At 63.7% G+C, this 56,673-nt stretch carries 52 protein-coding genes and 2 tRNA genes (1 of these 54 only partly in view); 35 read left to right on the top strand and 19 right to left on the bottom strand.

The window, feature by feature from the left end:
* The 3 genes from H3H51_RS18650 to H3H51_RS18640 all read right to left on the bottom strand — a co-directional run.
* On the bottom strand, positions 1–28 hold the start of the coding sequence (locus tag H3H51_RS18650) for an ABC transporter permease (protein WP_183090585.1). Its footprint begins 752 nt before the window's first position; the window shows 28 of its 780 coding nt (coding positions 1–28); its start codon is at positions 26–28; the stop codon falls past the left edge of the window.
* Positions 25–957 (bottom strand): ABC transporter ATP-binding protein, encoded by a 933-nt coding sequence (locus tag H3H51_RS18645; RefSeq protein WP_183090584.1) that lies wholly within the window; start codon positions 955–957, stop codon positions 25–27. The genes H3H51_RS18650 and H3H51_RS18645 overlap by 4 nt, the downstream gene beginning before the upstream one ends.
* Before the next feature lie 69 nt (positions 958–1,026).
* Complete coding sequence (locus tag H3H51_RS18640) at positions 1,027–1,647, bottom strand: glutathione S-transferase family protein (RefSeq protein WP_183090583.1); 621 nt, start codon at positions 1,645–1,647, stop codon at positions 1,027–1,029.
* A 310-nt stretch (positions 1,648–1,957) separates the two neighbouring features.
* On the opposite strand from H3H51_RS18640, the gene H3H51_RS18635 reads away from it, so the two are divergent.
* Both H3H51_RS18635 and H3H51_RS18630 read left to right on the top strand, forming a co-directional pair.
* On the top strand, positions 1,958–4,405 hold the full coding sequence (locus tag H3H51_RS18635; RefSeq protein WP_183090582.1) for an acyl-CoA dehydrogenase: 2,448 nt from the start codon (positions 1,958–1,960) through the stop codon (positions 4,403–4,405).
* A gap of 73 nt (positions 4,406–4,478) precedes the next feature.
* The gene (locus H3H51_RS18630; RefSeq protein ID WP_183090581.1) at positions 4,479–4,889 is read left to right on the top strand and encodes a PA2817 family protein; all 411 of its coding nucleotides are present in this window, start codon (positions 4,479–4,481) and stop codon (positions 4,887–4,889) included.
* A 110-nt stretch (positions 4,890–4,999) separates the two neighbouring features.
* On the opposite strand, the gene H3H51_RS18625 is transcribed toward H3H51_RS18630, so the two are convergent.
* Together H3H51_RS18625 and H3H51_RS18620 are read right to left on the bottom strand one after the other, a co-directional pair.
* Positions 5,000–5,075: transfer RNA gene (locus H3H51_RS18625), tRNA-Gly, on the bottom strand.
* A 5-nt stretch (positions 5,076–5,080) separates the two neighbouring features.
* A tRNA-Glu gene (locus H3H51_RS18620) sits at positions 5,081–5,156 on the bottom strand.
* A 220-nt stretch (positions 5,157–5,376) separates the two neighbouring features.
* Between H3H51_RS18620 and H3H51_RS18615 the strand changes: the two genes are divergently transcribed.
* Positions 5,377–6,144, top strand: a complete 768-nt coding sequence (locus H3H51_RS18615) for a hypothetical protein (RefSeq protein WP_183090580.1) — start codon at positions 5,377–5,379, stop codon at positions 6,142–6,144.
* 52 nt (positions 6,145–6,196) lie between these two features.
* On the opposite strand, the gene H3H51_RS18610 is transcribed toward H3H51_RS18615, so the two are convergent.
* Complete coding sequence (locus tag H3H51_RS18610; RefSeq protein ID WP_183090579.1) at positions 6,197–6,679, bottom strand: GAF domain-containing protein; 483 nt, start codon at positions 6,677–6,679, stop codon at positions 6,197–6,199.
* Positions 6,676–7,566, bottom strand: coding sequence for an ATP-binding protein (locus tag H3H51_RS18605; RefSeq protein WP_183090578.1), 891 nt, complete (start codon positions 7,564–7,566; stop codon positions 6,676–6,678). Before H3H51_RS18605 ends, H3H51_RS18610 begins: the two co-directional genes overlap by 4 nt.
* Positions 7,567–7,655: 89 nt before the next feature.
* Between H3H51_RS18605 and H3H51_RS18600 the strand changes: the two genes are divergently transcribed.
* Positions 7,656–9,974, top strand: coding sequence for an ATP-binding protein (locus tag H3H51_RS18600; RefSeq protein WP_183090577.1), 2,319 nt, complete (start codon positions 7,656–7,658; stop codon positions 9,972–9,974).
* Positions 9,975–10,001: 27 nt separating this feature from the next.
* Here H3H51_RS18600 and H3H51_RS18595 read toward each other — a convergent pair whose 3' ends face one another.
* The 3 genes from H3H51_RS18595 to msrB all read right to left on the bottom strand — a co-directional run bounded on the left by H3H51_RS18595 (position 10,002) and on the right by msrB (position 11,477).
* Positions 10,002–10,454: a MarR family winged helix-turn-helix transcriptional regulator gene (locus H3H51_RS18595; RefSeq protein WP_183090576.1), complete on the bottom strand. Its 453-nt coding sequence runs from the start codon at positions 10,452–10,454 to the stop codon at positions 10,002–10,004.
* Between the two features lie 5 nt (positions 10,455–10,459).
* Positions 10,460–10,945, bottom strand: a complete 486-nt coding sequence (locus H3H51_RS18590) for a glutathione peroxidase (RefSeq protein WP_183090575.1) — start codon at positions 10,943–10,945, stop codon at positions 10,460–10,462.
* Between the two features lie 139 nt (positions 10,946–11,084).
* Complete coding sequence (msrB, locus tag H3H51_RS18585; RefSeq protein ID WP_183090574.1) at positions 11,085–11,477, bottom strand: peptide-methionine (R)-S-oxide reductase MsrB; 393 nt, start codon at positions 11,475–11,477, stop codon at positions 11,085–11,087.
* Between the two features lie 180 nt (positions 11,478–11,657).
* On the opposite strand from msrB, the gene H3H51_RS18580 reads away from it, so the two are divergent.
* From H3H51_RS18580 to H3H51_RS18560, 5 genes are all read left to right on the top strand, one after another.
* Positions 11,658–12,869, top strand: coding sequence for a pyridoxal phosphate-dependent aminotransferase (locus tag H3H51_RS18580; protein ID WP_183090573.1), 1,212 nt, complete (start codon positions 11,658–11,660; stop codon positions 12,867–12,869).
* 51 nt (positions 12,870–12,920) lie between these two features.
* Positions 12,921–13,373 (top strand): hypothetical protein, encoded by a 453-nt coding sequence (locus H3H51_RS18575; RefSeq protein WP_183090572.1) that lies wholly within the window; start codon positions 12,921–12,923, stop codon positions 13,371–13,373.
* A gap of 88 nt (positions 13,374–13,461) precedes the next feature.
* Positions 13,462–14,334: a protease HtpX gene (gene htpX / locus H3H51_RS18570; RefSeq protein WP_183090571.1), complete on the top strand. Its 873-nt coding sequence runs from the start codon at positions 13,462–13,464 to the stop codon at positions 14,332–14,334.
* 120 nt (positions 14,335–14,454) lie between these two features.
* Entirely contained in the window at positions 14,455–15,693 is a 1,239-nt protein-coding gene (locus H3H51_RS18565) for a hypothetical protein (RefSeq protein WP_235981428.1), read from the top strand.
* Positions 15,694–15,787: 94 nt separating this feature from the next.
* Positions 15,788–16,555 carry a DODA-type extradiol aromatic ring-opening family dioxygenase gene (locus H3H51_RS18560; RefSeq protein WP_183090570.1) on the top strand — a complete coding sequence of 256 codons (768 nt, stop codon included), beginning with the start codon at positions 15,788–15,790 and terminating at the stop codon, positions 16,553–16,555.
* Positions 16,556–16,626: 71 nt separating this feature from the next.
* Here the strand turns inward: H3H51_RS18560 and H3H51_RS18555 are convergent, their stop codons facing one another.
* From H3H51_RS18555 to H3H51_RS18545, 3 genes are all read right to left on the bottom strand, one after another.
* Complete coding sequence (locus tag H3H51_RS18555) at positions 16,627–18,306, bottom strand: DEAD/DEAH box helicase (RefSeq protein WP_183090569.1); 1,680 nt, start codon at positions 18,304–18,306, stop codon at positions 16,627–16,629.
* 298 nt (positions 18,307–18,604) lie between these two features.
* Positions 18,605–19,363, bottom strand: coding sequence for a spermidine synthase (locus tag H3H51_RS18550; protein ID WP_183090568.1), 759 nt, complete (start codon positions 19,361–19,363; stop codon positions 18,605–18,607).
* Complete coding sequence (locus tag H3H51_RS18545) at positions 19,360–20,328, bottom strand: AraC family transcriptional regulator (RefSeq protein WP_183090567.1); 969 nt, start codon at positions 20,326–20,328, stop codon at positions 19,360–19,362. Before H3H51_RS18545 ends, H3H51_RS18550 begins: the two co-directional genes overlap by 4 nt.
* A gap of 103 nt (positions 20,329–20,431) precedes the next feature.
* Between H3H51_RS18545 and H3H51_RS18540 the strand changes: the two genes are divergently transcribed.
* The 6 genes from H3H51_RS18540 (at position 20,432) to H3H51_RS18515 (ending at position 27,837) form a co-directional block, all read left to right on the top strand.
* Complete coding sequence (locus H3H51_RS18540) at positions 20,432–21,781, top strand: flavin-containing monooxygenase (RefSeq protein ID WP_183090566.1); 1,350 nt, start codon at positions 20,432–20,434, stop codon at positions 21,779–21,781.
* On the top strand, positions 21,762–22,688 hold the full coding sequence (locus H3H51_RS18535) for a bile acid:sodium symporter family protein (RefSeq protein WP_183090565.1): 927 nt from the start codon (positions 21,762–21,764) through the stop codon (positions 22,686–22,688). Before H3H51_RS18540 ends, H3H51_RS18535 begins: the two co-directional genes overlap by 20 nt.
* Positions 22,688–23,470, top strand: coding sequence for an SDR family NAD(P)-dependent oxidoreductase (locus H3H51_RS18530; RefSeq protein WP_183090564.1), 783 nt, complete (start codon positions 22,688–22,690; stop codon positions 23,468–23,470). The genes H3H51_RS18535 and H3H51_RS18530 overlap by 1 nt, the downstream gene beginning before the upstream one ends.
* Entirely contained in the window at positions 23,470–24,213 is a 744-nt protein-coding gene (locus H3H51_RS18525; RefSeq protein WP_183090563.1) for a sulfite exporter TauE/SafE family protein, read from the top strand. The genes H3H51_RS18530 and H3H51_RS18525 overlap by 1 nt, the downstream gene beginning before the upstream one ends.
* Entirely contained in the window at positions 24,210–26,000 is a 1,791-nt protein-coding gene (locus H3H51_RS18520; RefSeq protein ID WP_183090562.1) for an N-acyl-D-amino-acid deacylase family protein, read from the top strand. The genes H3H51_RS18525 and H3H51_RS18520 overlap by 4 nt, the downstream gene beginning before the upstream one ends.
* 490 nt (positions 26,001–26,490) lie before the next feature.
* The gene (locus tag H3H51_RS18515) at positions 26,491–27,837 is read left to right on the top strand and encodes a class II 3-deoxy-7-phosphoheptulonate synthase (protein ID WP_183090561.1); all 1,347 of its coding nucleotides are present in this window, start codon (positions 26,491–26,493) and stop codon (positions 27,835–27,837) included.
* A 90-nt stretch (positions 27,838–27,927) separates the two neighbouring features.
* On the opposite strand, the gene H3H51_RS18510 is transcribed toward H3H51_RS18515, so the two are convergent.
* The 3 genes from H3H51_RS18510 to H3H51_RS18500 all read right to left on the bottom strand — a co-directional run bounded on the left by H3H51_RS18510 (position 27,928) and on the right by H3H51_RS18500 (position 29,950).
* The gene (locus H3H51_RS18510) at positions 27,928–29,133 is read right to left on the bottom strand and encodes a winged helix-turn-helix domain-containing protein (RefSeq protein WP_183090560.1); all 1,206 of its coding nucleotides are present in this window, start codon (positions 29,131–29,133) and stop codon (positions 27,928–27,930) included.
* Between the two features lie 10 nt (positions 29,134–29,143).
* Positions 29,144–29,614 carry a DUF3291 domain-containing protein gene (locus H3H51_RS18505; protein WP_183090559.1) on the bottom strand — a complete coding sequence of 157 codons (471 nt, stop codon included), beginning with the start codon at positions 29,612–29,614 and terminating at the stop codon, positions 29,144–29,146.
* Between the two features lie 84 nt (positions 29,615–29,698).
* A complete protein-coding gene (locus H3H51_RS18500; RefSeq protein ID WP_183090558.1) occupies positions 29,699–29,950 on the bottom strand; it encodes a DUF1127 domain-containing protein in 252 nt (83 codons plus the stop codon).
* 96 nt (positions 29,951–30,046) lie between these two features.
* Here H3H51_RS18500 and H3H51_RS18495 point away from each other — a divergent pair, with 96 nt between their 5' ends.
* A complete protein-coding gene (locus H3H51_RS18495) occupies positions 30,047–30,901 on the top strand; it encodes a LysR family transcriptional regulator (protein ID WP_183090557.1) in 855 nt (284 codons plus the stop codon).
* A 125-nt stretch (positions 30,902–31,026) separates the two neighbouring features.
* On the opposite strand, the gene H3H51_RS18490 is transcribed toward H3H51_RS18495, so the two are convergent.
* A complete protein-coding gene (locus tag H3H51_RS18490; RefSeq protein ID WP_183090556.1) occupies positions 31,027–31,782 on the bottom strand; it encodes a sulfite exporter TauE/SafE family protein in 756 nt (251 codons plus the stop codon).
* A gap of 101 nt (positions 31,783–31,883) precedes the next feature.
* Between H3H51_RS18490 and H3H51_RS18485 the strand changes: the two genes are divergently transcribed.
* A complete protein-coding gene (locus H3H51_RS18485) occupies positions 31,884–32,843 on the top strand; it encodes a LysR family transcriptional regulator (protein WP_183090555.1) in 960 nt (319 codons plus the stop codon).
* A gap of 202 nt (positions 32,844–33,045) precedes the next feature.
* Here the strand turns inward: H3H51_RS18485 and efp are convergent, their stop codons facing one another.
* Together efp and earP are read right to left on the bottom strand one after the other, a co-directional pair.
* On the bottom strand, positions 33,046–33,621 hold the full coding sequence (efp, locus tag H3H51_RS18480; RefSeq protein WP_173207365.1) for an elongation factor P: 576 nt from the start codon (positions 33,619–33,621) through the stop codon (positions 33,046–33,048).
* Between the two features lie 34 nt (positions 33,622–33,655).
* Entirely contained in the window at positions 33,656–34,801 is a 1,146-nt protein-coding gene (gene earP / locus H3H51_RS18475) for an elongation factor P maturation arginine rhamnosyltransferase EarP (protein WP_183090554.1), read from the bottom strand.
* A gap of 454 nt (positions 34,802–35,255) precedes the next feature.
* On the opposite strand from earP, the gene H3H51_RS18470 reads away from it, so the two are divergent.
* The 18 genes from H3H51_RS18470 to H3H51_RS18385 all read left to right on the top strand — a co-directional run bounded on the left by H3H51_RS18470 (position 35,256) and on the right by H3H51_RS18385 (position 55,753).
* The gene (locus H3H51_RS18470; RefSeq protein ID WP_183090553.1) at positions 35,256–36,161 is read left to right on the top strand and encodes a transporter; all 906 of its coding nucleotides are present in this window, start codon (positions 35,256–35,258) and stop codon (positions 36,159–36,161) included.
* 92 nt (positions 36,162–36,253) lie between these two features.
* Positions 36,254–37,234 (top strand): AAA family ATPase, encoded by a 981-nt coding sequence (locus H3H51_RS18465; protein WP_183090552.1) that lies wholly within the window; start codon positions 36,254–36,256, stop codon positions 37,232–37,234.
* 11 nt (positions 37,235–37,245) lie between these two features.
* Entirely contained in the window at positions 37,246–38,184 is a 939-nt protein-coding gene (locus H3H51_RS18460; RefSeq protein ID WP_235981427.1) for a DUF58 domain-containing protein, read from the top strand.
* On the top strand, positions 38,181–38,675 hold the full coding sequence (locus H3H51_RS18455; protein ID WP_183090550.1) for a DUF4381 domain-containing protein: 495 nt from the start codon (positions 38,181–38,183) through the stop codon (positions 38,673–38,675). Before H3H51_RS18460 ends, H3H51_RS18455 begins: the two co-directional genes overlap by 4 nt.
* On the top strand, positions 38,662–39,663 hold the full coding sequence (locus tag H3H51_RS18450; protein ID WP_183090549.1) for a vWA domain-containing protein: 1,002 nt from the start codon (positions 38,662–38,664) through the stop codon (positions 39,661–39,663). Before H3H51_RS18455 ends, H3H51_RS18450 begins: the two co-directional genes overlap by 14 nt.
* Before the next feature lies 1 nt (position 39,664).
* The gene (locus H3H51_RS18445) at positions 39,665–41,257 is read left to right on the top strand and encodes a VWA domain-containing protein (RefSeq protein WP_183090548.1); all 1,593 of its coding nucleotides are present in this window, start codon (positions 39,665–39,667) and stop codon (positions 41,255–41,257) included.
* Positions 41,254–42,594, top strand: coding sequence for a BatD family protein (locus tag H3H51_RS18440; RefSeq protein ID WP_183090547.1), 1,341 nt, complete (start codon positions 41,254–41,256; stop codon positions 42,592–42,594). The genes H3H51_RS18445 and H3H51_RS18440 overlap by 4 nt, the downstream gene beginning before the upstream one ends.
* Positions 42,591–43,601: an HAD family hydrolase gene (locus H3H51_RS18435; RefSeq protein WP_183090546.1), complete on the top strand. Its 1,011-nt coding sequence runs from the start codon at positions 42,591–42,593 to the stop codon at positions 43,599–43,601. Before H3H51_RS18440 ends, H3H51_RS18435 begins: the two co-directional genes overlap by 4 nt.
* A gap of 161 nt (positions 43,602–43,762) precedes the next feature.
* Entirely contained in the window at positions 43,763–45,340 is a 1,578-nt protein-coding gene (locus H3H51_RS18430) for an arylsulfatase (RefSeq protein ID WP_183090545.1), read from the top strand.
* Between the two features lie 106 nt (positions 45,341–45,446).
* Entirely contained in the window at positions 45,447–47,984 is a 2,538-nt protein-coding gene (locus H3H51_RS18425) for a fused MFS/spermidine synthase (RefSeq protein ID WP_183090544.1), read from the top strand.
* A 181-nt stretch (positions 47,985–48,165) separates the two neighbouring features.
* Complete coding sequence (locus tag H3H51_RS18420) at positions 48,166–49,113, top strand: GlxA family transcriptional regulator (protein WP_183090543.1); 948 nt, start codon at positions 48,166–48,168, stop codon at positions 49,111–49,113.
* 391 nt (positions 49,114–49,504) lie between these two features.
* The gene (locus H3H51_RS18415) at positions 49,505–50,521 is read left to right on the top strand and encodes an alpha/beta hydrolase (RefSeq protein ID WP_407926520.1); all 1,017 of its coding nucleotides are present in this window, start codon (positions 49,505–49,507) and stop codon (positions 50,519–50,521) included.
* Between the two features lie 67 nt (positions 50,522–50,588).
* A complete protein-coding gene (locus H3H51_RS18410) occupies positions 50,589–51,128 on the top strand; it encodes an antibiotic biosynthesis monooxygenase (protein WP_183090541.1) in 540 nt (179 codons plus the stop codon).
* A 15-nt stretch (positions 51,129–51,143) separates the two neighbouring features.
* Positions 51,144–53,123, top strand: a complete 1,980-nt coding sequence (locus tag H3H51_RS18405; RefSeq protein WP_407926519.1) for an amidohydrolase — start codon at positions 51,144–51,146, stop codon at positions 53,121–53,123.
* Positions 53,124–53,163: 40 nt separating this feature from the next.
* Positions 53,164–53,778, top strand: a complete 615-nt coding sequence (gene ycaC / locus H3H51_RS18400; protein ID WP_183090540.1) for an isochorismate family cysteine hydrolase YcaC — start codon at positions 53,164–53,166, stop codon at positions 53,776–53,778.
* Positions 53,779–54,236: 458 nt separating this feature from the next.
* Positions 54,237–54,623: a hypothetical protein gene (locus H3H51_RS18395; protein WP_183090539.1), complete on the top strand. Its 387-nt coding sequence runs from the start codon at positions 54,237–54,239 to the stop codon at positions 54,621–54,623.
* 88 nt (positions 54,624–54,711) lie between these two features.
* Positions 54,712–55,179: a hypothetical protein gene (locus H3H51_RS18390; RefSeq protein WP_183090538.1), complete on the top strand. Its 468-nt coding sequence runs from the start codon at positions 54,712–54,714 to the stop codon at positions 55,177–55,179.
* A 76-nt stretch (positions 55,180–55,255) separates the two neighbouring features.
* A complete protein-coding gene (locus H3H51_RS18385; RefSeq protein ID WP_183090537.1) occupies positions 55,256–55,753 on the top strand; it encodes a hypothetical protein in 498 nt (165 codons plus the stop codon).
* Positions 55,754–56,673 lie beyond the last annotated feature (920 nt).

The following is a 56,673-nucleotide window of genomic DNA, read 5'->3' as shown; positions in this document are numbered from 1 at the left end:
CCAGGTTGGAACTCAATTCGGGACTCATAGCGCCACCTTCGCCAGGTTTTTCTCCACCAGGGACACGAACAGCTCCTCCAGGCGATTGCTCTTGTTACGCAGGCTCAGCACCTCGATGTTCTGCGCCGCCAGTTGGCGGAACAGCTCGGTGATGCCCAGGCTTTTTTCCACCTGCACCTCCAAGGTGTGGTGGTCGACCAGGCTTGCCGGGTAGCCCTGCAACTGCGGCGGCACCAGCAGCGAGTCCTTGAGGTCGAGCAGGAAGGTCTCCACGTGCAGGGTCTTGAGCAGCGCCTTCATGCTGGTGTTCTCGACGATCTGACCGTGGTCGATGATGCCGATGTTACGGCACAGATGTTCGGCCTCTTCCAGGTAGTGGGTGGTGAGGATGATGGTGATGCCTTTCTGGTTGAGCTCGGTGAGGAAACTCCACATCGAGCGGCGCAGTTCGATGTCCACGCCGGCAGTGGGCTCGTCGAGGATCAGCAGGCGCGGCTCGTGGACCAGCGCGCGGGCAATCATCAGGCGGCGCTTCATGCCGCCGGAGAGCATGCGCGCGGGCACGTCGTGCTTGTCCCACAGGCCGAGCTGGTTGAGGTACTGCTCGGCACGCGCCCTGGCCACTTTCGCCGGGATGCCGTAGTAGCCGGCCTGGGTCACGACGATGTCGAAGACCTTCTCGAACTGGCTGAAGTTGAATTCCTGCGGCACCACGCCGAGGCAACGCTTGAGCGCGCTGGGTTCCTTGTCCAGGTCATGGCCGAACACGTTGACCGTGCCGCTGGTCTTGTTCACCAGGGTCGAGAGGATGCCGATGGTGGTCGACTTGCCGGCGCCATTGGGGCCCAGCAGGGCGAAGAAGTCGCCTTCGGCCACATCCAGGTCGATGCCCTTGAGGGCCTGGAAACCGTTGCCGTAGGTCTTGCTCAACTGACGAATGGACAGAGCGCTACTCATGAAAATACACACGCCTTGAAATGAAGGGAGGTTAGATACGACGCGGCGGTCCCGAATGCAACCATCTGATCAGGTTAGCGGAGTCATCACCGCACGCTGGTACGCCGGCCGCTGCTGCAAGCGCGCATACCACGCCGCCAGGTGCGGCAACTCGGGACGCGCGATGGGCATCTCGAACCAAGCGTAGGCAAAGCAGCCGAGCGGAATATCGCCCATGCCGAAGGTCTCGCCGGACAGCCAGGGTTGCAGGGCCAGCGCCCGGTCGGCCATGCCCAGCAGTTCGCCACAGCGCTGCCGGGCCACCTCGATGGCAGCCAGGTCGCGCTGCTCCGGTGGAGTCCGCAGGGTGCCCCAGAACAGCTCACGAAACACCGGGGCCAAGGTGGTGCTGGTCCAGTCCATCCACTTGTCCGCCCCCGCGCGCACCGCCACATCCTCGGCATACAGGCTGCCGTGGGCATACTTGGCCGCCAGGTAGCGAACGATGGCGTTGGATTCCCAGAGCAGCACGCCCTCGTCATCGATCACAGGTACCAGGCCATTGGGGTTCATCGCCCGGTAGGCCGGCTCGTTGACCAGACCGAAGGCGCCACCGGCGTCGATCGCCTGATAGGCCACGCCGGCCTCCTCGGCGCACCAGAGCACCTTGCGCACATTGGTTGAGTTCTTGCGCCCCCAGATCTTCAGCATCGGCCCCTCGCTTATTCGTCTGCCATACATCACACAGCCTGCACCCTAGCACGCAGCTCTATTGGGAAAAGCTACGAATATCGATGGTCGTTATCGATGCAATAGATAACGGCGGCGTACGCGGCTGCACAGCCACGGGCCAGTGCCCCATGCGCGTTAACACGAACTCCCCCAGCCACCGATGGTCACTAGCAACGTGACCGCCGTTTGCACCCCAACCTGGCCGGTCACACCGCTCGCCCCTGCCCAGCATGCAGGGCGACTACGCTCGTGACGGTGCTCACTGCCTCGTCATCATGGAGGATTCTGCATGTTTGCTGCCTGGTTACTGGTACTCATCTCGGGTGCGGCCTTTCTGGCCCACCGCCGCACCGCCCCTGCTCCCCTGCTCGGCGTGGTCGCCGCTTTCCTGATCGCCATGAGCCTGTTCAGCCATAGCCCTGGCTGGTTGCTGGTCGTGCTCTGGCTGGTGTGGGCGGGCGTGGCGCTGCCACTGGCAGTTCCCGAACTGCGCCGCAAAATGTTCAGCGGACCCTTGTTTGGCTGGTTCCAGCGGGTGCTGCCACCCATGTCGGAAACCGAACGCGACGCCATCGAAGCCGGCACGGTGTGGTGGGATGGCGAGCTGTTCAGCGGCCGCCCGGACTGGAGCCAGTTGCTCGGCTACCCGGCCGCCACCCTCAATGAAGAAGAGCAGGCGTTTATCGACGGTCCGGTCGAAGACCTCTGCGCCATGGTCAGCGACTGGGACATCGGCCAGCGCATGGACCTGCCGGAGAAAGCCTGGGAGCACATCAAGCAACACGGCTTCTTCGCCCTGATCATTCCCAAGCAATACGGCGGCAAGGGTTTTTCCGCCTACGCCCACTCGCAGGTGGCGATGAAACTGGCGACCCGCAGCGGCGACCTGGCCTCCACCGTGATGGTGCCCAACTCCCTCGGCCCGGCCGAACTGTTGCTGCACTACGGCACCGAGGACCAGCGCAACCACTACCTGCCACGCCTGGCCCGTGGCGATGACATTCCCTGCTTCGCCCTCACCGGCCCGTTGGCCGGCTCCGACGCTGGCGCCATGCCGGATGTCGGGATCATCTGCAAAGGCCAGTGGCAAGGCGAGGAAGTCATCGGCCTGCGCCTGACCTGGGAAAAGCGCTACATCACCCTCGGCCCGGTTGCCACCCTGCTCGGCCTGGCGTTCAAGGCCCACGACCCGGAGCACCTGCTGGGCGAGGAAGAAGACCTTGGCATCAGCCTGGCGCTGATTCCTACCGACACACCGGGGGTGGAAATCGGCCGCCGCCACCTGCCGCTCGGTGCCGCGTTCATGAACGGGCCAAATTCCGGCAAGGATGTGTTCGTGCCGCTGGACTACCTGATCGGCGGCCCGGAGTACCTCGGCAAGGGCTGGATGATGCTGATGAACTGCCTGTCGGTCGGCCGCTCCATCTCGCTGCCAGCGGTGGGCACCGGTGCGGCCAAGTTCACCAGTCTGGTCAGCGGGCAGTACAGCCGGGTACGCGAGCAGTTCAATGTGCCGCTGGCCGCCTTCGAAGGCATTCAGGAAGCGCTGGCGCAGATCGGCGGCAACGCCTGGCTGATGGACAGCGCACGCATGCTCACCGCCAGCGCGGTGGACCTTGGCGAGAAACCCTCGGTGCTTTCGGCCGTGCTCAAGTACCACCTGACCGAGCGCGGGCGTGACTGCATCAGCCACGCCATGGACATCCACGGCGGCAAGGGCATCATCATGGGCCCGAACAACTACCTGGGCCGTTCCTGGCAGGCGGCGCCAATCTTCATCACCGTCGAAGGCGCCAACATTCTTTCGCGCAACCTGATGATCTTTGGCCAAGGGGCGATCCGCTGCCATCCCTATGTGCTCAAGGAAATGGCCCTGGCCGGGCGCGACGACCACGAACAGGCGCTGCGCGAGTTCGACGATCTGCTGCTGCAGCACATCGGCTTCGCCATCAGCAATGCCGCCAGCAGCCTGGTGCTGGGCCTGACGCTGGGGCGTTTCGGCGATGTACCAGGAGATAATCTCAGCCGCCCGTATTTCCGCGCACTCAACCGCCTGGCTGCCGCCTTCGCCCTGCTGGCCGACAGCAGCATGATGCTGCTGGGCGGCGAACTGAAACGCCGCGAGCGCCTGTCCGCGCGGCTTGGCGACGTACTCAGCCACCTGTATCTGGCTTCAGCCGCACTCAAGCGCTACCACGACCAAGGCTGCCCGGCCGATCAGCAGATCCTCCTGCGCTGGGCCCTGGAAGACAGCCTGCACCATGCCGAGAATGCGCTGGAGGCCCTGCTGGTCAACTTCCCCAGTCGCGCCTTCGCCTGCCTGCTGCGCGTACTGGTGTTCCCGCTTGGCCGCCGCCACCGCGGCCCAGGCGACGAACTGGACGCCCAGATTGCCGCCCTGCTCAGCCGCTCCAGCGGTGACCCGGGCCTGGAGGCCGTACTGGTCGGCTGCTACCGCCCACGCGGCGACCAGGACCCGGTCGGCGCCTTGCAATATGCCGTGGAGCAACTGGATGCCGTGCAACCGCTGCACAAGAAGCTACGGCAGGCCACGCACGAAGGCACATTGCAACCCCACGCCGGGGAAAACCTGATCGACGCAGCCGAGCGCAGCGCCCTGCTCGATGCCAATGACGCCAGCGCCCTGCGCCAGGCCGAAGCCGCGCGGCGCCGGGTCATTGATGTCGATGATTTCAGCAAGGATGAGCTCAAGCTCAGCCGCGGCAAGGTGCGCTGAGCCGGCGGGCAGGACAGCGAGCGCGCACAGCCCTATAATCGCGCGCTCGTTTTTTGCTTTCAGGATCACCACCATGGCCAACGCCTATCTCGACCATCACCTCGCCCTGCTCACCCACCTGCGCGGCATCCTGATGGCGCTCGGCGAAGCCGAACAGGTCGCCGACGACACCCACGCCCTGTTCCTGGAGCGCTACGACGAACTGCTCAGCGACCTGCCAGGCGACCCGGAAGGCAGCCAGTACCTGGGCCAGGATCTGATCAGCCAGATCTTCCACCGCTACCCGCAGATCGCCCACCTGGTCCCGCGCGACCTGCTGTGGTTCTTCGGTGGCGACTGCCTGCACTTCATGCCCGACGAAGAAATCGCGCTATACCAGCGCCTCGAAGAGCGCCGCTTCGAAGCCGAAGAGAACGATGAGCCCTTCGACTGGAACCAGGAAAAGCAGTTGCTGACCCTGCCCCAGGACAGCGCCAAGCACTAATTCATCAGGCAAGAAAAAGGCCCGCACGGCATGACCGGCGGGCCTTTTTTCATGGCGCTAAATCGCGCACAAACAAAAACGCCGCTCAATGAGCGGCGTTTTTGTTTATTTGGAGCGGGAAACGAGACTCGAACTCGCGACCCCGACCTTGGCAAGGTCGTGCTCTACCAACTGAGCTATTCCCGCAAATATGGCGTCCCCTAGGGGACTCGAACCCCTGTTACCGCCGTGAAAGGGCGGTGTCCTAGGCCACTAGACGAAGGGGACGTGGCCCGGAGCTTACAACAGCTTTCCGGCTCCTTTCGCTCTGCGTTTCCGCTTCTGCGTTGGGAGTGGCGCGCATTCTAGGGATGCTCTCGAGGGTCGTCAACCCTCAATCAAAAAATTTTCTAAATCAAAGACTTCGGGTCTGAAATTGACATGGCTCTATGAGCGTAGGAGCTAAGGCACTACACTCGATGAAAAAATAATCCCGGGAGGTTCCACGGTGTCCCCAGTCCTCATCACCGCCTTGATAGTCGCCGGTATCGCGATCCTCATCGCCATCGGTTACATCAACCATATGGTGGAGAACAGCAAACTGGAGAAAGCCCGCCTCAGGGCCGACCTCAATGACCGTATCCGCCGCAGCCGCGACGTTTCCGACAACATGCCCGGCCAATTGATGAGCCCTGCGCTGAAGCTGATGCTCAGCCGCCTGGAGCTGCAACTGAGCGAACGCCTCCTGCCGCTGGACCGCAACAACGCTGGCCTGCGGACCCGCATCGGCGAGCTGCGCGACCTGGTGGCCAAGAATGACGCCATCCCGGTACGCAACCCGCCACAGCAGATCGTCAACGAGGCCAAGGCCAAGGAAGTCCGCTTCCTGCTGGAGAACCTGCACGGCCAGATAACCCGCAGTGCCCAGGAAGGCCTGCTCCCCGCCAACGAAGCCAAGCGTTGGCTCGGCGAAATCCGCCACATCCTGGTTCAGCTGCACTTCGAGTTTTTCAGCAACCTCGGCCAGCAGGCCATGCAGCAGAACCAACCTGGCCAGGCCCGCCTGGCCTACGAACGCGGCGTGCAGTACCTGCGCAAGCAAAGCGACCCCGAGCGCTACAAGCCGCAACTGCAACAACTCGAACAGCTACTGGCCCGCGCCAATGCCGTGGTACTGGAAAAAAACCAGCCAGCTGCCGACGAGCACAATGAGCTGAGCGATGGCCTGCAGTCGCTTGAGCCGGAAGAGTGGAAGAAAAAGAACATCTACGACTGACTGGCGCCTGTTCTGCGCAATAAAAAGCCCGGCGTTGCCGGGCTTTTTCGTTTCAGCAGTCGGTAAGCCGCAGGAATATCTCGACCAACCGCTCAATGCCGGCCTGATCCTGCGCGGCAAAACGCGCCAGCTGCGGGCTATCCAGGTCGAGCACTCCGAGCAGACGCCCATCCTTGACCAGCGGCACCACCAGTTCACTGTTGGATGCGCTGTCACACGCGATATGCCCGGGGAAGGCATGCACGTCCTCGACCCGCTGGGTCTGCCGAGTTGCCGCCGCAGCGCCACACACGCCACGCCCGAAGGGAATGCGTACGCAGGCCACCTTGCCCTGGAACGGCCCCAACACCAGCTCTTCACCACGACTGAAGTAAAAGCCGGCCCAGTTCAACCCTTCCAGCTCGTGGAACAGGAATGCCGAGAACTGCGCACTGTTGGCGATGAGGTCGCGCTCATCGGCCAACAACGACTCCAGTTGTGCGGCCAGCAGGTTATAGCCATCGAGCCCCTGCCCGGATTGCTGCAAATCGATCATGGCTGCCCCTCCAGCAGTGCCAGGCCAACCCACTGACGGGCAAACTGGTAAGCACAGCGACCATTGCGGTTGCCACGCCCGAGCGCCCAGCGGATGGCCAAGATTTCCAGCTCGTGGCTCCACTGCCACTGCAAACCGGCCTGAGCGGCCAGCACGCCGATCCAGTGCTGCACCACCGCCAGGAAGTGATCCTGAGTGAAGGGATAGAAGGACAGCCACAGGCCGAAGCGATCCGACAGGGCGATCTTGTCCTCCACTGCCTCGCTCGGGTGCAGCTCGCCTTCGACGTGTTTCCAGTTTTCGTTGTCGCTTTCCTTCTCCGGCACCAGGTGGCGACGGTTGGACGTGGCATACAGCAGCACATTGTCCGGGGCGCGTTCCAGGGAGCCGTCCAGCACGCTCTTCAGCACGCGGTAATCGCCCTCGCCCGCTTCGAACGAGAGGTCGTCGCAGAACAGCACGAAGCGTTGCGGCAGCCCGGCCAGCAACTCCACCACGCGCGGCAGATCCGCCAGGTGGTCGCGCTCGATCTCGATCAGGCGCAGGCCAACCTTGGCATGTTCGGCCAGCAGCGCCCGCACCAGCGAGGATTTGCCGGTGCCACGTGCACCCCAGAGCAACGCATGGTTGGCGGGCAAGCCCTGGACGAACTGGCGGGTATTGCGCGCCAGCTGGTCGCGCTGGGTGTCCACGCCGACCAGATCATTCAGGTCCAGATCCAGGCTGACGCGCAACGGCTGCAGATAACCGCTGCGCCCTTCGCGCTGCCAGCGCGCGGCGATCACAGCGCTCCAATCCACCTCCACTCGCTGCGCCGGCAGGAGGGGCTCCAGACGCGTCAGTACTTCATCGGCACGCTGCAAAAAATTGTTCAAACGGGAATCCACAACTCACTCCTCATCACCGCCCCTGACGGCGGCCAGACCCTATGGGCTATGCTTGGCAAGCGTCTGAATCAAGGAACAATCGCCCGCCCATGGATATATCGCTCACCCATCGCCTGTCGTACAAACAGGCCAGTTTGACGGTGCTGGTGGCGTTTATCCTGGGAACGCTGCTAAGCCTGATTCAAGTCAGCCTCGATTATGCCAGCGAAGACGCGTCGATCGACCGGGAAATCAAATCCCTGCTGGAAATCAGCCACAACCCCGCCGCCCGCATCGCCTACAACATCGACGCCGAGCTGGCCCAGGAGCTGGTACTGGGCCTGCTGCAATCACCCGCCGTCATGCGTGCCGAGATCATCGACAACAGCGGCATGACCCTCGCCACCGTCAGCCGCCCGGCTGCAGAAAGCCGCTATCGCCTGTTCAGTGACTTCCTCTTCGGCCAGAGTCGCCAGTTCGAAGACCCGCTGTATGTCAGCCACGCCCCCAATGAAGCCCTCGGCCTGCTGCGCCTGGATGTCGATACCTATGCGTTCGGCAGCGATTTCCTCAAGCGTGCCCTGCTCACCCTGCTGACTGGCTTTGCCCGCAGCCTGTTGCTGTCGCTGATTCTGCTGGTGCTGTTCTACGTCATGCTGACCAAACCCCTGGTTGGCATCATCCGCGCCCTCAGCGAGCGCGATCCCCGCCGCGACTTCTCGGCGATTCCCTGCCCGCCCAGCCATGAGCGCGATGAAATCGGCACCCTGGTCGCCGTCACCAACAAACAGCTGACCAGCATCCATGACGAAATCAGCCAACGCCGCGAGGCCGAGGACCGCCTGACCCAATACCTGGGCGAGCTGGAAAACATCGTCTCGGCCCGCACCTCCGAACTCAAGGCGACCAACGCCCGCCTGACCCTGTCCAATACCGAACTGGAGCAGGCCCGCAGCAGCGCCCAGGAAATGGCCCAGGCCCGCGCCGCCTTCCTGGCCAACATGAGCCACGAAATCCGCACCCCACTCAATGGCCTGCTGGGGATGCTGGCGCTGTCCCTCGACGGCCCACTGAGCAGCGAACAGCGCCAGCAACTGTCGATTGCCCATGACTCGGGCAAGGTCCTGGTGGACCTGCTCAACGACATTCTCGACCTGTCCAAGTTCGAGGCCGGGCAACTGGAACTGGAGCAGATCCCGCTGGACCTTGGCGCCCTGGCCGAGGAAACCGCCAACCTGCTGTCGCAGAACGCCGGGCCGAATGTCGAACTGACCTGCCTGATCGATCCGACCCTGCCGGCCCAGGTGCTCGGCGACCCGACTCGGGTGCGGCAGATCATCAGCAACCTGCTGTCCAATGCGCTCAAGTTCACCCGCTTTGGCCGCGTCGACCTGCGCATTGTGCCCAGCGCCGGTGGGGTACGCATCGAGGTGCACGACACGGGTATCGGCATCCCCAAGGATGCCCAGTCGCGCATCTTCCAACCCTTTACCCAGGCCGGAGCCGGCATCACCCGTCAATACGGCGGTACCGGCCTGGGCCTGGCACTGACCCGGCGCCTGTGCGAAATCATGCAGGGCACGCTCAGCCTCAGCTCCGAAGAGGGCTTCGGCAGCCAGTTCTGCGCCGAGCTGCCACTGGCAAGCCACATCCCTGCCTCGCAATGGCCGGCCTTGCGCGGCAAGGTCGCCGCCTTGTGCGCGGGCGATAGCGGCCTGAGTGAACTGCTGGGTACCTGGCTGCCAGGCTGGGGGCTGGACTTCCGCCGCCAGGACGGCGCCAGCAGCCTCGACGAGAAACAAGCCGACCTGCTGATTTGCGACCAGCCCGAGCAACTGGCCAGCCTACGCCAGCGGCTGAACACGCCGATCCTGCTGGTATCCGCTTATGGCGGCTTCCTGCCAGGCACCCAGGCCGCAGCCCTCGCGCCGTTCGAACAGCTGGCCAGGCCACTGGCCCGTTCGGTGCTGCACCAGACCCTGCTGCGCCTGCTGGAGCCCCACCAGGCCGGTGACAACGAGACGCACAAGCAGCCCCCAAGCCCTCAACGGCAGGCGAAGATCCTTCTGGTAGAGGACAACCAGGTCAACCAACTAGTCGCCAAGGGCATGCTCGGCAAGCTGGGTTGCGAGGTGGTGGTAGCCGCCCATGGCGGCGAAGCCATCAGCTACCTGGAACGACACGCAGTCGATCTGGTGCTGATGGACTGCAACATGCCGGTGATGGATGGCTACGAGGCGACCCGGCGCATTCGCCAGAACGGGCGCTGGCTCGACCTACCGATCATCGCCCTGACCGCCAACGCCCTGCCCGACGAGCGCGAGCGTTGCCAGGCAGCGGGGATGAATGACTACTTGGCCAAACCGTTTCGCCGCGAAGACCTGGCCAACCTGCTGGACAACTGGCTACCGCTGGCCACGCAGCCCTGATCGAGGCTCGATCAGGGCCGGCAGCAATCAGGCACTCAAGCGCCCCAGCAGCACATCAAGGTTCTGGCGCAATCCATCCAGCTCACCTAGATCGACGCCCAGATCACACAGCAAGCGCCCTTTCAGCGGCAACACGCGCTCACGCAGTTGCTGGCCGGCCGCACTCAGGCACAGATGCACTTCGCGCTCGTCTACCGAAGAGCGACGGCGCTGCACCAGATCGAGCTGTTCCAGGCGCTTGAGCAGCGGTGTCAGGGTGCCGGAGTCCAGTCGCAAACGCTCCCCCAGGGCCTTCACCGTTGGCTGCGCTGGCGGCGCGCCCTGCCATTCCCAGAGCACCAGCATCACCAGGTACTGCGGGTATGTCAGGCCGAGCTCATCGAGCATCGGCTTGTAGGCACGGGTGACCGCACGCGAGGCTGCGTAAAGCTTGAAGCAAAGCTGGTTGTCCAGCTGCAGCAAGGCCTGCGCGTCGTCCATCGAACTCATTGCAGCAGGGCTTCGATCTCGCCGGCGAGGTCTTCCGGCTTGGTGGTCGGGGCGAAACGCTTGACCACTTTGCCCTCGCCATCGATGAGGAATTTGGTGAAATTCCACTTGATGCCCTTGCTACCAAGCAGGCCGGGAGCGCGCTGCTTGAGCTGCACGTAGAGCGGATGAGCGTCGCTGCCGTTGACATCGATCTTCTTGAACAGCGGGAAGCTGACACCAAAGTTCAGCTCGCAGAACTCGCTAATCGCGCCCTCATCACCCGGTTCCTGCTTACCAAACTGGTTGCAAGGGAAGCCCAGCACCACCAGCCCCTTGTCCTTGTATTGCTGCCAGATGCTTTCCAGCCCCTGGTACTGCGGGGTGAAGCCGCATTTGCTGGCCGTGTTGACCACCAGCACGGCCTTGCCGCCGAAGTCGGCGAGGGTCTTTTGTTCGCCCTTGATGGTGGTCACGGGGATATCGAACAGTTTGTCGCTCATGGATGAAGCTCCGGATAAGTGGGGATGGCGCAGGCAATATAGCGAGCAATTAAATTGCACACAATTTAATTGCCAGTTATCAATCCGCAAAAACCGCCATGACCCAGGCAAAGCAAGCGCCGCGCCCGGGTCAATCGCGCTATTTGGGTTGCAACTTCAGCGACAACGAATTGATGCAGTAGCGCAGGCCGGTTGGTCGCGGCCCGTCGGGGAAGAGATGTCCCAGGTGTGCATCGCACTTGGCGCATTTGACCTCGACCCGGTGCATGCCATGGCTGAAGTCTTCCTTCTCGGCGATCACCTCGCCATTCACCGGCTGGAAATAACTCGGCCAGCCACTGCCGGAATCGTACTTCGCGTCCGAGTCGAACAGCGCCTCGCCGCAACAGGCGCAGTGGTAGATACCGGGCACCTTGCTGTCGTGGTATTCACCGGTGAACGGACGCTCCGTCCCCCCCAGGCGGCAGACATGGTATTGGGCGTCGGAAAGCTCGTCGCGCCAGGCTTCCAGGGGTTTTTCGATCTTCTCCATGGGGCATACCTCCAGCGTGGAAAAAAGCCCGATCTGTACCTTTTCCGGTCATCGAGCCGCACGTATCATGCGTGACTCTTTAGACGCCAACCTGGCCGCCACATTACAGCCAGCCAAGGCGCGAACATCAGGATATCCCGCTGCGCCACGCAGCCATTTTCAGTTCGGGACAACAGCATCATGCAGGTCAGCAAATCGAACAAGCTTGCCAACGTCTGCTACGACATTCGCGGGCCGGTGCTCAAGCACGCCAAACGCCTGGAAGAGGAAGGCCAACGCATCCTCAAGCTGAACATCGGCAACCCGGCGCCGTTCGGTTTCGAAGCCCCGGAGGAAATCCTTCAGGACGTGATCCGCAACCTGCCCACCGCGCAAGGCTACAGCGATTCCAAAGGCCTGTTCAGTGCGCGCAAGGCGGTGATGCAGTATTACCAGCAAAAGCAGGTGGAAAGTGTCGGCATCGAGGACATCTACCTCGGCAACGGCGTCTCCGAACTGATCGTGATGGCCATGCAGGCCCTGCTCAACAACGGCGATGAAGTGCTGATCCCGGCGCCCGACTACCCGCTGTGGACCGCCTCCGTGGCTCTCGGCGGCGGCAAGCCGGTGCACTACCTGTGCGACGAGCAGGCCGGTTGGTTCCCGGATATCGCCGACATGCGCGCCAAGATCACGCCGAACACTAAGGCCCTGGTGCTGATCAACCCGAACAACCCCACTGGCGCCGTGTACTCGCGCGAAGTGCTGCTGGAAATCGTCGAACTGGCGCGCCAGCACAACCTGGTGCTGTTCTCCGACGAGATCTACGACAAGATCCTCTACGACGACGCCCAGCACATCTGCACCGCCTCGCTGGCTCCGGACGTGCTGTGCCTGACCTTCAACGGCCTGTCCAAGTCCTACCGCGTAGCCGGTTTCCGCTCTGGCTGGGTGGCCATCTCCGGGCCCAAGCACAAGGCCGTGAGCTACATCGAAGGCATCGACATCCTGGCCAACATGCGCCTGTGCGCCAACGTGCCGAGCCAGCATGCGATCCAGACGGCGCTGGGCGGCTACCAGAGCATCAACGACCTGGTGCTGCCGCAAGGCCGCCTGCTGGAGCAGCGCAACCGTACCTGGGAGCTGCTCAACGACATCCCCGGGGTCAGCTGCGTCAAGCCGATGGGCGCGCTGTACGCCTTCCCCAAGATCGACCCCAAGGTCTGCCCGATCCATAACGACGAGAAGTTCGTCCTCGACCTGCTGCTCTCCGAGAAGCTGCTGGTCGTCCAGGGCACCGCGTTCAACTGGCCGTGGCCGGACCACTTCCGCGTCGTCACGCTGCCGCGCGTGGATGATCTGGAAATGGCCATCGGCCGCATCGGCAACTTCCTCAAGTCCTACCGCCAGTAACTGCCGCGCCGGGGCGGCAACCGTCGCCCCGCACCGCCGAAGAGCCCAGCCATGGATCTGCAGATCGACGAATTCTACAAAGATGCCGCCGCCGGCATGCTGACGCTCTACCAGGCCTTCCCGCGCAAGATCGCGCTCTACGTGGAAGACCTGATCGGCCGCGAGGAGCCGGACGAATTCGGCCTGCCCAGCAAACGCCACCAGAGCTGCCTGGGCGCCCTGCTGTGGCTGGCCGAGGAAGGTTACATCCGCTTCGACTCGACCATTGCCTACGACGCCCTGGACCAGGCCGTGCTCACGGAAAAGGGCTTCCTGCGCCTGTCGCGCGCCATCCCGCACGCGCTCCCTGCCGGCGACGTGCAGACAGCCAGCGTGCGCCGCGTGCAGGCCACCCTCGCCTGGCAACTGCGCGAAGCGCTCGGCCAGCAGAGCAGCGAAAAGGTCGCACGCCTCACTCGCCACCTCTTCGAAAGCACGCTCACGCCCACCAGCGACACAGTTTGAAATAGTCCCCAGGTTGAAGGCATGGGGGGTGCGCCCCTATATAACCGGCATAATCAGACCGTCCCTGCCTGAGGAGAAATTTCAAACCATGATGCGCATTGTGTTGTTCCTGGCCACCAACCTGGCAGTACTGGCGATTGCCAGTATTACCCTGAAACTGCTGGGGGTAGATCGCTTCACTGGTCAGAACTACGGCAGCCTGCTGGTTTTCTGCGCCGTATTCGGCTTCGCCGGCTCGCTGGTCTCGCTGTTCATCTCCAAGTGGATGGCGAAGATGAGCACCGGCACGCAGATCATCACCCAGCCACGTACCCGCCACGAACAGTGGCTGCTGCAGACCGTGGAAGAGCTGGCCCGCGATGCCGGGATCAAGATGCCGGAAGTCGGCATCTTCCCTGCCCATGAGTCCAACGCCTTCGCCACCGGCTGGAACAAGAACGACGCCCTGGTCGCGGTTAGCCAGGGGCTGCTCGAGCGTTTCTCTCCGGATGAAGTGAAAGCCGTACTGGCCCACGAAATCGGTCACGTGGCCAATGGCGACATGGTCACCCTGGCGCTGATCCAGGGCGTGGTGAACACCTTCGTGATGTTCTTCGCGCGGATCTTCGGCAACTTCGTCGACAAGGTGATCCTGAAAAACGAAGACGGCCCGGGTATCGGCTACTTCGTCGCGACCATCTTCGCCGAGCTTGTTCTGGGCATCCTGGCCAGCATCATCGTCATGTGGTTCTCGCGTAAACGCGAGTTCAAGGCCGACGAAGCCGGCGCCCGCCTGGCTGGCACTGGCTCGATGATCGGTGCGCTGGAGCGCCTGCGCGCCGAACAGGGCATCCCGGCGGCAATGCCCAGCAGCCTGACCGCCTTTGGCATCAACGGCGGCCTGAAGAACGGCCTGGCCGGCCTGCTGATGACTCACCCACCGCTGGAAGTGCGCATCGCGGCACTGCGCCAGCGCGGCTAAGCCATAGGGCAATACGACAAGGGCAGCTTCGGCTGCCCTTTTCTTTGCCCGACACAAACAGGTCCAGCGCCTAGACTGCCAACGCCTAGACTGAGAGAAAAACCTGCCGGAGAGTTGGCTATGCGCGCCTGGAAGGCCATCAGCGCACCCTTGCTTGTCACTGCCCTGCTCCACGTCCAGCCAGCCTGCGCCGACCCGCTGGGGATGATCCGCCTGGACACCAGCCAGGAACCGCCCTACCAGCTGATGATCGACGGGCAGCTCAGCGGCCTCTCGGTGAGCGTACTGGACTGCATCTTCAGCCGCCTGCGCCAACCCCACGATATCCAGCTCACGTCCTGGAAGCGCGCCAAGCACAATGTCAGCACCCATCTCTCCGAAGGCTTCTTCAGCTCCGCCCCGGACGCTGAAGCCGATGCCTTTGCCGAGCTGTCGGCGCCACTACTGATCGAGAAATGGTACTGGTACGCTCTGGACCCACAGATTCTCAATCGTCCACCCTGGGATCCGCAGCTGCGGATTGGCGCGGTGCTCGGCAGCAACACCCTGGCCTGGCTGGAAACCCGCGGCATCAACGTGCAGCAGACCGTTCCCCGCCTGGAGCAACTGCTGCAACTCCTGCAACGCGGGCGCATCGACATGATCCTCGCCGACCAGGACGTGATGAGCAGCGCCCTGCCTACCCAACAGCCAGCGCTGCAGCTGCAACAGCGCTTCGTGCGCTACAGCCCGCTCGGCGTCTACTTCTCACGCACCTACCTGGAACACAACAGCGGCTTCCTTCCCGCGTTCAACCAGCAGGTCCAGAGCTGCGCGCCCAGCGGCTCGCCCCTCAGTGATCTGGAGCGCCACCATCTCAAGCAGTTGGTGCACTTGCACCTGCAGCGCTGGGGTCACCACCAGACCCTGCTCGACAGCCTGCGCCAGAATGCCGAGAAACCGCTGCAGCCGGCCGACATCAGCAGCCTCGACCGACAATGGCGCGAGGAACTGGAAAGCCCCCAGCAGCCATTGATCGACAGCGTCCGCCAGCTACCCGCCTCGGCCTTGCTGGAAGGCATTCAGCGTCAGTACGCGCCGCTGTTCAACGAGTTGTTTCTCACCGACCAGCGCGGCCTCATCGCCGGCATGAGTGAAAACACCAGCGACTACTGGCAGGGCGACGAAGCCAAGTTCAGCAGCGTGCGCACGCTCAAGCCCAATCAGTTGCTGATCGAGCCCATCAGCTACGACGGCTCGACGCAGAGCTTCCAGGTACAGGTCAGCGCGCCCCTGCATGAACCACAAAGCGGCGATTTTCTGGGGGTGCTGACTTTTGGCATCAATATCGAAGCGGCATTTGGCGACAGCCAGCCGTAAATAATCGAAAAAGCAGATCAAATTACGCGGGATTTACCGTTTGAAACCGATGCCTTGCAGATAGATCATTCGGCTCATACCGGAGGATCTTATCGTGCTACCCAGTCTCTACATCTCCCACGGCTCACCCATGCTGGCCCTCGAACCCGGCGCCAGCGGCCCCGCCCTTGCCCGCCTGGCGGCCGAGTTGCCACGCCCACGGGCGATCTTGGTGGTTTCTGCCCACTGGGAAAGCCCGGAGCTGCGGCTCAGTAGCGCCGAGCATCCCGCCACCTGGCATGACTTCGGCGGCTTCCCGGCACCGCTGTATGCCGTGCAGTACCCGGCCCCCGGCGCACCAGCGCTGGCCAGGGAGGTTCAGCACCTGCTCAGCGTCGCAGGCCTGACGGCCCAGTTGGACGCCAAACGCCCTTTCGACCACGGCACCTGGGTGCCGCTGTCACTGATGTATCCACAGGCCGATATTCCGGTGCTGCAGTTGTCATTGCCCAGCCACCTCGGCCCAGCGCTGCAGACCCGCGTCGGCCATGCGCTACGCAGCCTGCGCGAACAGAGCGTGTTGCTGATCGGCTCCGGCAGCATCACCCACAATCTCGGCGAACTGGATTGGCGTGCCGGCCCGGAGGTGATCACCCCCTGGGCACTGGAGTTTCGCGACTGGATAGTGGAGAAGCTGCAAGCCGACGACGAAGCCGCCCTGCATGACTACCGCCAGCAGGCCCCCCATGCGCGCCGCAACCACCCCTCGGACGAACACCTGCTACCGCTGTATTTCGCCCGTGGCGCCGGTGGCGCCTTCCGCATCGAGCACAGTGGCTTCACCTATGGCGCTCTGGGCATGGATATCTACAGCTTCAACTGATGCAGGCTGGCTACCGAGCAGCCATAAAAAAGCCCCGCACTAGGCGGGGCTTTTTTCATTACGGCGCAGGATCAATCCTCGCGATAACGACGCAGCTTCAGGGCCTTGCCGGCAACGCGGGTGTCCTTGAGCTTGCCGAGCAGACGGTCGAGGCCTTCTTCCGGCAGTTCGATCAGGCTGAAGGTCTCGCGGATCTGGATGCGACCGATCGCTTCGCGGGCCAGGCCACCTTCGTTGAGGATCGCGCCCAGCAGGTTCTTCGCGGCGATGCCGTCACGAGTCCCCAGGGCAGTACGGCAACGGGCACGGCCTTCGGCCAGCGGTACCGGGGCACGACGCTCACGCGGGGTGAACTCACCGCTGCGCTCGCCATCACGCTCACGACGCTCACGCGGAGCACTGACGCTCGGCACCAGCGGTTGCTCGCGCTCGACATCGGCCAGGCTCAGCGACTGGCCGTTAGTGGCCTTGCGCAGCAGGGCCGCGGCCAGGGCGCGCGGGCTGCAGCCGATATCGGCTACCAGACGGTCGAGCAGCTCGCCGTGGCTGGCTTCGGCATCGGCCACCAGCGGCGACAGGCTGTTGGTCAGTTTCTTGATGCGCGCGTCCAGCACTTGCTGGCCGTTGGGCAGGCGTACTTCGGCAACTTTCTGCCCGGTCACACGCTCGATCACCTGCAGCATGCGGCGCTCGCGCGGAGTCACCAGCAGCAGTGCGCGACCAACGCGACCGGCACGGCCGGTACGGCCGATACGGTGCACGTAGGACTCGGGGTCGTACGGCATGTCGACGTTGAGTACGTGGGTGATGCGCGGTACGTCGATACCACGGGCAGCCACGTCGGTAGCAACCACGATGTCCAGACGGCCGTCTTTCAGCGACTCGATGACGCGCTCGCGCTGGTTCTGCGCGATGTCACCGTTCAGCGCGGCAACCTTGTAGCCCTTGGCTTCCAGCGCGGAGGCCAGGTCCAGGGTGGCTTGCTTGGTGCGCACGAAGGCGATCAGGGCGTCGAATTCCTCGACTTCCAGCAGACGGGCAACCGCCTGGACCTTCTGGTCGGCGTGGACCATCAGGTGGGCCTGCTCGATCAGCGAGACGGTCTGGGTCTTGGCCGCGATCTTGATGTGCTTCGGCTCGCGCAGGTGCTTCTCGGCGATGGTGCGGATCGAGGCCGGCAGGGTCGCGGAGAACAGCACGCTCTGACGGCTGGCCGGCATGGCCTGGAAGATCACTTCCAGGTCATCCATGAAGCCGAGCTTGAGCATTTCGTCGGCTTCGTCCAGCACCAGGTGGCTGATGGTCGACAGCAGCTGATCGTTGCGGCTCAGGTGGTCAACCAGACGACCCGGGGTAGCCACGATGACCTGCGCGCCCTGGCGAATAGCCTTGAGCTGCGGGCCCATCGGCGCGCCGCCGTAGACGGCAACCACGTTCAGGCCAGGCATCTGCTTGGAGTAGGTTTCAAAGGCGGTGGCCACTTGCAGGGCCAGCTCGCGGGTTGGCGCGAGGATCAGCGCCTGCAGCTCACGCTTGGCCGGGTCGATCTTCGACAGGATCGGCAGGGCGAACGCTGCGGTTTTGCCGGTACCGGTCTGCGCCTGGCCGATCATGTCGTGGCCGGCGAGGATCACCGGGATCGCCTGGGATTGAATCGGGGACGGCTCTTCGTAACCTACCGCGACCAGCGCAGCGAGAATAGAAGGATGAAGGCCGAGTTCGGCGAAGGTGCCGGTTACTTCCTGGGTCATGGGTCTGCCTCTAGGTGCATCCGCAAAGACCCAAGTTCCAAAGCTGCACATGCCATGTAGGACCCTGAAGGGTCACCCTGGCAGCCGTGTAGGCGGGGATTTGCGAAAACTAAATGAATAAAACGTCAAGGATAGTCCGCGTGGCGGACAAGCAGCGAAGCCTGCGCTTCGTGAGATTGCATCACCTGAACGGAGCCGGTTTTAGCCGGGCGCGAATCATACAGGAAAAAAGCTGACGACTGGGCAGGTTTTTAGCAGAGCCGCCGGGCGGTAATTTTTCACGGCGACCTGGCACCCCTCAACTGGCCGGGCGCATCACATCCAGCAGCGACTGCAGCGAATAGCCCAATTGCGGCGCCAGGGCCGCCGCGCGCGCGGTGAGCTGGTCCATTTGCATGGGCTGATCAATATCGGCCGGGACCAGCAGGATGACGTTGCCCTCCTTCACCGGGATCTCCCAGTAGTGCCGGTGATACAAGCCACGCAGCAGCGCCGCGCCCAGCGGCCGGCCGTCGTCGGTGCCCCACTGGTTGATGATCAGCCAGCCGCCTGGATTGAGGCGCTTCTGGCAGTTTTCCAGAAAACGCCAGGCCAGGTGCCCAGCCGCCGGGCCCGTGTCGGTATACAGGTCGACGAAGATCAGGTCCGAGGACTCGGCGCTGCCCAACAGTTCCAGCGCATCGCCGGTGCGGATATACAGGCGCGGATCGTCCTTCAAGCCCATGTACTGCATGGCCAGGCGCGGCACATCGGGGCGCAGTTCGATGGCTTCGACATCGTCCAGCGACGGCAGGAAATGCAGGCAGGCCTGGGTCAAGCTGCCAGCGCCCAAGCCGAGGAACAATGCGGTCTCCGGCGCCTCATGGCACAGCGCGCCGATCAGCATGGCGCGGGTGTAGTCGTACTCCAGCCAGTTGGGGTCGCGGGTGAAGGTGCAGCTTTGCTCGATGGCTTCGCCGAACTCGAGGAAACGGTAGTCACCCACCTCGAGCACGCGGATCACGCCAAATTCGTCATGTACCTCGGCGAGCACGCGCTCATCGCGCACCTCGCTCATTCGCCCAACCCCTGGCGGAACTGCCCAGGCGTAATCCCGCTCCAGCGGCGAAAGGCCTTGGCGAAGGCACTTTCATCGGAAAAGCCCAGCCGCTCGGCCACTTCGACCAAACGCGGAGACTCGCGCAGTTGCTGCTCGGCCATGCGATACAGCACCTGCTCACGCAGCAGCCGGTAGGAACTGCCCTCCTCGGCCAGCTTGCGATTGAGGTGGCGCCCACTCAGGTCGAGCTGTTCGGCGATGCGCTCCTTGCCCCAGCGCGGCTGCGCGCGCAGCAGCTGCTGCACGCGCGCACTCAGGCTCTGCGTGCCCAGGCGTTCGAGCAGGCTGTCGGCCAGGCCGCGCAAGTGCTCGCACATCAGGGCATTGGCCTGAATCAACGGCACCTGCAGGTCATCCTGGGCGAACACCAGGGCGTTCTCACTGGCAGAAAACTCCAGCGGGCAGGCCAGCAGCTCCTTGTAGCGCGCCTCGTCGCCCCGCGCGGCATGGCGCAAACGCAGCAGCAACGGACTGATCTTGTTACCGGTGACCCAGCGCGCCAGCGACACCAGACTGGCCATCACCGCTTCGGTGCGCTCTTCCTTACGCACCTGATAGTGCGCCTGGTAGCGCAGGACCACCTGCGCGCCTTCGCTGTGCAGGCTGAACTCGCTGCCCTCGCCGATGATCGGGTAGTACTCGAGCAAGGCTTCCAGCGACTCACCGAGCGACTCGCTGCTCATCAGCAACGCGCCAACCATGTCCAGGTGCCCAACCTGCAGCGCGCAGCCCAGACGCAGACCCACCAGCGGGTCATCCGCAGCCGTGCAGAAGGCTTGCCACAGCGCGTCCTGGCGGGCCAGGGGAATGCGCGCCAGGTTGCCCAGCTCGCGCACCTCGGCCGGCAAAGGCAGGGCCAGGCGTTCGGCAGCCTGAAGAATGGCCTGGGCGTAATGCACGGTGACGGAAGGCGTAGTGCTCATGGTCCTGAATTAACCGGGTGGAGTCCTGAATGAGCCATTACGGCGGAAGGGAGGCTGCATATGCTTACGGAATAACTAAAGAAAGACAATTGAGACGCCTTGTATGCACGCCATTATCGGAGCCGGCCCCATGGGGCTGGCCGCTGCCCGCCAACTTCAGCGCTATGGTATCCCCTTCGTCGGCTTCGAGCTGCATGCGGATGTCGGCGGCCTGTGGGATATCAACAACCCACACAGCACCATGTACGAATCGGCGCACCTGATCTCGTCCAAGGGCACCACTCAATTCGACGAATTCCCCATGCCTGCCGAGGTACCGCATTACCCGCGGCACCAGCAGATCGGCCAGTACTTTCGCGACTACGCGCAGCACTTCGGCCTGCATGAGCATTACCAGTTCAACACCCGCGTGGTGCAGCTGGAGCGCCTGAACCGGGGGTGGCGCCTGGTCAGCGAGAGCAACGGCGTACAGCGCGAATGGCAGTTCGATGGCGTGCTGATCGCCAACGGCACCCTGCACAAGCCCAACCAGCCGGCCCTGCCCGGCGACTTCAGCGGCGAGCTGCTGCACTCTTCGGAGTACCACTCGGCCGAGGTCTTCGCCGACAAGCGCGTGCTGGTCATCGGCTGCGGCAACTCGGCCTGCGACATCGCCGTGGATGCCGTGCACCGCGCGCAATCGGTCGACCTCTCGGTGCGCCGTGGCTACCACTTCCTGCCCAAGTTCATCCTCGGCAAACCGACCGACACTTTTGGCGGCGCGATCAAGCTGCCGCGCCGGCTCAAGCAACTGATCGACGGCCTGTTGGTGCGCGCCCTGCTCGGCAAGCCGTCGCAATACGGCCTGCCTGATCCGGACTACCGCCTGTACGAGTCGCACCCGGTGATGAACTCGCTGGTGCTGCACCATATCGGCCATGGCGATATCCAGCCGCGTGGCGATATCCGCGCGGTCAGCGGGCGCACCGTGACCTTCGCCGACGGCAAGCAGGCCAACTACGACCTGATCCTGCAGGCCACCGGCTACAAGCTCGACTACCCCTTCATCAACCGCGCCGAGCTGAACTGGCCGCAAGGGGCCGGCGCGCCGCAGCTGTACCTCAATGTGTTCCACCCGCTGCACGACGACCTGTTCATGCTCGGCATGATCGAGGCCTCGGGCCTGGGCTGGCAGGGCCGCGCCGAGCAGGCCGAACTGGTCGCTCTGGCGATCCGCCAACAGCAACAGGGCAGCGACGTAGCCAAGCGCTTCCGCGAACTGGTCCTGGCCCGCTGCGGCAAACGCCTGGACGGCGGCTACAGCTACCTGGAGCTGGAACGCATGGCCTACTACGTGCACAAGGACACCTACCGCGCCGCCCTCAAGCAGCACATCGCCGAGCTGCGCCAGAACCTCGCCCCCGTGCCCCCGACTTCGCCTGAGGAAAGCCTCGATGCCTGCCGTCAATCTTGAGTTCTCCCCAGCGGCGATGATCGCCCTGAACCTCATCATTGCCCTGATGATGTTCGGCGTATCACTGGAGCTGCGCGCCGACGACTTCAAGCGCATCCTGCGCACGCCGAAGGCGCCGCTGATCGGCCTGCTGGTGCAATTCGTCCTGCTGCCCGCCAGCACCTGCCTGCTCACCGTGCTGCTGCCGATCGACCCGAGCCTGGCCCTGGGCATGATCCTGGTGTCCACCTGCCCAAGCGGCACCTTCTCCAACATCATGACCTGGCTGGGCCGCGGCAATGTCGCGGTATCGGCCAGCGTCACCGCCGTATCGAGCATCACCGCCGGGATCTTCACCCCGCTCAACTTCGCCCTGTACGCCGGCCTCAACCCCAACACCCGCGCGCTGCTGACCGAAATCAGCGTCGACCCGGTCGAACTGCTGGTCATGGTCGCCCTGGTGCTGGTGCTGCCGATGGTGCTCGGCATGCTGCTCGGCAAGCGTCGCCCGAACCTGGCGCACAAGCTGGAAAAGCCGCTGCGCAACTTCTCCCTGCTGGTGATGCTGGCCTTCGTCGGCGGCGCCTTCAGCAAGAACTTCGCCCAGTTCACCGAGCACTTCCACCTGTTCTTCTGGCTGGTGGTCGGCCTCAACGCCATGGCCCTGATCCTCGGCTACCTGTGCGCGCGCCTGTGGCGCCTGCCGGAAGCGGACGTACGCGCCGTGACCCTGGAAACCGGCATCCACAACTCGGCCCTGGGCATGGCGCTGATCTTCACCTTCTTCCCCCAATCCGGCGGCATGTTGCTGATCGCCGCGTTCTGGGGCTGCTGGCAGCTGCTGGCGGGGCTGGTTCTGGCCCTGTACTGGTCGCGCCGCCCACCCGCCGACTCTGCTGCCGTAGCACTCGGCCAAGGAACTAACTGATGCGCGTTGTCCTCATCACCGGCGCCGCCAGCGGCCTCGGCTGGCACCTGGCCCGCGCCTGCCATGCGCGCGGCGACCACCTGCTGCTCACCGACATCGACGCCGGCGGCCTGGCCGCGCGCGTGGCCGAGCTGGACCCGGCGCGCGTGCTCGGTATTGCTGGCGACATCTGCGACCCGGATCTGCACCGCGAATTGCTCAAGGGCTGTCGCAAACGCTTCGGCCGTCTCGATGTGCTGCTCAACAATGCCGGCATCACCCACCGCTCGCCCACCGTGCAGACCGACCCGGCGGTGTTTCGCAAGGTCATGGCGGTGGACTACCACGCGCCGCTGGAGCTGACCCTGAGCGCCCTGCCGCTGCTGCGCGAAAGCCGTGGCCAGGTAGCCGCCATCGGCTCCATGGCCGGCTGGATGCCGGTACTCGGCCGTGCCGGCTACTGCGCGGCGAAAAGCGCCCTGGGCCAGGCCTTCGAGGTGCTGCGCGCAGAGATCGACCGCGACGGCATCCACCTGCTGATGGTCTACCCGAGCTTCCTCGACACACCGATCGACCGTAACGCCCTGGGTGCCGACGGCAAACCCGCCGGCCACGCCCGCTCGACCATCGGCAAGGTACGCCCCGCCGATCGCATGGCCGAACAACTGCTCGATGCCCTCAAGCGCCGCCAGCAGCGGCTGTTCCCGGATCGCGGCAGCTGGGCAGCCAGCCTGCTCTGGCGCATCGCCCCGGCCTTCTACTACCGGCAGATGAGCCGTCGCTTCGCCGGGGAGATGGGTTGATGGCTTACGCCCCTTTTGCCCTGGGTGCCTTCATCCTGCTGGCCTATACCCTGGAAGCCATCACCGGCTTCGGCAGCATCGTCATCGCCCTGTCCCTCGGCGCACTGCTGCTGCCCATCGACCAGTTGCTGCCGGTTCTGGTGCCGTTGAACATCTGCATGACCGGCTTTCTGGTAACCCGCCACTGGCGCCTGATCGACCGCCGTCTGCTGCTGGGCATGATCCTGCCGGGCATGGCCCTCGGCACCCTGATCGGCTACCTGCTGCTGCCGTACCTGGACGCCGTCTCGCTCAAGCGTGGCTTCGGCGTGCTCATCCTATGGTTCGCCAGCCGCGAACTGTGGCGCCTGCAACGCAAGACCCCGCCGCGCGAGCACACGCCGAACTGGGTGATGCGCCTGGCCACCACCGCCGCCGGCATCTGCCACGGCCTGTTCGCCTCCGGCGGGCCGCTGCTGGTGTTCGCCCTGGCCACCACCTCCCTGGACAAGGCACGCCTGCGCGCCACCCTGGTCAGCGTCTGGTTCACCCTCAACAGCCTGCTGACCATCGCCTTCCTGTTCGACGGGCGCCTGACCCCGGCCCTGCCGCAGGTGCTGACCTACGCGCCGCTGCTGCTGGTCGGCGTGTGGCTGGGCGAACGCCTGCACCACCTGGTCGACGAACGTCACTTCCGTATCGCCATCTACGCCCTGCTGCTGGTTACCGGCACGCTGCTGATCGCCCCTTGGAGCCTGATATGAGCTACGACATCATCATCAAGAACGGCCTGCACTTCGACGGTACCGGTGCGCCCGGTGCGCTGCGCCACATCGGCATCAAGGCCGGGCGCGTCGATGCGGTCAGCCTCAGCCCGCTGGATGAAAGCGGCTGCAACGAGGTGCTGGACGCCGCCGGCCGTTGGGTCACCCCGGGCTTCCTGGAAATCCACTCGCACTACGACGCCGAAGTAATCGCCGCCCCGGCGCTCAAGGAATCGGTGCGCCACGGCGTGACCAGTGTGACCATCGGTTCCTGCTCGATCAGTATGGTGCTGGCCGATGCCGAGGACTGCTCCGACCTGTTCACCCGTGTCGAAGCGGTGCCGCGCGAGTATGTGCTGCCGATCCTGCAGCAAAAGAAGACCTGGCGCGACGCCGCCGGTTACCGCGCTTTCTACGACCAGCAACCGCTGGGGCCGAACCTCAGCTCGTTCCTCGGCCACTCCGAGCTGCGCGTGGCGGTGCTCGGTCTGGAGCGCGCCACCAGCCGCATCAAGCCCACCGAAGCCGAACTGCAGCGCATGGAGCAGTTGCTGGAAGAGGCCCTGGATGCCGGCTGCATCGGCCTGTCGGTGATGACCACCAAACTCGACAAGATGGACGGCGACCGCGCCTGGTCCAGCCCGCTACCGTCGACCTTCGCCACCTGGACCGAGTTCTCCCGCCTGTTCGCCGTACTGCGCCGGCGCAACGCGGTGATGCAGGGCGCACCGGATGCGGTGACCAAGGTCAACGTGTTCGCCTTCCTCTACCAGGCCCACGGCTGGTTCCGCCGCCCGCTGAAGTGCTCGATGCTCACCGCGCTGGACCTCAAGTCGCAGCCGCTGCTGCACCGTTTCACCCGTTTCTCCGGCTGGCTGGCCAACCGCGTGCTGCGCGGCAACTTCCGCTGGCAGACCCTGCCGGCACCGTTCACCCTGCGCCTGGAAGGGCTCAACGTGAACGCCTTCGAGGAGTTCGGCGCCGGCGAGATCCTGCGCAACATCAAGGACCCGGACGAGCTGTACAGCAAAGTGCTGGAGCCGGAGTTCCGCGCCCTGTTCAAGAAGCAGGTCAAGGCCGTCCTCACCAAGGGCCTGTGGCACCGCGACTTCTCCGACTGTTGGGTGACCGAATGCCCGGACGCCGCGATGGTCGGCAAGAACTTCAAGCAACTCGGCCAGGCCCGCGGCCTGGATGCAGTGGATGCCTACTTCGAACTGGCCTGCCAGTACCGCGAGGCCCTGAAATGGACCACCTGCTACGGCAACCAGCGTCTGCCGGTGATGCACAAGCTGCTCTCCAGCCCGTGGACCCAGCCAGGCTTCGCCGACTCCGGCGCGCACCTGCGCTCCATCGCCCAGTACAACTTCCCGCTGCGCTTCCTCAAGTACGTGCGTGACGCGCAACTGGCTGGCACCCCGTTCATGGAACTGGGCCAGGCCGTGCGCCGCTGCAGCGGTGAACTGGCCGATTTCATTGGCGTCGACGCCGGGCACCTGCGTGTCGGTGATCGCGCCGACCTGGTGATCATCAACCCCGCCGGCCTGACCGATGAGCTGGACGCCATGAGCGAGGCGCCGATGGAGGTGATCGGCCTGGAGCGCGTGGTTAAGCGCAACGACGACGCGGTGGACGCCACCCTGATCAACGGCCGCATCGCCTACCGCCGTGGCAGCGAATACCCGGTGGAGCTGGGCAAGCAGCAGGGTTTCGGCCGCTTCCTCGTCAGCCACGACGTGCTGCCACGCAGCGGCGTTGCCGCCTCGCTGCAGCCCGCCATGGCGTAGGGCGGGTAGCAACGTAGGGTGGATCACGCTTCACCGATCCACCGAGCGGGAGCCTTGGTGGATGAACAGAGCGCCATCCACCCTACATGCTGTAGCGCGCCAGCGTTGTCGTAGCACTGCAGCAACACGATCCATTCCTCGCCTCCCCCATCGACGAGGAATAGCTAGAGGGCCCGCCCTCGATAAATCAGGTGCCGCCAAGAGCACCGAACCCGGATGCAGTCCGGGAACAGAGTGGTCTGCCATCCCAGCGTGCAGTCGGGAGGCAGCCAGCCTGGTTACGTATCCGCCAGAGGCCCTCCTGCCAGCAGCCAAGTATTCGCTGGCAGGCAGGCCTCTGGCGGATACCCATCTTCTGCCTTCCCCTGCCTCGCTCTGCCCCTCGCCATGCCGTCTCATGCAGCGGCTCTATCGCGCCTATCGGCTTGCCCGGCCAGGCTGATCGGTTACCATGCCAGTCCGCCTGAATAGCCGATAACCGAGAAGCCCGATGTCGCACACCTGGAGCCCCGAAAGCTGGAGAAGCAAGCCGATCCAGCAGCAACCCGTCTACCCCGACCTCGACCACCTGCAACGTGTCGAGCAGACCCTGGCCGGCTATCCGCCGCTGGTGTTTGCCGGTGAGGCACGCGAGCTGCGTCGCCAGTTTGCCGAGGTTACCCAGGGCCGGGCCTTTCTGCTCCAGGGCGGCGATTGCGCGGAAAGCTTCGCCGAATTCTCCACGCTGAAGATCCGCGACACCTTCAAGGTGCTGCTGCAGATGGCCATCGTCATGACCTTCGCCGCCGGCTGCCCGGTGGTGAAGGTCGGGCGCATGGCCGGCCAGTTCGCCAAGCCGCGCTCCGCCAATGACGAGACCATCGACGGCGTGACCCTCCCGGCCTACCGCGGCGACATCGTCAACGGCATCGGCTTCGACGAAAAAAGCCGCGTGCCGGACCCGGACCGTCTGCTGCAGGCCTACCACCAGGCCACCGCCAGCCTCAACCTGCTGCGCGCCTTCGCCCAGGGCGGCTTCGCCGACCTGCACCAGGTGCACCAGTGGAACCTCGACTTCATCGCCAACTCGGCGCTGGGCGAGAAGTACAGCCAACTGGCCGACCGCATCGACGAGACCCTGGCGTTCATGCGCGCCTGCGGCATGGACGGCGCCGCGCAGGTGCGCGAGACCAACTTCTTCACCGCCCACGAGGCCCTGCTGCTCGGTTACGAGCAAGCCTTCGTGCGCAAGGACAGCCTCACCGGGCGCTGGTACGACTGCTCCGCGCACATGCTGTGGATCGGCGACCGCACCCGCCAGCTGGACGGCGCTCACGTCGAATTCCTGCGTGGCGTGGAGAACCCCATCGGGGTCAAGGTCGGCCCGAGCATGGACCCGGACGAGCTGATCCGCCTGATCGACATCCTCAACCCGGATAACGATCCGGGCCGTCTCAACCTGATCGTGCGCATGGGCGCCGACAAGGTCGAAGCCAACTTCCCGCGCCTGCTGCGCAAGGTGACAAGCGAGGGCCGCCAGGTGCTGTGGAGCTCCGACCCCATGCACGGCAACACCATCAAGGCGTCCAGCGGCTACAAGACCCGCGACTTCGCGCAGATTCTCAGCGAGGTGAAGCAGTTCTTCGCCGTGCACCAGGCCGAGGGCACCTACGCCGGCGGCATCCACATCGAGATGACCGGGCAGAACGTCACCGAGTGCATCGGCGGCTCGCGACCGATCACCGAGGATGGCCTGTCGGATCGCTACCACACCCACTGCGACCCACGGATGAACGCCGACCAGTCCCTGGAACTGGCCTTCATGATTGCCGAAACCCTCAAGCAGGTGCGCCGCTAAGGCGCCACGCTTCCTGTAGGAGCCAGTTTGCTGGCGATCAGCTCCCAGCGGGCCGGTTGATCGCAAGCAAGCTGGCTCCTACAAGGGCAATCAGCACAACAAGGGCCGCAAGCGCGCGGCTTCGACCGAGCGACAATTCAGCACCACCTGCGGCAACCCCAGCCACGCCGCCAAGGCCTGCAACTGCCCGGCCAGCGCCAGCAGTGCCTCCTCACTCAACCCCGCCTCTTGCACATGCACGGCATGCACCGCCAGGCGCCCGTGTGCGCGCTCGCTGCGCAGGTCGACCCGCGCCTGCAAGCGCTCGCCATGCAGGAATGGCAGCACGTAGTAGCCGTACACACGCTTGTGCTGCGGGGTGTAGATCTCCAGGCGATAGCGGAAGTCGAACAGCCGCTCGGTGCGCTCGCGCTCCCAGATCAGCGAGTCGAATGGCGAGAGCAGCGCACTGGCCGTGACCTTGCGCGGGATGCGCGGCTCGCCCCGGCAATAGGCCGGCTGCTTCCAGCCCTCGACCTGCACGGGCAGCAACTCGCCCGCCTCGACCAGTTCGGCCAGGCGCACGCGGCTATCGCCGGCATCCAGACGGAAGTAATCGCGCAAATCCCTGGCCGTGGCCACGCCCAATGCATCGGCAGAGCGCAACAGCAATTGGCGCTGGGCCTCGCCCTCATCCAGCTCGGGATGCTCGAACTGGGCGCTGGGAATCACCCGCTCTGGCAGGTCGTAGAGACGCTCGAAGCCGCGCCGTCCAGCCACCGTCACTTCGCCAGCGGCGAACAGCCACTCCAGCGCATGCTTCTCCGCACTCCAGTCCCACCAGGGCCCGGCGCGCTCGGTGCGGGTGCTGAGGCTACCGGCGCCTAAGGCGCCCTGTTCGCGCACGCTGTGCAAGACCCGCTGGATCACGCCCTGCTGCTGGCGACCGAACTCGGCCAGTTGCCGATAGATACCCCGCCCGTCCGCCGCCCGGCGCATGCGCCAGCGCAGCAGCGGGTAAAGCTCCAGCGGCAGTAGCGAAGCCTCATGCCCCCAGTACTCGAACAGCGCGCGCCGGCGGGGCTTGCCCCAGGCCAGGTCGTCGAGCAATTGCGGGGCGTAGTGCCCCAGGCGGGAAAAGGCCGGCAGGTAATGCGAGCGCACCAGGGCGTTGACCGAGTCGATCTGCACCACGCCGAGCCGCTCGATCTGCGCCTGCAACTGGCGGTGCTTGATCTCTGCGCGTGGCGCACGGGCAAAGCCCTGGGCACTCAGGGCCAGGCGACGGGCTTCGGCACGCGACAGGGAAACAATCATGCAGCCGATGCTAGCAGGACGACTCGAGCGTCAGCACATCCGGCGCCGGAAATGGCTGGCGAAAGCTGAACGCCTGGGCGCTGGCGCCAGACCGGCGATACAGCGCCAGGCGCTCGGCCGCCTCCTCGACGCTGGGCAGGTGCCCCGCCGGCACCCACCAGAGCACCATGTGCGCCTCTTCGACCTTGTCGAACCACTCGCGGCGGCGCTTGAGCATGTCGGTGTGGTCGGACCTGTAGACGTAATCGCTGAGCGCCTGCACATCGCTCCACAGCGACAGGTTGACCAGCACATCCTCGCCAAAGGGGCGGATCGCCGTGGCATCGCCCTCCTCGTCCTGCAGGCGCCAGACATAACCCGGCGACGCCTCGGCCAGAGCATTGATGCGCTCCAGGTTGGCGACAAAATCGGCCATGCCCGGCGACTCCAGCGGCGCCTTCATCAGCGCGATGTTCAACTGGGCGAGGTGATAGATAGTCATATGTGCTCCCTGCTAACGAATGGATCCATCGTTCAGTCCCCTTTGCCCGCGCGCCACATCCACGATTCAACACGCCCGTTGCCGCTACGCCTCAAAGCCTGCCTTGGGCTTGAGCGGGTCGTCCCAGAATGGCCGCTCGCTTTCCTGCATCACATCCGCGCGGTTCAGGCCGATGTCCTTGAGCGCGCTGTCATCCAGCGTCGCCAGCAGACGCCGCTGCTCGGACAATTGCCACCAGCGACGCACTTGCTGCCAGATAATGGTAAGCCGAAGTGCCGGACGCAGACGCCGGAAACTGACCGTTTGAGCGATGGCATAACCTTTTTGACCTTTCATCTCGTCGCCCTCCTGTGGGGTTGGCGCCAGTCTCGCTTCAGCCTTAAGATCAATCCAACGAATGTTTCTTATGCCTGGCATCTGGGAGATTGATGAATGGCCCACTACCCGAGCATCGACACCGAACTGCTGCGCAGCTTCGTCGCGATTGCCGATAACGGCGGTTTCACCCGCGCAGCCGAAGCGGTCAACCGCACCCAATCGGCGGTGAGCATGCAGATGAAGCGCCTGGAAGACGACGTGGTGCAGCGCCCACTGTTCGAGCGCGAAGGCCGCCAGGTGCGGCTGACACCCGAAGGCCAGGTGCTGTTGGGCTATGCGCGGCGCATCCTCAAGCTGCACGGCGAGGTGCTCAACACCCTGCGCGAGCCGCACATGGTCGGCTCGGTGCGCATCGGCACGCCGGATGACTACGTGATGCGCTTCATGCCGGGGATTCTTGCGCGCTTCGCCCAGGCCTATCCGCTGGTGCAGGTGGAACTGCACTGCGAACCCTCCGGCATGCTGCTGCAACGCCAGGATCTCGACCTGACCATCGTTACCCGCGAACCGGGCAAGGAAATCGGCCAACTGCTGCGCCAGGAACGCTTCGTCTGGGCCGAAGCCCTTGGCTTCAGCCCCCACGAGCAGACGCCCATCCCGCTGGCCATGTTCAATGTCGACTGTTTCTGCCGCGCCTGGGCCTGCAACGCGCTGGATGCCATGGAGCGCGAATACCGCATCGCCTACACCAGCCCCAGCCTGTCAGCGATCTTCGCCGTGGTCAGCGCCGGCCTGGCGGTCACCGCGCAACTGCAGAGCCTGATCACCCCGGACATGCGCATCATCGGCGAAGCCGAAGGCCTGCCCACCCTGCCGATGACCAGCATCGTGCTGCTGCGCAATGCACAGACCCACTCACAGGTCACCGAGACCCTGGCCGAGCACATCGTCGAGGGCTTCCGCCTCTAAGACTTATCGGCGGAAAATGTTTCGCAGTTTTCCACCCTACGCACAGGGCGTCGTCGTAGGGTGGATAACGCTTTGCTTATCCACCACCGGCCACAGCGCAACGCCCAGCAGCCCTGAGACACCAACTACTGCAGCAACAGTCCCACCGAGCAGGCCAGCAGGAAGCCGCAGAACAGGCTGCGCAGCAGTTTGTCCGGAAGCGCATGGGCGATGCGCACGCCCCAGCTGATGCTCAGCAACCCACCGCAGGACAGCGCCAGGCCCATGCCCCAATCGACCTGGCCATGGGCGGCGAAGGTGGCCAGCGTCACCCCGGTGCTGGGCAAGGCCATGGCCAGCGACAGACCTTGCGCCACCACCTGGCTCAGGCCGAACACGCTGGTCAGCACCGGCGTGGCGATCACCGCGCCGCCCACCCCGAAGAGGCCGCCGGCAATCCCGGAGAAGGTCCCCAGCAGCGCCAGCTGACGGGCGCTGGGTGCAGGCTGTGCACCCAACTCCGCTGGCGAGGGGCGGTACAGGCGCCAGCCGTTGTACAGCACCAGGGCCAGCAGGAAGCCGACGAACAGGTAGCGCATCACCTCGTTCGAGAGATTCGCCGCGACGTTCGCGCCCACCAGAGCCCAGCAGAAACCTGCCAGCGCCAACACACCCGCCCAACGCCAGTTGATCCGATTGCGCTGGTTGTAGCGCCACAGCGCCAGCATCACGTTCGGCACCACCATCACCAGCGCGGTGCCCTGCGCCAGATGCTGATCGAGCCCGAACAGCAGGCCGAGCATGGGAATTGCCACCAACCCGCCACCAATGCCGAACAGCCCGCCAATGGTGCCCAGGCACAGGCCCAGACCGATATTGATCAGTACGTCAGTCAACAGCATGCAACCTCCAGATTTGCGTGACGCCCATGCTAACGGCCGTTGCCTGGAACGGAAACGCACAAGCCTGCACAATGGCTGTGTCAATAACGCACAGGCCCACCATGAATCCGCCGCAGCTCAGCGAACAACTCGACCTGTTTCTTGCCGTACTGGAAAGCGCCAGCTTTTCCGCCGCAGCGCGCCAGTACCAGTTGACGCCGTCCGCCGTGGCGCGGCGCATGGACAGCCTGGAACAGGCCATCGGCGTCAGCCTGTTCCTACGTAGCACCCACGCCGTACGCGCCACGCCGGCCGGCATCGCGTTTGCCGAACGCGGGCGGCGCATCCTCGACGAATTGCGCCTGGCCCGCGCCGAAGTGCTGTCGCTGAGCAGCGCCCAGGAAGGCCTGATCCGCATCGACGCACCGACTCCGTTCGGCCGTCGCCACCTGGCCCCGGCGATCGCCGACTTCCTTGCGGCCAATCCCGGCCTGGATATCCAGCTGCGCCTGATCGACAGCTTCATCGACCTGGACGGCGAACACCTCGGCGAGGTCGATGTCGTGATTCGTATCGGCCCACTGGCGGACAGCCGCCTGGTGGCCACGCCGCTGGCCTCGATGATGCGCATCGCCTGCGCCAGCCCCGCCTACCTGCGCCGCCGCGGCACACCGCTGAGCCCGCAGGAGTTGAGCGGCCACGACGGCCTCGACTGGGACACCCTGGCGCCGGCCTATGCCTGGCGCTTCGCCCGTGACGGCAAGCTGCAGCTGCAACGCCCCGGCCGCCTGCGCATGACCAGCAACAATTGCGAAACCCTGCTGCATGGCGTACTCAACGGCCTGGGCATCGCCCACCTGCCAAGCTGGCTGGCCAGCGAATACCTGCTGCGCGGCGAGCTGCAACCGCTGTTCTGCGACAACGGCCTGCCGCCGCCCGAGCCCAGCAGCGTCTACGCCCTGCGCCTGGAGCGCGAAAGCAGCCCGCGGGTGCGCCTGCTGCTGGCCTTTCTCGGCGAACGCTTCGGCCACCCGCCGCCCTGGGACCAGGCCCTGCACAACCGGCTGCCGGTGGGCAGCTGAAATGAAAAAGCCCGGCACATGGCCGGGCTTTTTGTCACACGCGGTACAGACGGAAGGCGTAGAGCCTGTTTTACGATTTTCTGAATTAGCGCCAGACAAGGCAAAAACGACCGAGGAAGCGGAGTTTACGAGCTGTAAATGAGCATTCCGAGGTCGTTTTTAACGCCGGCAGGCCGACAGTCAGGAAATCGTAATCAGGTTCTTAAGCCTGCGGCGCCTGGGTACGGCCCTTGTAGGAACCGTCGCGGGTGTCGATCTCGATCCAGTCGTCGATGTTGCAGAAGTCTGCAACCTTGACTTCGGTACCGTTGCTCAGCTTGGCCGGCTTCATCACTTTGCCGGAGGTGTCGCCACGGGCGGAGCCTTCGGTGTAGGTGATCTGGCGAACGATGGTGGTCGGCAGGTCAACGGAGATCACTTTGCCTTCGAAGAACACGGCTTCGCAAATGTCGGTCATGCCTTCTTCGATGAACGGCAGAACGCTTTCCAGGTCTTCTTCGCGCAGTTCGTAGGAGTTGAACTCCGGGTCCATGAACACGTAATCAGTGCCGCTGATGTAGGACAGGGTCACTTCCTTGCGCTCAAGGATCACCGGCTCCATCTTGTCGTCGGCCTTGTAAACGGTCTCGGTCTTCGAGCCGTTGATCAGGTTCTTCAGCTTCATTTTGACGATGGCGCTGTTACGACCGGACTTGGTGAACTCGGCTTTCTGGATCAGCCAAGGTTGACCGTCGATCAGGGCCACACTGTTGGGCTTCATTTCTTGTGCGGTTTTCATACGAATATCCGGATTTTGATGGAGGTACGAATTTCTAAGCCGCGCATGATAGCCAATTTCGATAAAACTGTGCCAGCGCCGCAGCAAGATCAGGACGAGAGGCCTGCTGCAGACACCAGCGTTCACTATGCGCCAGCAGTTCGGGCCAGACGTTCTGCACCGCCAGCCAGCGTTCAGCCATGTCCTCGCCCGCATTCCAGGCCCGCCACAAACTGCCCAATGCGGCATCCGCCGGCGCCGACAAACCGTGACGGTACAACGTCAAGAACGCCTCGAGCTTGTCCCAGTGCGCCTGCTCGTCCTGCTCGTAGATGTGCCAGAGCAACGGCCGCCCGGCCCACTGCGCCCGCACGAAGGAATCCTCGCCGCGCACGGCGTTGAAATCGCAACTCCACAACAACAGGTCGTAGTCTTCCTGGCGCACGAACGGCAGCAGGTGAATCTGCAGGTTGCCGCGTTGCCGGCTGTCGCCCGGCTGCAAACCCTGCTCGCCCAGCCAGGCCTGCACGTCGCCAAGAATGCGCCCTTGTGGCACCAGCAACTGGGTCGGCACGCTAGCCGCCGCCAGCACCTCCAGCCAACTGGCCAGCCCCGGATTCTCATAGGTGAACAGCGAGATCAGGCGCGCACCGCTGACCAGCGGCACACCCAGCCCGGCGAGAAACGCCTGGCGAGCCTGGGGCTCGGCCTGAAAGGCCTGGCGCCTCGCCAGCAGATCCGCCTCACGCAACAGGCCGCCGGCCTCGGCGGTGAAGCCGGGAAAGAAGAAGAACTTCTGCAACCCGCCCGCCTGTGGCGACGGCAGCCCGTGGCAGCCACCCACCCAGTCTTCGGCGCTGAGGTATTCCAGGTTCAGCCAGAGCGGCTTCTGTGCGCGGGCCGCCATCGCCGCGATGAACGCGGCCGGTAGATGGCAGGCGAACGCCTCGATCACCACATCGCCCGGTTCCATCACCTGCCCGTCTTGCGGCCAGTGGCAGACCTCCACACCCTGCAGCCACTGCTGGGGCACGGCCACATCCGTTTCCGGGCACAGGCGCAGCAAGGCGGCGGGTTCATCCACCCACAGGCGCACGGCGACGCCCTGCTCGGCCACCAGTTGCCGTGCCAGACGCCAGGTCACGCCGATATCACCGTAGTTATCCACCACGGTGCAGAAGATGTCCCAACGGGCGCTCATGGCCGAATCCCTCACTCGCAATCGGCGCACCTTAAGGGCTTGCCCGGCTCAGGGAAAGCCCCTGCGCCACGCGCCCACCCACGCCCGCTCAGCGCGAACGGGGCACGCAGCCAATCTGGCAGGCATACGCAAGCGAATGGCAAGCAGCCGTCTGCTTCCGCGCCGCAGCACACGGCTAACCGCCATGCCCTTGCCTGCCTGGCGGCAATTCCCTGCCAGCCTATTCAGTGGCACCTTTATTTCGATTAGTTCATAAAAAGGATTTTCAGGCTCCGAAACTGGCTATAAAGTCAGGTAATGCTACTTTCAATCTGCAAGAATGCCCCCCTGAAAGAGCCGAGCTAAAGCCATCAGGAAGGCATGCACAGATGTCGTTCTGCCAGCACTCGTAGCGCGAATGGCAGCAGACCGAAATGCTGCATCGCGACTAAATAAGCCAAGGAAGAAGTCGGAAATGAACGCTACTCGAGCCATTCGCGCGGTCGTGTTGGCCAGCACCCTGCCCCTTTCTCTGCATGCCCTGGGCGACAACGCCCGCGACTGGCAGAACACCCCGGTCGACATGAACTTCGTGTTCGGCTACTGGAACCTGATGGATTCCAACACCCCCATCGACGGCGCCCTCCCGGTGGATGGTCTGTCGCTGGATGCCAACATCTACATCCTGCGCCTGGCCCGCAGCTTCGACCTGGGCGGCAGGAACGCCGCCTTCCAGCTGCTGATCCCCTATGCCGAGGGCGACGCAAAGCTGGATAACGCGCTGCTGTTCACCGACGACAAACACGGCAGCGGCATGGGTGATGTGACGGCAGTGTTCGCCAGCAATATCTTCGGCGGGCCGGCGGTAACCAAGGAAGAGTTCTCCAGCTGGCAGCCGGAAACCTTTCTCTCCTATGCCTTGTATGTGACGGCACCGACCGGTGACTACGACAAGGACCAACTGATCAACATCGGCGCCAACCGCTGGTCGGTGAAGCCGGAAATCGCCTTCGGCACGCCGTTCGGCCCGACCTGGCTGGAGCTCAACGCCTACGCCTCGTTCTACACCGACAACGACGACTACATCGGCAACAACAAGCTCGAGCAGCGCCCGCTGGGCACCCTCGAAGCGCACTACAGCTACACGGTGAACCGCGCCCTGTGGGTGTCGCTGGATGGCGCCTATGCCAAGGGCGGCGAAACCAAGGTCAACGGCAGCGCCCAGGACAACGAGCAGGAGAACAAGACCCTCGGCGCCAGCCTAGGCTTCATGTTGTCGCCCCACTTTGGCGGGCTGGTGGCCTACACCGACAGCTACGAGCCACAAAGCGATGCGGCCGACAGCAATGTCTGGACCGTGCGCATGCAGTACGTCTGGTAAGCCAAGGAAAGGCCCGCGATGTACAACCGGACAAGCCCGGCCATCGACCATTCCAGTCACTCCCACCTTCATGTTCCGACGAGAGTTTGCCCATGAGCGTTCGTAACGAGATCACCGCCCTGCAGGCCGCCATCAGCCAATCGGTGCTGGGCCAGGACCACGTCATCCGCCAGGTCCTGCTGGGCCTGCTGGCCAACGGTCATATGCTGCTGGAAAGCCTTCCCGGCCTGGCCAAGACCCGCACGGTCAAGGCCTTGGCCCGGCACCTGGATACCAAGATGAGCCGTATCCAGTTCACTCCCGACCTGCTGCCCTCGGACATCACCGGCGCCGAGGTGCTGCACCAGGTCAACGGGCAGAACGAGATCCGCTTCCAGCCCGGCCCGCTGTTCGGCAACCTGATCCTCGCCGACGAGATCAACCGCGCCCCGGCCAAGGTCCAGGCCGCGCTGCTCGAAGCCATGGAAGAACGGCAGATCACCGTGGCCGGCACCAGCCATAAGATGCCCGAGCTGTTCATCGTGCTGGCCACGCAAAACCCCATCGAACAGGAAGGCACCTACCCGCTGCCCGAAGCGCAGATGGACCGTTTCCTGATGAAGGTACTGCTCGACTACCCGCAGCCTGCCGACGAGAGTCAGGTGCTGCGCCTGCTGCGGGACGAGGAACAGGCACTCGGCGCCGGCACTGCCGCTGCCCAGCCGTTCACCCTGGCCCAGGAGGTGATCTTCGCCGCACGCAAGGAGGTCAGCGCCGTGCAGGTGGCGCCGGCCATCGACAGCTACCTGATCGACCTGATCAACGCCACCCGCCACCCGGCCGACTACGACGCCGACCTCGCCCGCTGGATCGCCATCGGCGCCAGCCCGCGTGGCGGCATCGGCCTCGACCGTGCGGCACGGGCGCATGCCTGGTTGCAGGGCCAGGACTTCGTCTCGCCGGACGATGTGCGCGCCGTCCTGCACCCAGTGCTGCGCCACCGCCTGCAACTGAGCTACGACGCAGTGGCCGACGGCATCAGCGCCGACCAGGTGCTCGATCGCCTGCTCGACAAAGTAGCCATCCCGGCCTGATGGAGCGGCCCATGCGCGAAGCCGACGGGTTCGTCTACGCCTCCCTGCCCCAGCTCATGGCGTTGGAGTTCAAGGCGCGTGGCCTGAGCTTTCTCGCCCGCCAGCGCCTGTCGAGCATCCTCGCCGGCAACCATGCCTCGCGCCTGCGCGGCCGTGGTTTGAACTTCGAGGAGCTGCGCCGCTACCAGCCGGGCGACGACCTGCGTCACCTCGACTGGCGCGCCTCGCTGCGCATGGGCAAGCCTTTCGTGCGCGCCTTCACCGAGGAGCGCGACCGCCCGGCGCTGATTCTGGTGGACCAGCGCATGGCGATGTTCTTCGGCTCCACGCGCAGCTTCAAATCGGTCAGTGCCGCCGAAATCGGCGCCCTCGCCGCCTGGATGGTGTTCCAGGCGGGCGACCGGGTTGGCGGGCTGGTATTCAACGACAGCCGCATCGACAGCATCGCCCCGCTGCGCAGCCGCACGCGCATCCAGGCGCTGTGCGCGCGCATGGTCGAACACAACCAGCAGCTCAGCGCCGGCAACCCCGATACGGAAGCCGAAGATCAGCTGGACCAGGCGCTGCAACGAGCCCTGGCGCTGGCCAGCCACGATCACCTGATCTGCATCGTCAGCGACTTCGCCGGTGCCGGCCCGCGCACCCTGCAGCTGCTGCGCCAGCTGGCGCGGCACAATGACGTGATCGCCATGCAGGTCTACGACCCGCTGGCCCTGCAATTGCCGGACAGCGGCCGGCTGATGATCACCCAGGGCGAACTGCAGGTCGAACTGGCCGTTGAGCGCAAGCAGGTGCGCCAGCCCCTGGGCGATTTCCTCAGCGGACGCCTCAAGGATGTCGCCACCCTGCTGCGGCGCAGCCAGGTTCCGCTGATGATGTTCAGTACCGGTGAAGACTGCGTGCAACAGATGCGCCGCGAACTGGGCCGCCTGAGCGGGGCCAGCCGATGAGCGCACCGAGCATCGAGCAACTGCAGGAACTGGCCCTGCCCGCACCGGTCAGCTACCTGCCACAGACCTGGGGCTGGTTGGCCGTGCTGCTGCTCGCGCTGTTCGCCCTGGGCCTTTGGGGCGCCCTGCGCTACCGCCGCTGGCGCCAGGATCGCTATCGCCGCGAAGCCCTCGCCCGCCTGGCTGAACTGGAACAGGCGCTGGCCGACGCCGAGCAACGCCTGCCAGCCCTGCGCGAACTGCCCGAGCTGCTCAAGCGCGTGGCCCTGTCGATGCCCGGCCAGCCGGACGTGGCAACCCTGGATGGCGAACGCTGGCAGGCCTTCCTCGCCCGCCACAGCGCGCAGCCATTGCCCGACGATTTCAGCCGGCAGCTGGCGAGCCTCGCCTATGCGCCGGAAAGCCAGTTGCGCGCCCTGCCCACCGAGCAGGCCGCCCAACTGCTGATCCAGTGCCGACACTGGGTGGAGCGTCATCATGTGGCAGCTTGATTACCCCTGGCTGTTGCTCCTGCTGCCGCTGCCGTGGCTGGGTTATCGCTACCTGGCGGATTACCGTGAGGCACGCAGCGCCGTGCGCGTGCCCTTCTTCGCCGCCATGAGCCGCGCCATCGGCCAGACACCCAGCCAGGCCGGTGTGCGCGGCAGCCGCTGGCAACTGCTGCTCAACCTGCTCGTCTGGGCCCTGCTGGTCGGCGCCGCCACGCGCCCGGTGTGGGTGGAAAAACCCATCGAGCACGAGCAGCCGGTGCGCGACCTGATGCTCGCCATCGACATTTCGCAGTCCATGCAGACCACCGACTACAGCAATGCCACCGGGCAGCGGGTTGATCGCCTCAGCGCGGTCAAGGACGTGGTCAAGGACTTCATCGCGCGGCGCAAGGACGACCGCATCGGCCTGATCGTCTTCGGCACCGGCGCCTTCCCCCAGGCCCCGCTGACCCTCGACCATGCCAGCCTGAACATCCTCCTCGATGAAGTCGGCATCGGCATGGCCGGCCCCAACACCGCCATCGGCGACGCCATCGGCCTGACCATCAAGCTGCTCGACGCCGCTCAGGAACAGGACAAGGTGCTGATCCTGCTCACCGACGGCAACGACACCAGCAGCGCCATTACCCCCAAACACGCCGCTGCCATGGCCGCCGGCAAGGGCATCGTCATCCACACCATCGGCATCGGCGACCCCAGCGCCAGCGGTGAAGCCAAGGTCGACCTGGCCAGCCTGCAACAGATCGCCAAGGCCACCGGCGGGCATTTCTTCCGCGCCGACGACCGCAACAGCCTCGACCAGGTGTACGCCACCCTGGACCGCATCACCCCGCATAAGGTGAAGAAGCTCAGCCACCAGCCCAAGCGCGACCTGTTCTGGATGCCGCTCGGCGCCGCCATCGGCCTGCTCGCCCTGTACCAGTTACTGGCCCTGTTCGGCGCACGCATCACCAGCCCTGGCACCCCTGCCAGCACACAGGAGGGCTGAGATGGATATCGACCTCAGCGCCTTCCACTTCCTGCGCCCACTGTGGCTGCTGCTGATTCCCCTGGGCGCGCTGCTGCCCCTGCTCTGGCGGCGCAACCAGGACCTTGAGCGGCGCCTGCAGGGGCGTATCGCCAAACACCTGCTGCGCCACCTGCTGCTCACTCCGCAGGACAACCAGTGCATCCGCCCGATGCACCTGGCCGCCTCCCTGCTAGTTATTGGCGGGTTGGCTGCCGCCGGGCCCACCTGGCAGCAGGACCGTCCGCCCTTCCTGGAGAACCGCGCGCCGCTGATTCTTGCCCTCGACCTGTCACCGTCGATGGATGCCAGCGATGTTCCACCGAGTCGCCTGGAAGCCGCCCGACACAAGCTGCACGACCTGATCCAGCGCCGCGCCGGTGCCCGCACCGCGCTTATCGCCTATGCCGGCAGTGCCCACCTGGTGCTGCCGGCCACCGATGACCCGGTGCTGCTCGACAGCTTCCTCCAGGCCCTCTCCAGCGACCTGATCGAGCGCCCCGGCAAGAACGTAGTGGCGGTGATCGAACAGGCCAAGCACCTGCTCGCGGCCGAACAGGTACCCGGCACCCTGGTGCTGGTCAGCGATGGTGCCGACACCACGCAACTCGACGAGGTGAAAAAGCAGCTCGCAGACAGCAACCTGCAGGTGCTGATCCTCGCCGTGGGCAGCCAGGATGGTGGTGTCTTGCATGACGCCCACGGCCAGCCCCGAACCGATAGCAACGGCCGGCCGCTGCTCGGCAGCTTCGACCAGAAGGGCCTGCAGCAACTGGCCGACGCCACCGATGCGCCGCTGGGCAGCCTGACCCTGGACGGCGATGACCTCGACTGGATCGAACTGCACGCGCAGAAGCACTTCCAGGACGCCAACGACCAGCAACGCGAAATCCACTGGAAGGACGCCGGTTACTGGCTGGTCTGGCCGCTGCTGTTGATCGCCTTCTTCTGCGTGCGCCGTGGCTGGAGCGTGAACTGGAGCGCCGCCGTGCTGCTGACGCTCGGCTTTGGCTTGCAACCCGCACCGGCCCAGGCCGGTGTACTGGCCGATGCCTTCTTCAGTGCCGACCAGCAAGGGCGCTGGGCGTTCGAGCACGGCCATTACCCGCAGGCCGCCGCTCACTTTCATGATCCCTACTGGAAAGGCATCGCGGCCTACCAGGCGGCCGACTACGACCTGGCCCTGGAAAGCTTCGCCCGCCTCGACACCCCGCAGGCGTACTTCTACCTGGGCAACATCTATACCCGCCGCTTCAAGTTCGACCAGGCCATTGCCGCCTACCGCCAGGCCCTGAAGCTACAGGCGCAGTTCCCCGAGGCCACGGCCAACCTGGCCCTGGCCATCGCCCTGCAGAAAGACACCCAAGATGCTGCGGAGAAAGCGCCCGACGTCAAACCCGATGAAATCAAGTTCGACAACAAACCCGGCAAGGGCAAGAGCGCGCCGGTGCAAACCCAGCAAGCCGCTTCGGACGCGCTATGGCTGAACAACCTGAGTACCTCGCCGGCACAGTTCCTCAAGCGCAAATTCAGCCTGCAGGATGCCGCTCGCCCAGCCACCGGGAGCCAGCCATGAAACCCCTGCTGCTAGCCCTGCTCGGCCTGCTGGCCTTCGACGCCCGCGCCGAACAACCCGAGGTGCGGATAGAAACCAGCCTCGTGCCCGACAGCACGGTGATGGTCGGCGGTACGCTGCGCCTGCAGGTGGATGTGCTGGTCGACACCTGGTTCACCGCTGCACCACAACTGCCCGACCTGCACATTCCCGGCGCGGTGGTGACCCCACCTGGCGGCGAGGCCGAGAAGCTGAACGAAAAACGCGACGGCAAGACCTTCTTCGGCCTGCGCTACAGCTACCTGATCAGCCCCAGCCAGGTTCAGGACTACCGCATTCCGGCCCTGCCGATCCAGGCCACCCCAGGGCCAGGCAACACGACCGTGGCGGTTCTCAGCCAACCGCTCAGTTTCAGCGCACAGCAACCGCCAGGCTTCGCCGCCAACGAGACTGTGTTGGTGGCCGATGACGTGACCTTCACCCAGCAGATTGCCTATTCCGCCACGCCGCTCAAGGTCGGCGACAGCATCACCCGCACCCTCAAGCTCGAAGCCGCCGGTGCGCAGAGCATGCTGCTGCCGGCGCCGGCACTGGAGGACATCGACGGGCTCAAACGCTACCCGCGCGCACCGTTGGTCAGCAACATCGACAATGGCCGCGGCACGGTCAGCGGCGGCCAGCGCAGTGACAGCGTGGTCTACATCGTCGAACAGGCCGGGCATTACCGCCTGCCGGCCATCGAGCTGAAATACTGGAACAGCCAAACCAGCCAGGCACAAACAGTCAGCGCGCCGGCGGTGGACTTCACCGCGGCGGCCAACAGCACCTACAAAGCGCCCTTCTCCATTGCTGCCGACCTGCAGGCCCTCGGCCAGCAAAGCCGCCTGCACCTGTCCCGGCACTGGCTGGGCCTCACCTGCCTGCTGGTGCTGGCGGTGCTTCTGTTGTATTTCGCCCGGCCGCTCTGGGCGCGCGGCTACAGCGCCTGGGGTCGCTGGCAGGCAAGGCGTCAGGCCGCCTGGCTGGCCTCGGCGGAATACGCCTGGCGCCAGATCCCGGCGCAACTGGCTGGCCAATCGCCACGTCTCGACGCGCTCTACCTCTGGGCTCGACGCAGCAGCGGCAAAACCCAATTGCGATCCGTTTTCAGTCATGGCCCGCTGGCCGAACGGCTGCTAGCCTTTCTACGCATGCGTTATGGGACTAACGTTCCAAGCCAGGACACCCTGCTTGACTTGCGCAAAGCGCTGCCGCAACTGCACAGCCAGGTCAGCCAGGGAACCCAGGCAGCAACAGCGCCCCATGCTCTGCAACCGCTCAATCCACGTCAGCCCACCACCGCTAAGGACTGCCCATGACGCCTCCCTCTTCACTCCGCTCTCTTCGCTGGTTTGGCCTGGTTCTGCTGTGGCCCTTGCTGCTACAGGCAGCAGAGCCGCTGCCATCGTGGAATGACGGCCCATCGAAGAAGGCCATTGTCAGCTTCGTCGAGGCAGTCACCACCCAGGGTTCCAAGGATTACGTCGCCCCCGCCGAGCGCATCGCCGTGTTCGATAACGATGGCACCCTGTGGAGCGAGCAGCCGATGTACTTCCAGGTGCTGTTCGCCCTCGACGAGGTCAAGCGCCTGGCCCCCGAGCATCCCGAGTGGAAGGAACAGCAACCGTTCAAGGCCGTGCTCGAGGGCGATATGAAGACAGTCGCCGCCGGTGGCATGGAGGGGCTGATGAAAATTGTCGGCGCCACCCACACCGGTATCAGCACCGAAGCCTTCACTGCCAACGCCGAAGCCTGGCTGGCCAAGACCAAGCACCCGAAAAGCGCCAAACCCTTCACCGAGATGGTGTTCCAGCCGATGCTGGAACTGCTCGACTACCTGCGCGCCAATGGCTTCAAGCCCTACATCGTCTCCGGTGGCGAAGTGGTGTTCATGCGCGCCTTCGCCGAAGAGGTCTATGGCATTCCGCCAGAGCAGGTGATCGGTACCACATTTGTCACCCAGTACCAGTACAACGACGGCAAGCCGCAGATCCTGCGCATGCCGAAACTCGCCCATAACGACGACGGCCCCGGCAAGCCGGAAACCATTGACAGCGTCATCGGTCGCCGGCCGATCCTCGCCTTCGGCAACTCCGACGGCGACCTGCAGATGCTGCAGTGGACGGCTGGCGGCAGCGGCAAACGCTTCATGGGCCTGGTCCATCACACCGACGCCAAGCGCGAATGGGCCTACGACCGCCAATCGAGCATCGGCAAGCTGGACAAGGCGCTGGATGAAGCCAAGGCCAAGAACTGGACCGTCGTCGACATGGCAAGCGAGTGGAACCGGGTCTACCCCTACGACACCGCTGCAACCGGGCAATAGAAACAACGCAACAACCAGAGAGGCAAACCGCAAAAAAACCGAAAGTAGTCAAACGTCACGCTCCATTGCCCGCCAAGGCTCTGGGGCGAACAAAGGAAGTATTCGGTGCACATTATTGGTCGCCTGATCGCGGCCCAAGACAGTGAAATGGAGGCAACACAATGACGCGCGTACGCAAATGGCTCCCGAGAATGGCCTTACTGGCCGTCTCGGTCATGGGGCTCTCGGCCACCGCCGGTGCAGCAGATAAACCCAACATCCTGGTGATCTTCGGCGACGATATCGGCCAGACCAACATCAGCGCCTACGGCAAAGGCGTGGTCGGCTACCAGACGCCGAACATCGACCGCATCGCCAAAGAAGGCATGCTGTTCACCGATTACTACGCGGAGAATAGCTGCACCGCCGGTCGCTCGACCTTCATCACTGGCCAGGCAACCCTGCGCACCGGCCTGTCGAAAGTTGGCATGCCGGGCGTTCCCGTCGGCCTGCAGGCCCGCGATGTCACCATCGCCCAGGCACTGAAGGCCGAAGGCTATGCCACCGGGCAGTTCGGCAAGAACCACCTGGGTGACCGCGACGAATACCTGCCGACAGCCCACGGCTTCGACGAATTCTTCGGCAACCTCTACCACCTCAACGCCGAAGAAGAACCGGAACGTGCGAACTGGCCGAAGGACGACAAATCCTTCGTCAAAGCCAGCTCGCCACGCGGGGTGATCCACAGCTTCGCCGACGGCAAGATCGAGGACACCGGCGCGCTGACCAAGAAGCGCATGGAAACCATCGACGACGAAACCACCGCCGCCGCCCAGGAATTCATCAAGAAGCAGGCTTCGGCCGACAAGCCGTTCTTCGTCTGGATGAACACCACGCGCATGCACGCTTTCACCCACGTGCGTGATTCGATGAAAGGCCAGAGCGGCATGCCCGACAACGAGTACGCCGACGGTATGATCGAGCACGACGGTGACGTCGGCAAATTGCTGAAGACCATTGATGATCTGAAGCTCGCCGACAACACCATCATCATCTACACCACCGACAACGGCCCGAACCAGTGGTCCTGGCCAGACGCAGCCACCACCCCGTTCCGCAACGAGAAGAACTCCAACTGGGAAGGCGCTTTCCGCGTACCGGCGATGATTCGCTGGCCCGGTAAGATCAAGCCGGACACGATCTCCACCGAGATGTTCTCCGGCCTGGACTGGTTCCCGACCCTGCTCGCCGCAGTGGGTGACACCGATATCAAGGAGCGCCTGCTCAAGGGCACCGAGATCGGTGGCAAGAACTTCAAGGTGCACCTGGACGGTTACAACCAGCTCGACTACCTGACCGGCAAAGCACCGAAAAGCGCACGCGAGGAGTTCTACTACTTCAGCGACGACGGTGACCTGGTTTCCATGCGCTACAGAGACTGGAAGTTCGTCTTCTGCGAACAACGTGCTCCGGGCGGCATGACCGTATGGAGCGAGCCTTTCACCTGCCTGCGGGTACCGAAAATCTTCAACCTGCGCATGGACCCCTACGAGCGGGCTGACGTGGTGTCCGACCAGTACTACGACTGGCTGGCCAAAAACGACTTCCTGATCTTCCAGGGCGTGTCGAAATCTGCCGCCTTCCTGCAGACCTTCGTCGACTACCCACCGAGCCAGCGTCCGGCGAGCTTCAGCATCGACCAGGTACGTGCCGATGTGGACAAGAAGATCGAAGCGAAAATGAAGCAACAAGCGCAATAAACCCTAGCGTTACTGCAATAGCCACCTGCCCGCTCCGGGCAGGTGGTTCCCTCGGTTCCACGGCCATCAGAGGGCCGTCACTTCACTCTGATAAGGTTTCTGTTCGATGTCCTCCGCCAGCCGTACTTCACGCCGTGCCACTGCGTCCGTGAGCGTTCACGACGTGCCTCAGGAACGAACTCTATCCAGCCTGATTCCCGCGTTACTGCTGTGCATCTCCGGCTGCGCCGCGCTGATTTACCAGGTGCTGTGGATCAAACAACTGTCTCTGGTCGTGGGCGTCGAAGTCTTCGCCATCACCACCGGTGTCAGCTCCTTTTTCGCTGGCCTCGCCTTGGGCGGGCTGGTCTTCGGTCGCTGGGCGGACAAACTCGCCCGACCGGTATTGCTCTACGCCGTGCTGGAACTGCTAGTCGCAGCCCTCGGCATCGCCACCACCCTGGCACTGGGCCAGGCAGCCAGCCCCTTTGCCTGGCTGGAACAACGCATCGGCCTGCTGGCCTGGGCCCTGCCCTTCATCCTGGTCGGCCTGCCGGCCTTTCTCATGGGCGGCACCCTGCCGGTGCTGATCCGCGCCCTCGCCCCGCAAGCCGGCCGCCTGGGCCGCGCGGGTGGTGGCCTGTATGCGGCCAACACCGCCGGCGCCATCGTCGGCACCCTGCTTGCCGCCTTTGTCCTGATTCCGCTGCTGGGCGTGCGCGGCAGCGCCTTTGCCGCCGCCGCGCTCAACCTGCTGGCCGCTGGCGCCGCCCTTGGCTTCCAGCGCACACGCAGCAGCCCCGCCGAACCTGCAGAGCAGGGCAAATCGCAGACGGCCCAGGCGCGCCTGGCCATCGTCCTGTACTCCATCGCCGGCGGCGTCGCCCTGGGCTACGAAGTGGTGTGGACGCAGTCCATCGTGCAGTTCATGAGCACCCGCACCTTCGCCTTCTCCGTGGTGCTGGCCACCTACCTGGCCGGCCTGGTGCTGGGCAGCGCCCTCTATGCGCGCCGCGCCGACCGTATCCGCGACCCGTGGGGCACTTTTGCCGTGCTGATCAGCGCCGCCGGGCTGCTGGCCTTGCTGGAAATCGCCGGCCTCGGTCGCTGGGTGATCTACCTGCAAACCCAGCTCGAAGCCACCGTGACCGCCTTGGGCGGCAGCGACCTGGCCGGCATGTGCGCACGCTTCGCCGTCGCCGCGCTGAGCGTGGTGTTCCTGCCCACCCTACTGCTCGGCGCCGCCTTCCCCCTGGCCCTGCGCCTGGCGGTAGACAGTGGCCACGTCGGCCGCGATGTCGGGGCCGTGGTGGCGCTCAACACCCTAGGCGGCATCGTCGGGGTCATGCTCACCGGCTTTGTACTGATCCCCCTGCTCGGCCTGGTGCATACCCTGGCGCTGCTGGCCGTGATCGCCGCGCTGATTGGTGTGGTCGCCGTCACGCGCGGCCAGCATGTCAAGAAAGGCACGCGCCAGACGGTAATTGCCCTTGGTCTGATTACCCTGCTGGCGGCCTGGCTGATCCCGGCGGATCGCCTGGCCAAGCTGCTGCCCGGCGCCCACGAGAATGCCACCGTGTTCTACGAGGAAGGTCGTGGCGGTACCGTCGCGGTAGTCACCCAGGGCAACCCGCCCAAACAGTTCAATCGCCTGTATATCCAGGGTGTATCCAACACCGGCGACGCCATGCCCTCGCTGCGCTACATGCGCCTGCAGGCCCTGCTGCCGCTGCTGATCCATCGCGGCGAGCCGCGCTCGGCACTGGTCATCGGCTTCGGCACCGGCATCACCGCCGGCGCGCTGCTGCGTTACCCGCAACTGGAACACCGCGTCGTCGCCGAACTGCTGCCCGCCGTGGTCCGCGCCGCGCCGCTGTTCAAGGGCAACTACGCGGTGGCCAGCGATCCGCAGATGGACATCCGCCTGCGTGATGGCCGCCAGGAGCTGCTGCGCAGCGAACAGCAGTACGACCTGATCACCCTGGAACCGCCGCCCCCTTCCGCCGTCGGCGTGGTCAACCTGTACTCCAGCGACTTCTACCGCCTGACCGCCCGCCGCCTGCAGGACAACGGCCTGGTCGCCCAGTGGCTGCCGCTGCCCACGCAGAACCAGGAAGAAAGCCGCTCGCTGGTGCGCAGCTTCCTCGATGTATTCCCCCACGCGACGCTGTGGACCAGCGAGTTCCACGAGATGCTGCTGGTCGGTTCGCTGCAGCCCATCGAACTGGACGCTGCGCAGATCGACGCGCGCTTCCGCCAGCCTGAGGTCAGCGAAACCCTGCGCGAAGTCGGCGTGGTTTCCGCCCCGGCCCTGCTGGCGACCTGGATCACCGACCGCGCCGGGCTGGAACGCTTCGCCGGCGATGCCCCGGCGGTGACCGACGACCAGCCGCGCATCGAATACGCACCCTGGGTCCGCGCCAAGGAAATCACCCGCGTGCTGCCTGCCCTGCTCGACCTGCGCACGCCACCGCCGCTGCGCAACGCCGACGCGGCAGTGGTCAGCGCGGTAGAAAATCACTGGCTGCGCCTGCGCCGCTTCTACGGCGTGAGCCTGCACGCCTACGCCGGCGAACGCGAAGCCTGGGCGCGGGACATGCGCGACGTAGCCCGCGAGGATGGCAACAACCCCTACTACCGCTGGTTCCTCGGCTCGGGGCAGTGAGCCTAGGGCAACCTCAAGCCGTTGCTGGCGACGCGCCTGCCGATGTCATCCAAGGCCCGGCAGGGCCGCCAACCCGGAGCGCGTGATACAGCCATGCAACGGCTCTAGAACGCAACTTCCAAGGCCAATGCGCGGTTGCTAACCTAGTACCGATCCCGCTAAATAAGTTGCTGAAAAGCCCATGAAAACCGTCGCCATCCTGTTGTTCCCGGACGTTCTCATGCTCGATGTGGCCGGGCCGATCGAAGTCTTCTCGGTCGCCAACCGCTACCTGCCTGCCGCCGAGCACTACCAGATCAGCGCCATCGGTACGCAGCCGTCCGTACGCGCCTCCAACGGCATTACCCTGCAGACCGACACCCTGCTCGACAGCGCTGCCGAGGCCTACGACCTGCTCCTGATACCCGGCGGCCCCGGCGCCTACAACGGCGATCACAGTGCCTTGCTGCCCTGGCTGCGCAACACCACGCAACGCTCGCGACGCTATGGCTCGATCTGCACCGGGGCGTTCATCCTCGGCCAAGCCGGCCTGCTCGACGGGCATCACGTCACCACCCACTGGAACTACACCGAACGGCTGGCACGGGACTTCCCCCAGACCACGGTCGAAACCGACCAGATCTACCTCAAGGACCACAACCTGATCACCTCCGGCGGGGTCACGGCGGGCATCGACCTGGCCCTGTCGGTACTCGCCGACGACCACGGCAAGAAGCTCGCCCTCGACGTGGCAAAAGTGCTGCTGGTGGTGATGAAGCGCCAGGGCGGGCAGGCGCAGTTCAGCCCGCTGCTGGCCGAAGTGGCCAAGGAAGGCTCGCCCATCGTGCGGGTACAGAACTATGTGCTCGAACATATCGAGGAAGAATTCAGCATCGAGCGCCTGGCCAGCATGGCGGCCATGAGCGCCCGCCACTTCGCCCGCACCTTCGTCCGTGAGGTGAACATGACGCCGCTGGAGTTCGTGAAGAGTGCACGGGTCGACCGCGCCCGCAGCCTGCTGGAAACCAGCGACCTGCCGCTGAAGACCGTGGCCTATCGCAGTGGCTTCGGCAGCACCCGCAACATGCGCTTGCTGTTCAGCGACAAGCTAGGCCTTACCCCCGCCCAATACCGCAGCCAGTTCGGCTGATCGGTCGTTGCACCCGCAGGCTGTTGCGCAACGGCCTGCTGCCTCCCTGTCCGTATTGGGCACCCTGATGGCCGTAACCCGCCTCGCCAAATGATTGTCGTTCCTATCCCAGCGCGGATGATAGGAGCCACAGGTTCAGGCAGGGAAACGCACCCGCAAAAATCGCCGACTAACACGCGATTCAAGCCAAGCCGCTAGCACCACAGCGCCCCTCCGTAACCCGTGAAAACCCTCTGCAAGCCACGCCGCGCGTGGCCTTGCAAAGCTGCAAAGTACCCGTGCAAGGCTGTCTATTCCGCTCCTGCAGTTCTGCGGCAAAGATGGAGTCGTACTTCGAACACAGGCCCTGGCGCCACTGACCTCTCCCTCGAAAACGTTAAGGATGAACACCATGAAACTGCAGAAAACCTTGCTCACCGCCGCACTGACTTTCTCCATCGCCAACGCCTTCGCCGCCGGTAGCCCGGGTGTCGAACAGGACACCCAGGCCTTCCTCGAAGCCCTGGCCGCCGGTGGTGGCAAACCGCTCGAGCAGATGACACCGAAAGAAGCCCGCGCCGTTCTGGTCGGCGCCCAGGCGTCGGTCAAGGTCGACCTCTCCGGGACCGAAGTCAGCGAGAAAACCATCCAGGCCGATGGCCAGTCGATCCAGCTGACCATCGTTCGCCCCGAAGGCGTCAAAGGTGAACTGCCGGTGTTCATGTTCTTCCACGGCGGTGGCTGGGTGCTCGGCGACTACCCGACCCATGCCCGCCTGATCCACGACCTGGTGGTGAACTCCGGTGCGGTTGCGGTCTACGTCGACTACACCCCGTCGCCGGAAGCCCACTACCCCACCGCGATCAACCAGGCCTACGCCGCAACCCAGTGGGTGGCCAAGAACGGCAAGCAGATCAACGTCGACTCCTCTCGCCTGGCGGTAGCCGGCAACAGCGTCGGCGGCAACATGGCGGCGGCAGTAGCCCTCAAAGCCAATGCTGCCGGTACGCCGAAGATCAAGTTCCAGGCGCTGCTGTGGCCGGTGACCGATGCCAACCTGGAAACCGTGTCCTACAACACCTTCGCCCAGGGGCACTTCCTGACCAAGCCGCTGATGAAGTGGTTCTGGGACAACTACACCACCGACGACAAGCAACGCAGCGAGATCTACGCCTCGCCGCTGCAAGCCACTGCCGCGCAGCTCAAGGGTCTACCGCCTACGCTGATCCAGACCGCCGAGTTCGACGTGCTGCGTGACGAAGGCGAAGCCTACGGCCGCAAGCTGGATGCTGCCGGTGTGGAAGTCACCTCGACGCGCTACAACGGGATGATCCACGACTTCGGCCTGCTCAACCCGCTGGCCCACATCGCCGGCGCCCGCTCGGCCATGGTGCAGGCCGGTGCAGAGCTGAAGAAGCACCTGCAGTAAGTCCTGGCCATCCACGCCAGCCACAGACTGGGCGGGAGTTCGCTCCCGCCCCACCGCCGAGGATGCTATGGACGAGAATGATGTGGTCACGCTGGTCGTACGCCACCAGCCCAAACCTGGTGAGGAGTCCAGCTACGAAAGCTGGCTACGGCGCATCACCCGGATCGCCGCGGGTTATCCCGGCCACCTGGGGGTCAACGTGATCCGCGATGGTCGCCACTTTGTCTGCGTGCTGCGTTTCAGCAGCACGCCGCTGCTGCAGGCCTGGCTAGACTCCGCTGAACGCCAACAACTGATCGAGGAAGTCACCCCGCTGCTGGTCGAGAGCGAGCAGACCGAGGTCGATGTCGGCCGCGAGTTCTGGTTCACCCCAACCCCCTCTACCCCGCCGCTGCGCTGGAAGCAGGCCTGCATCACCTTTCTGGTGATCCTGCCGTTGAGCCTGTTGGTGCCGCACCTCTGGCAGCCCCTGTTCACCCTGGTGCCCTGGCTGGGCGGTTATCTGCCGAGCAATGTCCTCATCACCCTGAGCATCGTGCTGCTGGTCGTGTACCTGTTCATGCCTCGGGTCACCGCCTTGTTCGCCCACTGGCTGAATGCCCGCTGAACACCGGAGAAACAGATGAACAACGACGATACCGACCGTAGCCGCCGCAAGTTCCTCGCCACCAGCTCTGTGCTCGGTGCCGCCGGCGCCTTGTGGTCCGCCCTACCTTTTGCCGGCACCACCGGCAGCACATACGCCAGTACGTTGGGGAGCGACATGAAAGCCGATCTGATCCTGTTCAATGGCCGCCTGCACACCGTCGACCGCGAGAAGCCCACGGCCACCGCCGTGGCGATCAAGGATGGGCGCTTCCTCGCCGTCGGCAGCGATGCCGAAGCCATGGCCCTGCGCGGCAGCGCTACCCAGGTCATCGACCTGCACAAGCGCACGGTGATCCCCGGTCTCAACGACTCGCACCTGCACCTGATCCGTGGCGGCCTCAACTACAACCTGGAGCTGCGCTGGGAAGGCGTGCCGTCGCTGGCCGACGCCCTGCGCATGCTCAAGGAGCAAGCCGACCGCACGCCCACCCCGCAGTGGGTACGGGTGGTCGGCGGCTGGAACGAATTCCAGTTCGCCGAGAAGCGCCTGCCCACCCTCGACGAGCTGAACAAGGCCGCGCCCGACACCCCGGTGTTCGTCCTCCACCTGTACGACCGCGCCCTGCTCAACCGCGCTGCGCTGCGCGTGGTTGGCTACACCAAGGACACGCCCAACCCGCCTGGCGGCGAGATCGTCCGCGATGCCAACGGTGAACCCACCGGCATGCTGGTGGCGCGACCCAACGCGTTGATCCTCTACGCGACCCTGAGCAAGGGGCCGAAGCTGCCGCTGGAATACCAGGTCAACTCGACCCGCCAGTTCATGCGCGAGCTCAACCGCCTGGGCGTGACCAGCGCCATCGACGCCGGTGGCGGCTACCAGAACTACCCGGACGACTACCAGGTGATCGAGCAACTGGCCAAGGACGACCAGCTGAGCATCCGCATCGCGTACAACCTGTTCACCCAGAAGCCCAAGGAAGAACTCGACGACTTCAAACGCTGGACCGGCTCGGTGCAGTACGGCCAGGGCAACGACTTCTTCCGCCACAACGGCGCCGGCGAAATGCTGGTGTTCTCCGCCGCCGACTTCGAGGACTTCCTCGAACCGCGCCCGGACCTCGCACCGACCATGGAAAGCGACCTGGAGCCGGTGGTACGCCACCTGGTCGAGCAACGCTGGCCGTTCCGTCTGCACGCCACTTATGACGAATCCATCTCGCGGATGCTCGACGTGTTCGAGAAGGTCAACCGCGACATCCCCTTCAACGGCCTGCCGTGGTTCTTCGACCACGCCGAAACCATCACGCCGAAGAACATCGAGCGGGTGCGCGCCCTCGGCGGCGGCATCGCCATCCAGGACCGCATGGCCTTCCAGGGCGAATATTTCGTCGACCGCTACGGCAAACAGGCCGCCGAGAAGACCCCGCCAATCCAGCGCATGCTCGCCGAAGGCGTGCCAGTCGGCGCCGGTACCGACGCCACCCGCGTGTCCAGCTACAACCCCTGGACCTCGCTGTACTGGATGGTCAGCGGGCGCACCGTCGGCGGCCTGGAGCTGTACCCGCAAGGCCTACCGCGCGCCACCGCGCTGGAGCTGTTCACCCATGGCAGCGCCTGGTTCTCCAGCGAGCAGGGTAAGAAGGGGCAGATCAAGGTCGGCCAGCTGGCCGATCTGGTCGCTCTGTCGGCGGACTTCTTCAGCGTTGAAGAAGAAGCCATCAAATGGATCGAGTCGGTGCTCACCGTGGTCGGCGGCAAGGTGGTCTACGCCAGCGGCGACTTCGACAAGCTGGCCCCGCCCGCCGTGCCGGTAATGCCCGACTGGTCCCCAGTGGCCAAGGTGCCCGGCCACTGGCGCCCGACTTCGCCACTGATAGCGCAAGTGCACCAATGCGCCGGCGCCTGCGCGGTGCACTCACACAGCCACGAACGGGCTCGCCTGTCGTCGGTACCGATCAGCGACTTCCAGGGTTTCTGGGGCGCGTTCGGCTGCTCCTGCTTCGCCTTCTGAAACAGTGCTTCAGCGTTTTACCACCCACGAGGACATCGACATGAGCAAGAAATACAACCGCCTGGACAAGGACAATGCCGTGGTACTGCTGGTCGACCATCAGGCCGGCCTGCTCTCACTGGTGCGCGACTTCAGCCCCGACGAGTTCAAGAACAACGTGCTGGCCCTGGCCGACATCGCCAAGTTCTTCAACCTGCCGACCATCCTCACCACCAGCTTCGAAACCGGCCCCAACGGCCCGATCGTGCCGGAACTCAAAGCCATGTTCCCGGACGCGCCCTACATCCCCCGCCCCGGCCAGATCAACGCCTGGGACAACGAGGACTTCGTCAAGGCGATCAAGGCCACAGGGCGCAAGCAACTGATCATCGCCGGCGTGGTCACTGACGTATGCGTGGCCTTCCCGACCCTGTCAGCCATCGAAGAAGGCTTCGACGTCTTCGTCGTCACCGACGCCTCGGGCACCTTCAACCCCGTGGTGCGCGACGCCGCCCTCAACCGCATGAGCCAGGCCGGCGCGCAACTGATGAACTGGTTCAGCGTGGGCTGCGAACTGCACCGCGACTGGCGCAACGACATCGAAGGCTTCGGCGGCATCCTCGGCGGCCACCTGCCCGCCTACGCCAACCTGATCCAGAGCTACAGCCAGAAGTAATCCCCACACCGGCCACGCCTTGCGCGTGGCCGGTGTATTCAGACCGTGTTTACGCGTCATTCAATAAAAGCCGCCAACCAGTGCCCACTGCGAATCAAACGGCGAGCCAACTGAATATGCACACCAACCCCGCAATAACGCAGCCAACCCTCGCCGCCCGAACGACACTTGCTGCCCTCTCCCCTGTCTTAGCTATCCACAGCAAGTAAGTGCCCCGACACTTCGTTCATACACCCGCTAGACATCCCCCGCGCCTATCCGTAATTTCTCAGGCAATGGTGCGCGACTCGCTCAGCACCCTGGTCTTGTCCAATGTCGCTTTTTGTCCTGCTCATGTCGGGTTTGCCGCGTGGTCAGGCATGAGAATCAAGAGCTTGGCACGTGACAAGGAACGTTATGCGACACAAGTGTCGGTAAACATCACCCCCACATGTGTCGCCTACTTATAGTTAGGCATTATGAGAAAACAGTACCACCTCAGAAACAGCAACAAAGGGCTTCAGGCCTGGGATGTTGATAATCTAATTTGCCTCACAAAAGACCTAGAGGTTACTGAGCATTTACTAAATAACATACGTGAATTAGATGAGCCCTACTGGTATAGCTTGGAAGGTGAGAAACCAACCTGCAAATCCATTGCAGATCACATCCGTCTAATTGAAGCTACTGACCTTTCCTATCCAATAATTCTCTGCCCTGACGGGCGAGTGATGGACGGTATGCACCGAGTGGTAAAAGCTTTTTTAGAGGGGCGTAAATTCTTACTTGCATATCGTCTGCCAGTTTTGCCAGAACCAGATTATGTGGGGGTTGATCCAGATGACCTGCCTTATGAAGAAGCCTAACAAATGGTTCAAATCGTTCGCTTCGCTCACTGGGACGGGCTAAAGCCCGCCCCTTAACCAAACGTTAGAAGGCAATTTGGAGATAGTGATGTTTGAACTTGCCCTTGCCGTCCTCAGTGTACTTCTAGGCTTCGGACTTCACGCTGCTTATGAAAGCGCCAAAGGAAAAAGGAGCAACAAGAACATTTCAACAGTCCTTTTACGTGAAATCCGCTCAAATATAGAGTCTTTAACGGCTGAGCTTTCTATCATCACGCAGGCCTCAGCAGAAAATATGCCGAGCTTCATTGAGCCACTGGGCATCCAGGAAATCGCTGACCGCATAAAATCAGCTGTATCAACAGAATCATTCAACATGTGCCGCCTAGAAATACCCTCATTAGGCTCAACCAAAGCAGAGGCCATCTTCAATTTCTATGAGTCTGCGCGCGAGCTACCGAAAACAATTCAAGAAATCGAACGCTGGGCCGGAAACATTCGTCATGGCCTCTTCGAAGATCTAATTGGCCACTTAATAGAAAAGGCAAAAACAGCAGAGAAGTGTGTTGCCTTCTAACAACTGGTTCAAGTCGTTCGCTTCGCTCACTCGGGACCGGCTAAAGCCGGCCCCTTAACCAAACGTTAGAGGCCGTATGGATAACGGGGAAGCCTTCAAGGAAATATGCGCCCATTACGGTGCCGCTATGTACTTTGCTCAAGTTCTTGAGCACGGCATAGCTAATGCCCTTATATTTGTTGATCTAATTCCTAGAACAAATGGGAAATGGACTCCAGAGGAATATGACACTTACTTCGAGCGCAGCTTTGAGAAAACGCTTGGTAATTTAATAAAGCACCTGAAATCAGTCACAGACATTCCAGACACCCTAATTGCACTACTAGAAGACTCTAAAAATAAAAGAGCATTTCTTGCACACCATTTCTTTCGCGAACGAACAGATGCCTTGCATAGGCATGAGTATGACGAAATTATCCAAGAGCTAGAAAGCACAAGATTATTCTTTGAAGCCACTGATAAAGAACTGCAAAATTTTGTAGAGCCATTAATGCAACGCTATGGATTTACAGATGAAGAAATGGAAAAAGCATTAGCAGGCTACAAGGAGCATATCGGTGCAACCTCTAACTAGTGGTTCAAGTCGTTCGCTGCGCTCACTCGGGACGGGCTAAAGCCCGCCCCTTAGCCAAACGTTAGAAACCTGCAGGAATTTATGCGGACAACTCTCGAAAAAATCGCCCTCGCCGCAGGACTGTTAAGCGCATTAATAGCTGCCATTGGGCCAGCCTTGATAACGCCTCAATTTCGCGCAGTGTTTGAGGGTTTTAATTCTGAGTTACCCACACTGACCACCTTCTTTATTTACTACCATCATGCGCTATGGCTACTACCGATAGCTGTTATTTACTCCTGGTATAAATGGCCATTACCCAAGCATGGCGCACTCTCCTCATGCTTAATTGGTGTTCTTGGTTTAGCTTTAGTTTTTTCAGTGGGCGTTGTCGCTGTGTACTTACCAATACTCAATCAGGGAGCTGGCGCGTGACGGCTTCTAACAATGCGCTCAAATCGCTCGTTTCACTCGCTGGGACCGGCAAAGCCGGCCCCTTAGCTTAATCGTTAGGCGCAAGGGCAATATTGGTTATTCAACACCGAGCCAGGAAACATAATCACCGCATCGTCGCGGTGCTCCTGAATCGAATGGTTGCTTGGTAGTTGAGGCCGTCATTTGTGGTCAGCAAAGGAGTTGCTTTCAAAAAATGTGCACATCACAAATAACTTTCCGGGCCAATTCCGACACGCCGTGCGCACCGCCGGTTAAGCTCGGCGCTGGCATCATTTCCGGTGTCCGACTGGGCAATCTAACAATTGGCTCAAGTCGTTCGCTTCGCTCACTCGGGACCGGCGAAGCCGGCCCCTTAGCCAAACGTTAGGTTACAGAAGGAGTATTTTCGTGAGCCTCACAAGTTTCTTTGAGAAAATTGGCGCACCACTTAAGAACTCCCGCTGGTCTTGGGGTGGCGTTCGTAAGGACGGAACTGTAATCCTTCG

This window comes from Aquipseudomonas ullengensis (assembly GCF_014174475.1).
GTDB classification, from domain to species: Bacteria; Pseudomonadota; Gammaproteobacteria; order Pseudomonadales; family Pseudomonadaceae; genus Aquipseudomonas; species Aquipseudomonas ullengensis.
Note: the sequence above shows the minus strand (reverse complement) of the source record. Positions and strands in the feature narration are given on the sequence as shown.

What these genes read in the sequence shown, in the direction of transcription:
- H3H51_RS18435 (WP_183090546.1), top strand. Translation starts at nt 42,591, where the DNA reads ATGACGCCTCCCTCTTCACTCCGCTCTCTTCGCTGGTTTGGCCTGGTT.
- H3H51_RS18590 (WP_183090575.1), bottom strand. Translation starts at nt 10,945, where the DNA reads ATGAGCGACAAACTGTTCGATATCCCCGTGACCACCATCAAGGGCGAA.
- H3H51_RS18630 (WP_183090581.1), top strand. Translation starts at nt 4,479, where the DNA reads ATGGCCAACGCCTATCTCGACCATCACCTCGCCCTGCTCACCCACCTG.
- H3H51_RS18465 (WP_183090552.1), top strand. Translation starts at nt 36,254, where the DNA reads ATGAGCGTTCGTAACGAGATCACCGCCCTGCAGGCCGCCATCAGCCAA.
- H3H51_RS18455 (WP_183090550.1), top strand. Translation starts at nt 38,181, where the DNA reads ATGAGCGCACCGAGCATCGAGCAACTGCAGGAACTGGCCCTGCCCGCA.
- H3H51_RS18385 (WP_183090537.1), top strand. Translation starts at nt 55,256, where the DNA reads ATGGATAACGGGGAAGCCTTCAAGGAAATATGCGCCCATTACGGTGCC.
- H3H51_RS18405 (WP_407926519.1), top strand. Translation starts at nt 51,144, where the DNA reads ATGAACAACGACGATACCGACCGTAGCCGCCGCAAGTTCCTCGCCACC.
- H3H51_RS18550 (WP_183090568.1), bottom strand. Translation starts at nt 19,363, where the DNA reads ATGAGCGAGGTGCGCGATGAGCGCGTGCTCGCCGAGGTACATGACGAA.
- msrB (WP_183090574.1), bottom strand. Translation starts at nt 11,477, where the DNA reads ATGGAGAAGATCGAAAAACCCCTGGAAGCCTGGCGCGACGAGCTTTCC.
- ycaC (WP_183090540.1), top strand. Translation starts at nt 53,164, where the DNA reads ATGAGCAAGAAATACAACCGCCTGGACAAGGACAATGCCGTGGTACTG.
- H3H51_RS18510 (WP_183090560.1), bottom strand. Translation starts at nt 29,133, where the DNA reads ATGATTGTTTCCCTGTCGCGTGCCGAAGCCCGTCGCCTGGCCCTGAGT.
- H3H51_RS18390 (WP_183090538.1), top strand. Translation starts at nt 54,712, where the DNA reads ATGTTTGAACTTGCCCTTGCCGTCCTCAGTGTACTTCTAGGCTTCGGA.
- H3H51_RS18425 (WP_183090544.1), top strand. Translation starts at nt 45,447, where the DNA reads ATGTCCTCCGCCAGCCGTACTTCACGCCGTGCCACTGCGTCCGTGAGC.
- H3H51_RS18580 (WP_183090573.1), top strand. Translation starts at nt 11,658, where the DNA reads ATGCAGGTCAGCAAATCGAACAAGCTTGCCAACGTCTGCTACGACATT.
- H3H51_RS18460 (WP_235981427.1), top strand. Translation starts at nt 37,246, where the DNA reads ATGCGCGAAGCCGACGGGTTCGTCTACGCCTCCCTGCCCCAGCTCATG.
- H3H51_RS18445 (WP_183090548.1), top strand. Translation starts at nt 39,665, where the DNA reads ATGGATATCGACCTCAGCGCCTTCCACTTCCTGCGCCCACTGTGGCTG.
- H3H51_RS18495 (WP_183090557.1), top strand. Translation starts at nt 30,047, where the DNA reads ATGGCCCACTACCCGAGCATCGACACCGAACTGCTGCGCAGCTTCGTC.
- H3H51_RS18600 (WP_183090577.1), top strand. Translation starts at nt 7,656, where the DNA reads ATGGATATATCGCTCACCCATCGCCTGTCGTACAAACAGGCCAGTTTG.
- H3H51_RS18640 (WP_183090583.1), bottom strand. Translation starts at nt 1,647, where the DNA reads ATGCTGAAGATCTGGGGGCGCAAGAACTCAACCAATGTGCGCAAGGTG.
- htpX (WP_183090571.1), top strand. Translation starts at nt 13,462, where the DNA reads ATGATGCGCATTGTGTTGTTCCTGGCCACCAACCTGGCAGTACTGGCG.
- H3H51_RS18440 (WP_183090547.1), top strand. Translation starts at nt 41,254, where the DNA reads ATGAAACCCCTGCTGCTAGCCCTGCTCGGCCTGCTGGCCTTCGACGCC.
- H3H51_RS18540 (WP_183090566.1), top strand. Translation starts at nt 20,432, where the DNA reads ATGCACGCCATTATCGGAGCCGGCCCCATGGGGCTGGCCGCTGCCCGC.
- H3H51_RS18420 (WP_183090543.1), top strand. Translation starts at nt 48,166, where the DNA reads ATGAAAACCGTCGCCATCCTGTTGTTCCCGGACGTTCTCATGCTCGAT.
- H3H51_RS18575 (WP_183090572.1), top strand. Translation starts at nt 12,921, where the DNA reads ATGGATCTGCAGATCGACGAATTCTACAAAGATGCCGCCGCCGGCATG.
- earP (WP_183090554.1), bottom strand. Translation starts at nt 34,801, where the DNA reads ATGAGCGCCCGTTGGGACATCTTCTGCACCGTGGTGGATAACTACGGT.
- H3H51_RS18530 (WP_183090564.1), top strand. Translation starts at nt 22,688, where the DNA reads ATGCGCGTTGTCCTCATCACCGGCGCCGCCAGCGGCCTCGGCTGGCAC.
- H3H51_RS18485 (WP_183090555.1), top strand. Translation starts at nt 31,884, where the DNA reads ATGAATCCGCCGCAGCTCAGCGAACAACTCGACCTGTTTCTTGCCGTA.
- H3H51_RS18430 (WP_183090545.1), top strand. Translation starts at nt 43,763, where the DNA reads ATGACGCGCGTACGCAAATGGCTCCCGAGAATGGCCTTACTGGCCGTC.
- H3H51_RS18500 (WP_183090558.1), bottom strand. Translation starts at nt 29,950, where the DNA reads ATGAAAGGTCAAAAAGGTTATGCCATCGCTCAAACGGTCAGTTTCCGG.
- H3H51_RS18415 (WP_407926520.1), top strand. Translation starts at nt 49,505, where the DNA reads ATGAAACTGCAGAAAACCTTGCTCACCGCCGCACTGACTTTCTCCATC.
- H3H51_RS18565 (WP_235981428.1), top strand. Translation starts at nt 14,455, where the DNA reads ATGCGCGCCTGGAAGGCCATCAGCGCACCCTTGCTTGTCACTGCCCTG.
- H3H51_RS18545 (WP_183090567.1), bottom strand. Translation starts at nt 20,328, where the DNA reads ATGAGCACTACGCCTTCCGTCACCGTGCATTACGCCCAGGCCATTCTT.
- H3H51_RS18535 (WP_183090565.1), top strand. Translation starts at nt 21,762, where the DNA reads ATGCCTGCCGTCAATCTTGAGTTCTCCCCAGCGGCGATGATCGCCCTG.
- H3H51_RS18490 (WP_183090556.1), bottom strand. Translation starts at nt 31,782, where the DNA reads ATGCTGTTGACTGACGTACTGATCAATATCGGTCTGGGCCTGTGCCTG.
- H3H51_RS18505 (WP_183090559.1), bottom strand. Translation starts at nt 29,614, where the DNA reads ATGACTATCTATCACCTCGCCCAGTTGAACATCGCGCTGATGAAGGCG.
- H3H51_RS18595 (WP_183090576.1), bottom strand. Translation starts at nt 10,454, where the DNA reads ATGGACGACGCGCAGGCCTTGCTGCAGCTGGACAACCAGCTTTGCTTC.
- H3H51_RS18635 (WP_183090582.1), top strand. Translation starts at nt 1,958, where the DNA reads ATGTTTGCTGCCTGGTTACTGGTACTCATCTCGGGTGCGGCCTTTCTG.
- H3H51_RS18410 (WP_183090541.1), top strand. Translation starts at nt 50,589, where the DNA reads ATGGACGAGAATGATGTGGTCACGCTGGTCGTACGCCACCAGCCCAAA.
- H3H51_RS18520 (WP_183090562.1), top strand. Translation starts at nt 24,210, where the DNA reads ATGAGCTACGACATCATCATCAAGAACGGCCTGCACTTCGACGGTACC.
- H3H51_RS18610 (WP_183090579.1), bottom strand. Translation starts at nt 6,679, where the DNA reads ATGATCGATTTGCAGCAATCCGGGCAGGGGCTCGATGGCTATAACCTG.
- H3H51_RS18525 (WP_183090563.1), top strand. Translation starts at nt 23,470, where the DNA reads ATGGCTTACGCCCCTTTTGCCCTGGGTGCCTTCATCCTGCTGGCCTAT.
- efp (WP_173207365.1), bottom strand. Translation starts at nt 33,621, where the DNA reads ATGAAAACCGCACAAGAAATGAAGCCCAACAGTGTGGCCCTGATCGAC.
- H3H51_RS18515 (WP_183090561.1), top strand. Translation starts at nt 26,491, where the DNA reads ATGTCGCACACCTGGAGCCCCGAAAGCTGGAGAAGCAAGCCGATCCAG.
- H3H51_RS18450 (WP_183090549.1), top strand. Translation starts at nt 38,662, where the DNA reads ATGTGGCAGCTTGATTACCCCTGGCTGTTGCTCCTGCTGCCGCTGCCG.
- H3H51_RS18555 (WP_183090569.1), bottom strand. Translation starts at nt 18,306, where the DNA reads ATGACCCAGGAAGTAACCGGCACCTTCGCCGAACTCGGCCTTCATCCT.
- H3H51_RS18645 (WP_183090584.1), bottom strand. Translation starts at nt 957, where the DNA reads ATGAGTAGCGCTCTGTCCATTCGTCAGTTGAGCAAGACCTACGGCAAC.
- H3H51_RS18395 (WP_183090539.1), top strand. Translation starts at nt 54,237, where the DNA reads ATGAGAAAACAGTACCACCTCAGAAACAGCAACAAAGGGCTTCAGGCC.
- H3H51_RS18470 (WP_183090553.1), top strand. Translation starts at nt 35,256, where the DNA reads ATGAACGCTACTCGAGCCATTCGCGCGGTCGTGTTGGCCAGCACCCTG.